The organism is Breznakia pachnodae, assembly GCF_030814225.1.
In the GTDB taxonomy this organism is placed as follows: Bacteria; Bacillota_I; Bacilli_A; order Erysipelotrichales; family Erysipelotrichaceae; genus Breznakia; species Breznakia pachnodae.
Map to the genome: position 1 here is coordinate 576,716 of NZ_JAUSUR010000001.1, position 57,671 is coordinate 634,386.

General features: G+C 32.8%; 51 protein-coding genes (2 of these 51 running past the window's edge). 8 read left to right on the plus strand and 43 right to left on the minus strand.

The window, feature by feature from the left end:
- The 7 genes from J2S15_RS02735 to J2S15_RS02765 all read right to left on the minus strand — a co-directional run.
- A protein-coding gene (locus J2S15_RS02735; RefSeq protein WP_307405241.1) for a glycosyltransferase domain-containing protein crosses the window boundary here: on the minus strand, positions 1-252 show its 5' end (the start). Its footprint begins 648 nt before the window's first position; only the first 252 of its 900 coding nucleotides appear in the window; its start codon is at positions 250-252; its stop codon lies off the left edge, out of view.
- Positions 253-262: 10 nt separating this feature from the next.
- Positions 263-1,297 (minus strand): glycosyltransferase, encoded by a 1,035-nt coding sequence (locus J2S15_RS02740; protein ID WP_307405243.1) that lies wholly within the window; start codon positions 1,295-1,297, stop codon positions 263-265.
- Positions 1,298-1,311: 14 nt separating this feature from the next.
- Positions 1,312-2,409, minus strand: coding sequence for a glycosyltransferase family 4 protein (locus J2S15_RS02745; RefSeq protein ID WP_307405246.1), 1,098 nt, complete (start codon positions 2,407-2,409; stop codon positions 1,312-1,314).
- A gap of 62 nt (positions 2,410-2,471) precedes the next feature.
- Positions 2,472-3,257: an NAD-dependent epimerase/dehydratase family protein gene (locus tag J2S15_RS02750; RefSeq protein ID WP_307405247.1), complete on the minus strand. Its 786-nt coding sequence runs from the start codon at positions 3,255-3,257 to the stop codon at positions 2,472-2,474.
- A 47-nt stretch (positions 3,258-3,304) separates the two neighbouring features.
- A complete protein-coding gene (locus tag J2S15_RS02755; RefSeq protein ID WP_307405249.1) occupies positions 3,305-3,895 on the minus strand; it encodes a sugar transferase in 591 nt (196 codons plus the stop codon).
- Positions 3,888-5,777, minus strand: coding sequence for a polysaccharide biosynthesis protein (locus tag J2S15_RS02760; RefSeq protein WP_307405251.1), 1,890 nt, complete (start codon positions 5,775-5,777; stop codon positions 3,888-3,890). The genes J2S15_RS02755 and J2S15_RS02760 overlap by 8 nt, the downstream gene beginning before the upstream one ends.
- Positions 5,778-5,860: 83 nt before the next feature.
- Positions 5,861-7,300, minus strand: a complete 1,440-nt coding sequence (locus J2S15_RS02765; protein WP_307405253.1) for an LCP family protein — start codon at positions 7,298-7,300, stop codon at positions 5,861-5,863.
- 259 nt (positions 7,301-7,559) lie between these two features.
- On the opposite strand from J2S15_RS02765, the gene J2S15_RS02770 reads away from it, so the two are divergent.
- The gene (locus J2S15_RS02770) at positions 7,560-8,093 is read left to right on the plus strand and encodes a VanZ family protein (RefSeq protein WP_307405255.1); all 534 of its coding nucleotides are present in this window, start codon (positions 7,560-7,562) and stop codon (positions 8,091-8,093) included.
- A gap of 20 nt (positions 8,094-8,113) precedes the next feature.
- Here the strand turns inward: J2S15_RS02770 and typA are convergent, their stop codons facing one another.
- On the minus strand, positions 8,114-9,937 hold the full coding sequence (gene typA / locus J2S15_RS02775) for a translational GTPase TypA (protein WP_307405257.1): 1,824 nt from the start codon (positions 9,935-9,937) through the stop codon (positions 8,114-8,116).
- Between the two features lie 89 nt (positions 9,938-10,026).
- On the opposite strand from typA, the gene J2S15_RS02780 reads away from it, so the two are divergent.
- Complete coding sequence (locus J2S15_RS02780) at positions 10,027-10,860, plus strand: polysaccharide deacetylase family protein (RefSeq protein WP_307405259.1); 834 nt, start codon at positions 10,027-10,029, stop codon at positions 10,858-10,860.
- Positions 10,860-11,579 carry a TrmH family RNA methyltransferase gene (locus J2S15_RS02785; RefSeq protein ID WP_307405261.1) on the plus strand — a complete coding sequence of 240 codons (720 nt, stop codon included), beginning with the start codon at positions 10,860-10,862 and terminating at the stop codon, positions 11,577-11,579. The genes J2S15_RS02780 and J2S15_RS02785 overlap by 1 nt, the downstream gene beginning before the upstream one ends.
- A 37-nt stretch (positions 11,580-11,616) precedes the next feature.
- On the opposite strand, the gene J2S15_RS02790 is transcribed toward J2S15_RS02785, so the two are convergent.
- The 4 genes from J2S15_RS02790 to J2S15_RS02805 all read right to left on the minus strand — a co-directional run bounded on the left by J2S15_RS02790 (position 11,617) and on the right by J2S15_RS02805 (position 13,869).
- Positions 11,617-11,934, minus strand: coding sequence for a multidrug transporter (locus J2S15_RS02790; protein ID WP_307405263.1), 318 nt, complete (start codon positions 11,932-11,934; stop codon positions 11,617-11,619).
- A 149-nt stretch (positions 11,935-12,083) separates the two neighbouring features.
- Positions 12,084-12,434, minus strand: a complete 351-nt coding sequence (locus J2S15_RS02795; RefSeq protein WP_307405265.1) for an amino acid permease — start codon at positions 12,432-12,434, stop codon at positions 12,084-12,086.
- A gap of 2 nt (positions 12,435-12,436) precedes the next feature.
- Positions 12,437-12,862, minus strand: coding sequence for a peptidylprolyl isomerase (locus J2S15_RS02800; protein WP_442319960.1), 426 nt, complete (start codon positions 12,860-12,862; stop codon positions 12,437-12,439).
- A 38-nt stretch (positions 12,863-12,900) separates the two neighbouring features.
- The gene (locus J2S15_RS02805; RefSeq protein WP_307405269.1) at positions 12,901-13,869 is read right to left on the minus strand and encodes a retropepsin-like aspartic protease family protein; all 969 of its coding nucleotides are present in this window, start codon (positions 13,867-13,869) and stop codon (positions 12,901-12,903) included.
- A gap of 56 nt (positions 13,870-13,925) precedes the next feature.
- Here J2S15_RS02805 and J2S15_RS02810 point away from each other — a divergent pair, with 56 nt between their 5' ends.
- A complete protein-coding gene (locus J2S15_RS02810) occupies positions 13,926-14,783 on the plus strand; it encodes a DUF4438 domain-containing protein (protein WP_307405271.1) in 858 nt (285 codons plus the stop codon).
- 51 nt (positions 14,784-14,834) lie between these two features.
- On the opposite strand, the gene J2S15_RS02815 is transcribed toward J2S15_RS02810, so the two are convergent.
- The 9 genes from J2S15_RS02815 to J2S15_RS02855 form a co-directional block, all read right to left on the minus strand.
- Complete coding sequence (locus J2S15_RS02815) at positions 14,835-16,025, minus strand: hypothetical protein (protein WP_307405274.1); 1,191 nt, start codon at positions 16,023-16,025, stop codon at positions 14,835-14,837.
- Between the two features lie 16 nt (positions 16,026-16,041).
- Entirely contained in the window at positions 16,042-17,349 is a 1,308-nt protein-coding gene (locus tag J2S15_RS02820) for an RNA polymerase sigma factor (protein WP_307405276.1), read from the minus strand.
- A gap of 263 nt (positions 17,350-17,612) precedes the next feature.
- Positions 17,613-19,262, minus strand: coding sequence for an InlB B-repeat-containing protein (locus tag J2S15_RS02825; RefSeq protein WP_307405278.1), 1,650 nt, complete (start codon positions 19,260-19,262; stop codon positions 17,613-17,615).
- An 18-nt stretch (positions 19,263-19,280) separates the two neighbouring features.
- Positions 19,281-20,606 (minus strand): RNA polymerase sigma factor, encoded by a 1,326-nt coding sequence (locus J2S15_RS02830; RefSeq protein ID WP_307405280.1) that lies wholly within the window; start codon positions 20,604-20,606, stop codon positions 19,281-19,283.
- Between the two features lie 239 nt (positions 20,607-20,845).
- Positions 20,846-21,544 (minus strand): Bax inhibitor-1/YccA family protein, encoded by a 699-nt coding sequence (locus tag J2S15_RS02835; protein WP_307405282.1) that lies wholly within the window; start codon positions 21,542-21,544, stop codon positions 20,846-20,848.
- A 101-nt stretch (positions 21,545-21,645) separates the two neighbouring features.
- Positions 21,646-22,338 carry an N-acetylmuramoyl-L-alanine amidase gene (locus tag J2S15_RS02840; RefSeq protein WP_307405284.1) on the minus strand — a complete coding sequence of 231 codons (693 nt, stop codon included), beginning with the start codon at positions 22,336-22,338 and terminating at the stop codon, positions 21,646-21,648.
- Positions 22,339-22,422: 84 nt separating this feature from the next.
- Complete coding sequence (ybaK, locus tag J2S15_RS02845; RefSeq protein WP_307405285.1) at positions 22,423-22,887, minus strand: Cys-tRNA(Pro) deacylase; 465 nt, start codon at positions 22,885-22,887, stop codon at positions 22,423-22,425.
- A 34-nt stretch (positions 22,888-22,921) separates the two neighbouring features.
- A complete protein-coding gene (locus tag J2S15_RS02850; protein WP_307405287.1) occupies positions 22,922-24,616 on the minus strand; it encodes a hypothetical protein in 1,695 nt (564 codons plus the stop codon).
- A gap of 204 nt (positions 24,617-24,820) precedes the next feature.
- Positions 24,821-25,186 carry a DUF488 domain-containing protein gene (locus tag J2S15_RS02855; protein ID WP_307405289.1) on the minus strand — a complete coding sequence of 122 codons (366 nt, stop codon included), beginning with the start codon at positions 25,184-25,186 and terminating at the stop codon, positions 24,821-24,823.
- 133 nt (positions 25,187-25,319) lie between these two features.
- Here J2S15_RS02855 and J2S15_RS02860 point away from each other — a divergent pair, with 133 nt between their 5' ends.
- The 3 genes from J2S15_RS02860 (at position 25,320) to J2S15_RS02870 (ending at position 27,632) form a co-directional block, all read left to right on the plus strand.
- A complete protein-coding gene (locus tag J2S15_RS02860; RefSeq protein ID WP_307405291.1) occupies positions 25,320-26,600 on the plus strand; it encodes a DUF1576 domain-containing protein in 1,281 nt (426 codons plus the stop codon).
- Positions 26,601-26,604: 4 nt separating this feature from the next.
- Positions 26,605-26,964: a hypothetical protein gene (locus J2S15_RS02865; RefSeq protein WP_307405293.1), complete on the plus strand. Its 360-nt coding sequence runs from the start codon at positions 26,605-26,607 to the stop codon at positions 26,962-26,964.
- Positions 26,965-27,056: 92 nt separating this feature from the next.
- Positions 27,057-27,632, plus strand: a complete 576-nt coding sequence (locus tag J2S15_RS02870; RefSeq protein ID WP_307405295.1) for a flavodoxin family protein — start codon at positions 27,057-27,059, stop codon at positions 27,630-27,632.
- A 116-nt stretch (positions 27,633-27,748) separates the two neighbouring features.
- Here the strand turns inward: J2S15_RS02870 and J2S15_RS02875 are convergent, their stop codons facing one another.
- The 18 genes from J2S15_RS02875 to J2S15_RS02960 form a co-directional block, all read right to left on the minus strand.
- The gene (locus tag J2S15_RS02875; RefSeq protein ID WP_307405297.1) at positions 27,749-29,446 is read right to left on the minus strand and encodes a proline--tRNA ligase; all 1,698 of its coding nucleotides are present in this window, start codon (positions 29,444-29,446) and stop codon (positions 27,749-27,751) included.
- Between the two features lie 10 nt (positions 29,447-29,456).
- Entirely contained in the window at positions 29,457-30,680 is a 1,224-nt protein-coding gene (locus tag J2S15_RS02880; protein ID WP_307405299.1) for a peptidase U32 family protein, read from the minus strand.
- Positions 30,677-31,570, minus strand: coding sequence for a peptidase U32 family protein (locus tag J2S15_RS02885; RefSeq protein WP_307405301.1), 894 nt, complete (start codon positions 31,568-31,570; stop codon positions 30,677-30,679). Before J2S15_RS02885 ends, J2S15_RS02880 begins: the two co-directional genes overlap by 4 nt.
- A 45-nt stretch (positions 31,571-31,615) precedes the next feature.
- On the minus strand, positions 31,616-32,500 hold the full coding sequence (locus J2S15_RS02890) for an aminoglycoside phosphotransferase family protein (protein WP_307405303.1): 885 nt from the start codon (positions 32,498-32,500) through the stop codon (positions 31,616-31,618).
- 96 nt (positions 32,501-32,596) lie between these two features.
- Positions 32,597-34,762: a vWA domain-containing protein gene (locus J2S15_RS02895; RefSeq protein ID WP_307405305.1), complete on the minus strand. Its 2,166-nt coding sequence runs from the start codon at positions 34,760-34,762 to the stop codon at positions 32,597-32,599.
- 132 nt (positions 34,763-34,894) lie between these two features.
- Positions 34,895-36,184 (minus strand): RNA polymerase sigma factor, encoded by a 1,290-nt coding sequence (locus J2S15_RS02900; protein ID WP_307405307.1) that lies wholly within the window; start codon positions 36,182-36,184, stop codon positions 34,895-34,897.
- A 466-nt stretch (positions 36,185-36,650) separates the two neighbouring features.
- Positions 36,651-37,967 carry an RNA polymerase sigma factor gene (locus tag J2S15_RS02905; protein ID WP_307405310.1) on the minus strand — a complete coding sequence of 439 codons (1,317 nt, stop codon included), beginning with the start codon at positions 37,965-37,967 and terminating at the stop codon, positions 36,651-36,653.
- Positions 37,968-38,059: 92 nt separating this feature from the next.
- A complete protein-coding gene (locus J2S15_RS02910) occupies positions 38,060-40,960 on the minus strand; it encodes a hypothetical protein (protein WP_307405311.1) in 2,901 nt (966 codons plus the stop codon).
- A 404-nt stretch (positions 40,961-41,364) separates the two neighbouring features.
- A complete protein-coding gene (locus tag J2S15_RS02915; RefSeq protein ID WP_307405313.1) occupies positions 41,365-43,101 on the minus strand; it encodes an NADH-dependent [FeFe] hydrogenase, group A6 in 1,737 nt (578 codons plus the stop codon).
- Positions 43,102-43,116: 15 nt separating this feature from the next.
- Positions 43,117-45,012 (minus strand): NADH-quinone oxidoreductase subunit NuoF, encoded by a 1,896-nt coding sequence (gene nuoF, locus J2S15_RS02920; protein WP_307405315.1) that lies wholly within the window; start codon positions 45,010-45,012, stop codon positions 43,117-43,119.
- A 9-nt stretch (positions 45,013-45,021) separates the two neighbouring features.
- Positions 45,022-45,522, minus strand: a complete 501-nt coding sequence (locus J2S15_RS02925; protein ID WP_307405316.1) for an NADH-quinone oxidoreductase subunit NuoE family protein — start codon at positions 45,520-45,522, stop codon at positions 45,022-45,024.
- Positions 45,523-45,774: 252 nt separating this feature from the next.
- A complete protein-coding gene (locus J2S15_RS02930) occupies positions 45,775-46,005 on the minus strand; it encodes a hypothetical protein (protein WP_307405318.1) in 231 nt (76 codons plus the stop codon).
- Positions 46,006-46,068: 63 nt separating this feature from the next.
- Positions 46,069-47,427: a PFL family protein gene (locus tag J2S15_RS02935; protein ID WP_307405320.1), complete on the minus strand. Its 1,359-nt coding sequence runs from the start codon at positions 47,425-47,427 to the stop codon at positions 46,069-46,071.
- 12 nt (positions 47,428-47,439) lie between these two features.
- Positions 47,440-47,709: an ACT domain-containing protein gene (locus J2S15_RS02940; protein ID WP_307405322.1), complete on the minus strand. Its 270-nt coding sequence runs from the start codon at positions 47,707-47,709 to the stop codon at positions 47,440-47,442.
- A 178-nt stretch (positions 47,710-47,887) separates the two neighbouring features.
- Positions 47,888-48,343 (minus strand): DUF3284 domain-containing protein, encoded by a 456-nt coding sequence (locus J2S15_RS02945; protein ID WP_307405324.1) that lies wholly within the window; start codon positions 48,341-48,343, stop codon positions 47,888-47,890.
- A gap of 10 nt (positions 48,344-48,353) precedes the next feature.
- Positions 48,354-49,316, minus strand: coding sequence for a type I phosphomannose isomerase catalytic subunit (locus J2S15_RS02950; RefSeq protein WP_307405326.1), 963 nt, complete (start codon positions 49,314-49,316; stop codon positions 48,354-48,356).
- Between the two features lie 146 nt (positions 49,317-49,462).
- Positions 49,463-50,965, minus strand: coding sequence for an NlpC/P60 family protein (locus J2S15_RS02955; RefSeq protein ID WP_307405328.1), 1,503 nt, complete (start codon positions 50,963-50,965; stop codon positions 49,463-49,465).
- A 125-nt stretch (positions 50,966-51,090) separates the two neighbouring features.
- On the minus strand, positions 51,091-54,030 hold the full coding sequence (locus J2S15_RS02960) for a carboxypeptidase regulatory-like domain-containing protein (protein ID WP_307405330.1): 2,940 nt from the start codon (positions 54,028-54,030) through the stop codon (positions 51,091-51,093).
- A 221-nt stretch (positions 54,031-54,251) separates the two neighbouring features.
- Between J2S15_RS02960 and J2S15_RS02965 the strand changes: the two genes are divergently transcribed.
- The gene (locus J2S15_RS02965; RefSeq protein WP_307405332.1) at positions 54,252-54,569 is read left to right on the plus strand and encodes a helix-turn-helix domain-containing protein; all 318 of its coding nucleotides are present in this window, start codon (positions 54,252-54,254) and stop codon (positions 54,567-54,569) included.
- Positions 54,570-54,722: 153 nt separating this feature from the next.
- Here the strand turns inward: J2S15_RS02965 and J2S15_RS02970 are convergent, their stop codons facing one another.
- The 4 genes from J2S15_RS02970 to ulaA form a co-directional block, all read right to left on the minus strand.
- Positions 54,723-55,676, minus strand: a complete 954-nt coding sequence (locus J2S15_RS02970; RefSeq protein ID WP_307405335.1) for a transketolase family protein — start codon at positions 55,674-55,676, stop codon at positions 54,723-54,725.
- A gap of 1 nt (position 55,677) precedes the next feature.
- The gene (locus tag J2S15_RS02975; RefSeq protein ID WP_307405337.1) at positions 55,678-56,529 is read right to left on the minus strand and encodes a transketolase; all 852 of its coding nucleotides are present in this window, start codon (positions 56,527-56,529) and stop codon (positions 55,678-55,680) included.
- Between the two features lie 38 nt (positions 56,530-56,567).
- A complete protein-coding gene (locus tag J2S15_RS02980; protein ID WP_307405340.1) occupies positions 56,568-56,846 on the minus strand; it encodes a PTS sugar transporter subunit IIB in 279 nt (92 codons plus the stop codon).
- A 262-nt stretch (positions 56,847-57,108) separates the two neighbouring features.
- Positions 57,109-57,671, minus strand: partial view of a PTS ascorbate transporter subunit IIC gene (ulaA, locus tag J2S15_RS02985; protein WP_307405342.1) — the 3' portion only. The gene runs 838 nt beyond the window's last position; only the last 563 of its 1,401 coding nucleotides appear in the window; the start codon falls outside the window, past its right edge; its stop codon occupies positions 57,109-57,111.

Below are 57,671 nucleotides of genomic sequence, written 5' to 3' on the forward strand. Positions count from 1 at the left end.
TCCAAACAAAACAGTGTAAACTGCAATTTTTTTATTAGAATCTTTGTGATTATTATTCCCATTTTGAAAGCGATTTATTTTACCTTTTGTTTTTTTTAGTTTCATTAATCGTCTAATCATCTTTAAATTAGAAATTAATTGTTTTTTCTTAATACTGTTTTTCAATAATTTTATATATTTTCCCAGTTTATACTCAGGAGAATCCAGTAATAATAAATATTCTTCATTAACATCTTTTATTGTTTTACTCATACTTCACCTTTTACACGCTTTCTATACAATTTACAATTTTATTAAATATCACTGAATAATGATACTCTTTAAAGAATTTTTTTTCAATGCTTGTCACAAAATAGTTATATTTCTCTTGATTTTCAAGAACTTCTTCAATATAAGTTTTCCATTCTGATTCTTGATTAATTACATAGCCATAATTATCAACAATTTTTTCATTAACTCCAACATTGCTTGCTATTACTGGTTTTTTCATATTCAAATATTGAATAAGTTTAAATCCACATTTTCCCTTATTATAATCATTACTCTTTAAAGGCATAATTCCTATTGTGAACTTACTGATTTCATCTAAATAAGTATCTGCACTCCATTTGACAAAATAACTATTTTTTATTTTAGATAAATAGTCTTTTGGATCATCACTTATATATACGAACTTTATATTTGGATGTCTTTCTATTACTTTATTTATAGGAGTTATAATTAAATCTAAATTATCAATTGTAGAACTACTTCCTAACCATCCAATAATTTTATTATTATATGTATCACTATAATATGGCTCATATTTTCTTGTATCATCAACAGTAGGAATAATAATAGTGTTTTCGTTAACTTCTACATAATGTCTATATAGTGTATTATTTCCCACTATTACTGCATCACTTAAAATTGCTATATTATCAGATGAATCCTTTTTATCTAAATAAACTGCGTCATCTACATCAAAAATAATTTTGCACTTTCGTTTTTTTAACTTCTTTATTAAATTCAATTTCATTTTAGGTAAACACGCCTTTTGAAAAATGACTACATTACATTTAGGAGCTATAAAGAGTAATTGAAATATTCTTCTAATTATATTAAATAAATACATTGCTGTTATTTGAACTAAATATTTCTTTTTCTGATGCATGTATTTAGTTACATATGTATTATTCCAAAAATAGAACCACTTAACGTCATATATTTCATTTAAATCATCTTCGAAAATATATGAACGATATTTAGAAGATGCCCCATTTTTATCGTATAATGTGAAATAGCAAATTTTTTTCATAATAATGTACCTTTTTAAACCTTTTTAATCTCATTCATATATTTATCAACTACAATTTTTCTATCGAATAGTTTTTCCATTCTTTTTCTACCATTAATTCCCATTTCAATTCTATGTTTTTTATCAAGTGATAAATATTTCTCTACCTTTTCTATTAATTGTTTAGAGTTTTTGGGCTCAAATAAAAAACCATTTATCTGATCGTCAATTACATTTCTTGACCCATTTATATCACTAGCAATACAAACCCTTCCCATTGCAGCACTTTCCATCAACACATTTGGAACTCCTTCTCCACCATGAGATGGTAAAATAATACATTCACACTTTTTGATATATTTTGATACATTGTCAATAAAACCCAAGTACTCTATTATCTCTTTATTTTTATACTGATCAATTATTTTGGTGTATTTTTCTTCTTCAATCCACCCAGCTACATAAAATGTTGTATTTTCATATTTTCCTTTGATATATTCAGCACATTCCAAATACTCATCAATTCCTTTAAGTTCTAATACACGACCCACAAAAATAAAAGATATATTACTATTGTCTGGAAAATCATTATATTTATAATTATCTAAATTAACCCCTGATCCTGGTAATAATTCCCAGTTACTTCTAATCATTTTATTCTCAACAAAAAAATCTTTATCACCATCATTCTGAAAATATACTTTATAACTTTTCTTTACTGATCTTCTATATAACCATTTAATCAATTTAGCTTTAAAATCATTATTTAGAAAGGTTCCTCCAGTTCCAGTAATATTACATATTTGCTTGATTCCTAACATATTGCATGCGATTGCACCATAAATATTTGGTTTCACCGCAAAAGATAAAACAATATCTGGATCTATATCTTTTAGAATGGTACGATAAAAAGAAATAAGTCTTATATCCTTAATAGGATTCATTCCTCTTCTATCAATATCTCTTTCAATAACAGAAAATCCTAATTCATGAAAGAAATCATTTTTTTCATCTGGTGGAGTAACAATATAAACATCACAATCCGTTTTTGACAAATCCTCTAAAAGTTCTTTACGTACCCCATAAAGAGCAATTGAGTGATTTGTCAAAAATACTATTTTATTTCTATTCATGGATTATCCTCTTCTTTCATAGCATATTTTAAATCTCTTACTGAATGGAACAGTATGAAACCTTAATTAACATCAATATTCTTATATCTCTCTTTTAATTCAATAAAATTAAAATCCATATCATAATATAGATTACCAAAGACTTTAGAGAAAAACTTATTTCTTCCTACCATAATACGTATTAATGGATTAAAGATACTAACAAAAAAAATATGTTTCTCTTTTTTTTCTGCATATTCTTTGATTACATTAGAAGTACAAAAGAACTCATTGTTTTGCGGAAAATAAATTTTGCTCATTTGCTCGTCAAAAATAGAAAAAACAAATTCACATAATCTATCTATTGTGATTGCACTACGCATGTTTTTTTGTGTTGGAAAAATAGGTATTTTATCAACTATTTTGAATAGTTTAGTCAAATTCCCTGGGCTATCTTCTCCATATACCATTGGAGGGCGTAAAACAGAAACAACAAAATCATCACTAGCTAGGGAAGCTAGTTTTTTTTCTGCATTAAATTTACTAACTCCATAATATGTATTTGGCAATTCACGTGTTTTTTCATTTATTGCAGTTCCATAACTATTTAGTCCGTAAACACTCATTGAACTCATAAAAATAAATTGTTTCACTCCAACCCTTTTTGCAATCTCAGCAATATTAAATGTTAATTCACAATTCACTTTATTATAAAGATCTTTATTCTCATCATTTTCTTTTTGATGAGCAATTCCTGATACATAAAATATAATTTCATATGGTGAAAAATCAAAATCTTTCCAACTATCATTTAAAGTATCTAGTTCCTTAACAATATATTCTTTACCTTTTGCATTTAAATAGTTCAAAACCGATAGTCCTATGTAACTATTTTTCCCAACAATTAGTACTCGTCTCATTCTTGTTCCCCTTCCACAACACCATCGCTTTTAACAACAGAGAAAATCGTTTTAAAGAATATTTTACAATCTCTTAAAAAAGTGATTTTTTTAGTATAGTCTCCATCCAATTTTGCTTTGATAGAAATTTCTAATTCATCTCTACCACTTATCTGAGCCAACCCAGTAAGACCGGGTTTGATATTATTTGCTCCATATTTATCCCTTTCCTCTATTAAATCGTCCTGATTCCATAATGCAGGTCTTGGTCCTATAATCGACATATCCCCTTTTATTATGTTAATTATTTGAGGCAATTCATCCAGACTAGACTTTCTTAAAAATTTCCCGATTTTTGTAATATAATAATCGGGATTTTGCAGTAAATGAGTAGGCGCATCTTTTGGAGTATCAACTCTCATTGTTCTGAATTTATAGATTTTAAAAATTTTCTTATTTTTTCCTATTCGATTTTGTGTAAAAAACACAGGGCCTGGTGAACTTAACTTTATCATAATGGCAATAATAATAAATACTAAAAATAATAAAATCATCGCAATAAAAGAAAGAACATAGTCTATAAATGATTTTATAAAGTATCTATACATTATTCTCTCCCTCCATATCCATATGTATGTAATCTAATAATTGTTTCTTAATATTTGATGTATTATCTGTAGAAGAAATTAGACTATTTAGACCCTTCAAAACAGCATCTATTTTTTTCAAACTAATATCCTTCGATTTATTAAGAAAAATTAAATTATTTTTCGTTTTAGAAGTCATTTCATCATCAAGCCTTAATTCTTCAAACATTTTTTCACCTGGACGTAAACCAATTTCCTTAATTTCAATTTCTTTATATGGAATGAACCCTGATAATTTAATTAAGTTTTCTGCTAAATCAATTATTTTAACTGGCTCTCCCATATCCAAAACAAATATTTCCCCACAATTTGCGTAAAACCCTGCTTGTAATACTAATTGCGAAGCCTCTGGAATAGTCATGAAATAACGAGTGATTCTCTTATCTGTAATTGTTATAGGGCCTCCTTCTTCGATTTGTTTCTTAAAAATAGGAATGACTGATCCGTTTGAACCTAATACATTACCAAAACGAACGGCAGCCATCTTCGTCACTCCATTTTTTCCATTTGCTTGGAGTAAAAGTTCTGTCATTCTTTTTGTTGCCCCCATCACATTAGTTGGATTTACGGCTTTATCTGTACTAATTAATATAAATCTCTTTACCTTATTTTCTATACATGCTTGAATAACATTATTTGTACCAAAAACATTATTTTTTATTGCTTCTTTTGGTTTAGTTTCCATTAAAGGAACATGTTTATGTGCTGCGGCATGATAAACCACATCTGGTAGTTCATTTCTCATAATTTCATCTATTGAATCTCTATCTCTAATTGATGCAATAAATGACACAATTTCAATATCTGTACTTATTTTATTATGAATTTTTTTTCTATTAAATTCTTGTTCTAACATATATAATGCATTTTCATTAATATCAACCAAAATTAATTTTCTTGGTTTGAATCTTGTGATTTGTCTACATAGCTCAGACCCAATTGATCCTCCAGCACCAGTTACACAAATAGTATTTCCTTCTATGTATGACTTTATCTCCTCTTGTTCAAGTTTGACCTCTCCACGCCCTAGTAAATCTTCTATTCTTATGTCTTGAACTGGTAAAGAACGATCAAAACTTTCCTCATCTAAAACGCTTGTCATATTCATCATTTTCACTTCAACATCTTCTTTTTCACATATATTAGTAATTGTCATCAATTCTGTTCTTGTTGCACTTGGAATTGCAATTAATACAGCCTCAATATTGTAATTTTCAATAATTTCATGAATATCGTTGATTGTCCCAAGAATTGGTTTTCCAGCTATCAATAAATTCTTTTTAACATCATCAATGAAACCAAGAACATTATATTCCAATTTAGGATTTTGGATTAACTCTTTAAATAAAAGGTTACCTCCATCTCCGGCTCCTATTATAATAGTATTTTTACTATTTTCTGAAGCTCTTTTAGATGTATAACTTCTATATATTCTATAAATTGTTCTAAATGTAAACATAAATAATAAGGCAAGGATTCCTGCAATTATCTCTAAACTAAGTAACGACATGTCTTTCCGTATAATTAACGTCCCAATTACAACCAGCATAGTTGCTAAAAGATTCGCTTTTGACAAACTTAATACCTCATTTGTGTTTATATATTTCCATAAACTTTTATGAACCTTAAATATAAGAAATGAAATAATATAAACAATCATGACTATAAGTAAAAATATAACAGCGGTAGAAAAATCAATATCTTTAAACCCATATAATGAAAAATCATCTTTTATCCAATAAGAAAACACATATGAAAATACTACAATCATCATATCAATCATCATTAATAATTTTTCTCTATGTTTTCGATAAAAAATATTTCCAAAAAATTTATCCAGCATGAAAAGCCTCCATATCTACCCTCATATATAATGTTCCGCTTCTTCTATCCTTATCTCCCGTTTACAAATACAATAATTTCTTTCTACTCAAGGTTTATTACTTTTCCATCATAAACATCTTGAATTAATTGTTTAGCCTGATCTACTGTTGCTGTATCAGGATACATTACATAAGCATTAAACCCATTTGCAGGAGTCCAATCCGTTCCTCCTGTTCCCTTTACAGCATAATTAGATATATTCCAACCATTCATTGAATCAATTTGGTCATTGATTAAACCAGTCATTTCATCATTGTTCATATTTGTTTGAAATGAACTTCCTACTGCACTCATAATCCCCATATAATTTGTAATGATTGATGGGGAAATTGCTTTATTAATAATTCCTTTCAACACTACTGTTTGATTTTCAATACGTGCATTGTCTCCACCTGCTAAACTATAACGTTCTCTAGAAAACGCCAAGGCTGAGGCTCCATCTAAATAATTTTCACCAGCAGAAAATGAATATCCTGCTGAAGAAAAAGCATAATCAGATGTAACAGAGATGCCTCCCAAAGCATCTACTATATCTACAACACTTGAAAAATTCACTCGAATGTAATAGTTAATATCAATACCAAAGTATGATTCTACTGATCCAACTGTACACTCTACTCCAAATATACCTGTATGTGTTAGTTTGTCATTTTGCATTCCCTGACATACTTGTGGTATGTAGTAATCACGTGGAATATCAATAAGCAATATTTGATGTGTATTTGGATTCACTACCATAATTTTATTTACATCTGATCTACTCACTGTTGAGATTGCACCATAGGTATCAATACCTGATATATAGACGATAAATGGTTCCTCTGTAACATCAACCCGTTTTGCGATATCAATCGCTTCACTCTCATAACTATATGTCTTTAATATTCTAGTATCTTGAGTAAATGTTTCAGTTTCCTCTTCCATCATTCCTCTCATACCTTCATTTAATATAATTGCATCTACTTCTCCGTTATATAAAGTATCTTTATATTCCGTAACCGATGAGTAGTCTTGTTTATTAATTGGTGACGATACATCATTGTTGATATCATTTACCACAGTATCATTGTAACTAATATCTCCTAATGTGCTAATTCCTACTGTTTTCCCTGCAACATCTTCTATACTTTCTAAAGGACTGTCTTTCATTACAACTACTGATATTTCAGTTGTATTTGAATCATGAAACATATTCCTTAATAGTGATGTTGTTGAATTAAGATATAAATTTCCAATAATTAAGAATATACTTAATATTACTGATAATATCTTTCCTAAAACTTTTACTGACTTGTTTGTTTTCTTGCTGTATTGGATCCACCAAATAAAGAAACCAAACAAAGCAAGTATGGCAGTTACAACTACTATATATTTAACTGGTAATAATTTTGAAATAAAAAGTTGAATTAAAAAGAAAACTGCTAGTAATCCATATATTCCAACAAAATATGTTCTTATATCTTTCAATATTTTTTTTACCATATTTTTTCTCCCATCATACTGATTCTATACGTTATCATAAACATATAGATTTTATCATTTTTTCACTCATTATACAAGAAACCTCTATATAATATAAGTGTATATTTTCTTCATTATATGTGCTTCAATTTCAAGATTGCACGCCTATTATCATATTTTACTCTTAACGTAATGTCAAGGCTTGAATGATATATTCATTTGTTGCAATCATTTCATTTTCATCATATAATTAGAAACATTAAGCAAGTGAGGACATATTATGCGTGAATATATCAAGAATATAAAATACATAAGAATCATATCAATCATCTTCGTACTCATATGGATGTATGTTATTTTCCGCTTCTCAGCATCTTCAGGAACTGAATCATCTAGTATGAGTGGCTGGGTAGTTGATTTCTTCTACAAAATCATTGAATTATTCACTGGTAAGAATCTTCAGGCATCACTATCCGCAGAACACTTAGCTACCGTACACTTACTGATTCGCAAACTTGCACATATGTTTATCTACTTTGTGTTAAGCATCAGTGTTATGGTAACGCTGTTTACATTTCCACTTAAGTTATTCACTAGATCACTGTTTTCTGTTCTTATCTGCTTTGCATATGCATGTACAGACGAATTCCATCAACTGTTTGTTGCTGGAAGAGGTGGAGCATTTACTGATGTCTTGGTTGATACATCAGGAGCAATCCTCGGTGTCATCTTCTCACTTATTCTCTATTGTGTAATATATACAATATTCTTTAAATACTATCATAAGAAACATAAAATGGTTGAGGTGCAATAAATAGCGCCCCAACCATTTTTTTATACTTTACTATCTCTCATTAACTGTTTACGATCATAAGGTGTTAAACCTTTTTTACGTACACGAATATCATCTGGGGTTACTTCTACTAATTCATCATCATTAATAAACTCTAGCGCTTCTTCTAGTGTTAGTATCTTTGCAGGAACTAACTTCATTGCATCATCATTTCCACTTGAACGAATGGCAGTCAATTTCTTATTCTTGATTGGATTTACTTCCATATCAAGGTTTCTTGAACTTTGACCAATAATCATTCCTTCATATACAGGTGTTTGTGGAGTAATAAACAATTGTCCACGTTCTTGGATATTCCATAATGCATATGTCATAGCCTTACCTGTTTCTGTTGAAATAAGTGCACCGTTCGTACGTTGCATGATTTCGCCCTTAAATTCTTCAAATCCATGAACTCTACGAACAAGTGTACCTTCACCATGTGTATCGTTAATAAACTCACTACGATACCCTAAAAGACCTCTGGTAGGTGCATGGAAAATAATTTTAGAATAGTTATTTTCTTCATTTAAATCAACCATAACACCTTTTCTTTGGTTTAACTTGTTGATTACAGTACCTGCATACTCACTTGGAGTAAGTGCAATTACTTCTTCCACGGGTTCCACTAACATTCCACTCTCGTCTCTGTGCATGATTACTTCTGGCTTGCTGACTGCAATCTCGTAACCTTCACGACGCATGTTTTCTAATAATATTGAAATATGAAGCTCTCCACGACCACTAACTTTAAACATATCAGCACTCTCTGTAGGATCAACACGTAATCCTACATTTACTTCTAATTCTTTTTCTAAACGTTCTTTAATGTTACGACTGGTAACATACTTTCCACTTTGACCAGCAAATGGACTCTTATTAACAATAAAGTTCATTGATAATGTCGGTTCTTCTATTTTAATCATCTCTAATGCTAGAAGATGATCACGGTCCTGACATAATGTTTCTCCAATACTGATATCATTAATACCAGAGATTACAACAATTTCTCCACTACCTGCTTCTTTTACTCTTGTCTTAGCTAATCCACGATAGATTGATAACTGCGATACACTCGCATTTCTAACATTCCCCAATGAATCACAAACAACAAGTGATTGTCCTTCTTTGATTACCCCTTGGTATACCCGACCAATAGCTAAACGACCAACATATTCATCATAAGCTAATGCACTTACTTGCATCTGTAATGGTTCGTTATCTAAATCTGGATAAACTTCACAGTGTTTTACAATTGTTTCAAACAATGGCTCAATGTTTTCACTTGGTGTATTTAAATCATATTGAACAATCCCCTGTTTCGCAATTCCATAAAGAATTGGAAAATCAAGTTGTTCTTCATTTGCATTTAAATCCAAGAATAACTCATATACCAAATCAACAACTTCTTCTGCACGTTGATCTTTTTTATCTATCTTATTAATCAGTAAGATTGGACGAAGTCCCATCTCTAATGATTTCTGTAATACGAATCTCGTCTGTGGCATTGGACCTTCACTTGAGTCAACAAGCAAGATAACTGTATCCACAGTTTTTATAATACGTTCTACTTCACTTGAGAAATCAGCATGTCCTGGAGTATCCACAATATTAATTTTAATATCATTGTACATGATACTACAGTTTTTAGAATATATTGTAATCCCACGTTCTCTTTCTAAATCATTGGAGTCCATTACTTGATCTACGATATCTTCATTACTTCGGAATACTCCACTCTGATTCAAAAATGCATCAACCAGTGTACTTTTACCAGCATCAACATGGGCAATTACTGCTAAATTTATTATTTTTTCACGTTTCATATATTCTCCTTTTTACATACTTTATCTATATTATACCTATTTAGGCATAAATTCTAGTTTTTTTTGCATTTTATATGTATAATGAATTCATGAGAAAGATAAGAAAAGTTTACAAATTACAGTATAAGCGTTTAATAGTTTTACTTGGCTTGGTAGTTATGATGCTTGTTGGAGTAATAGCTGGTGGGGTGTTCATCGCTAATCAGATGACTCCTGAAGAAAAAAAACCAGTCGCTGTTTACACAAAGCATACAGCATTAAGGAATGAGGAAAGGCAAACAGCAGCACAAATAACAGATCAGTATTTCCCTAATGGAAAGAAACCACCAGAACCAAAAGTACCAATAAAAACCGATCGTAAGATTATAGCATTAACGTTCGATGATGGACCTGGTAATAACAGTACTCAACGTATTTTAGATTCTTTAGAAAAACATAATGTAAAGGCAACTTTTTTTGTGTTAGGTTCAAAAGTTGAGCAGAATCCAGATATGTTGAAACAGATACATGATGAAGGTCACGAAATAGGTAATCACTCCTATAATCATCCTGACCTAACAAAATTAACACACGAAGAGATGATGAGTCAGATTACAAATACAAATCAATTAATCAAAGATAATACAGGAGAAACGCCAAAGTATCTACGTCCTCCTTATGGTGCATTCACTCCTGATATTGAACTATCATCAGGAATGACTGTTATATTATGGAATGTCGATAGCAATGACTGGAGACTTCGTGATGGACCTAAGACAAAAGACTTTGTCTTGCAACACTTGCAACCACAAAGTGTAATTCTATTCCATGATATTTATGAAAGCAGTGCAGATACAGTAGAACATTTAATACCTGCTTTAAAGGAGCAGGGCTATGAGTTTGTTACGATGAGTGAATATCTTGAAATCATGGGGTTAGACTAATGCTATTTGAAGGTAATATATCCGTAAAGGCTGCACTACTATCACCTTTTCGTGAGGTAACTAAAATTTTAGTAGATCAAGATAAAAAAGATCGAGATACCAATTACATATTAAGAAAAGCAAATGAGCAGAATATTCCTATTGAATATACAACTAGAGAATCAATTGATGAAATTACTACTGGTAAAACGCATGGAGGTTTAGTTGCCTATATAGAAGATAGAACCTATCAGAACATAGAAGATTATACTAAAAACTCCACATTCTTTGCAGTAGTTGAAGGTATTGAAGATCCTTATAACTTTGGATATGTACTACGCAGTTTATATGCTGCAGGATGTAATGCAGTAATAACTAGCAATCGAAATTGGAGTAACGCTGCAAATGTTGTCGCAAAGGCAAGTGCAGGAGCAAGTGAGTATCTTCCTCACATCTGCACAGAACACTTCAGTGAGACGTTATCCACTTTAAAGGAAAACAATATTCAAATCATCTGTTCAATGCGTGATGATAGTGCTATAGAGTTATATGACTATGATTTTACTCAACCTGTATGCATTTGTATTGGTGGTGAAAAAAGAGGATTATCAAAAGATATTCTTCAAGCATCTGATCAAAATGTATATATACCCTATAACTCTGATTTCAGAAATGCATTAAATGCAGTGAGCGCCACAACAATTCTGGCGTTTGAAATTGTAAGGCAAAGAAAAGCATAGAAATGGTTTCATTATCCATATCTATGCTTTTTCTATATTAACGTGTAACGATAGTGTTTACAGACTCCTTTAATCCATCACTGAACTCATCAAGGTCATCTAAATCAATTGCTTCTTCTCGAATAAGAGAAACCAGATTCATCATGAGGCTTGATCGCTTCATATCTAGTATAACTCCCTTGTTTCTCTTATCTTTACTTATCCTTCTCTCTAGTTTCCAAAACTTTTCAGATGGATTCTCATCTTCACTTAATAATTCTATATATTCCTTATTAAGTCTATCAATATAGTTTTCTTGCCAAATTGAAACTTTGCTTCTAAATAACTTCCAGTCTTTTTCATTAACTTCTTGCACTTTCAAACCTCCTTTTTACATATCCATTATACCAAAAGAAAAAGAACTTATTCCTAAGAATTCGTTCTTCTCTTGATCAATTAACTTCCAGTTGCAATAAAATCATAATTAGTATTATTATTTATAATTGCATACTTTCTCATACCTTTCTAATCTACGAATAAATATCCACAGAAAATATAAAGCATATTAATATAGAATGCATCGACTCCAAAGAAACCAAAGATATTCGATACACTTGAGAATGTAAATAAATTCAATTGCATAAACAACAAGAAGATTACTATTAGAATTGCAATAAGCTTCTTATATACATTACCATGTCGTTTCCCTCTGGAAACATTTAAAGTTGCCCCAAATACACATAGAGCAATTACTATAATAATTTTTAATAGTGTTGGCGTAATATCCGAAACTAAATAAGTTGTAATTAATTTCGTAACCAAAGCACTAATAAAAATCAAAAGAAATGGTACCCCTAATTTACGAAAATCATTCACGCCTATTCCACCACGATACTTTCTATAACATCACCATTACGCATATTGCGTACTGCTTCAATATTATCTAATGCTTTTCCAAACACCGTGTGTACACCGTCTAAATGTGGTTGTGGTTCATGAACGATAAAGAACTGACAACATCCAGTATCTTTTCCACGGTGTGCCATTGAGAATGACCCTACTTCATGTTTGTGTGGGTTATTTGCTGTTTCACATGGTATTGTATATCCTAAATCTCCAGTACCATTACCATTTGGGCATCCACCTTGTGATACAAACCCAGGGATAACACGATGGAATGTTTTTCCATTGTAATATCCTTCTTTAATTAATTTAACAAAATTCGCTACCGTTTTTGGTGCTTCCTTTTCATATAGTTCAAAATGAATTTTTTCTCCATTTTGCATTGTTATTGTTCCTTGCATAATATTCATCCTTTCAATATGTTTATCATTATATCATATTAAATGATACGAATGTATCTCTTAGAAGACAAAATCTGAATTTTTCTTCCCTTAAATATCTTATTACCTAGTACTCCAGCAATTCGTGTAGAACGAAACATATCCACTCTTCCACTAATTACCTTCTCTAAGGAAATCTTATGGTCATAGAGGAACAAATCCAACTGATTGGTAATCCACATATCAATCGCCTCTACACCCAGCACACCGACGCCATAGGCGCGTTGTTCCATATCTACATCCAGTTCAGACGCTTCAATATATTCTTTTCCTAACCAGCTTTCTTTGGCACCACTATCAAATCCAAAAATAACTGGATTCTTATTTTGGTCTAATAAGCAAATACAAGGAAAACTTGCTGGAATGAAATTCTGTAAGTAGAAGTTATCTCTAATTTTAAGAATAGAGAATGTTTTGTTTACATCATCAATCTCAAAATCAAAATGACTTAATATATCCCAACCTAATATCCCATCAAAATTCATAACCTTTACATTTACATAAGGTAGTGCAAAGTTTTTATCATCCAACAGAACTAATGGCTGATGATTAATCTGAAGAGCACCAAAGTACACCTTCTCTACCATTACACAACTGGATGTTGTAGTCTTTCCACCAATACTGCCTACACTTACCGTTTGTTCTAGCTTCGTTGTTTTAATTTTTGTAGCACTCTTCTCTAGAATCCCACTGATTTGAGCACCTGTATCTAACAGAAAGGTAAACTCCTGTCCCTGTATTCTTACATAACATACATATAAACCCAAACGATTACGTTTAATCTTCGCTGTAAAAGTATCCATATGATAAATAAACTCACGGTGTTCAAACCCAGTGAATTTATGAAATGATTCAGTTTCAGAAAATAATCTTGGAGCGAACTGCTCATAATAACTTTGTACTTTTCGTACATTTGCAAGCGAGTAACGATTTGACTTACTTACTTTTGTCTTCGGAAATATAGCCATGGTTTCACCTCATTATTTATTATAACATGATATAATACTAAAAACGGAGGTAGTAAATGAAAACAAATAAAAATAAATTAGTAATGCATTCATTACTAGGAAACATACATCACCCTACAGAAAAAGGATATCGTGTTGGTTATGATGGAATAGGAAGAATCCTTCCATCGGTTGGTGGGATTACCTACAACTTTCAAATTGGCGATAACTGTATGGGATTAGTGGGAGACCACATTGAACCAGGTGTCAGTATAAAAAATCCAAACAGTGGAGAAAACCCTGCACTTCAATTATTCAGTTGTGTAGGTAATACTGTAAAGATTACAAGTGGAGATGCGAAAGGCAGACTAGGTGTTATTACTGGAACTCATGGTGGTATTGATCATGCTTTTGTATACTTTGATCAAGAGATCCTAGAACTGTTAAGTGGTGATGAAAAAATGTTAGTAAAAGGATATGGTCAAGGACTTGAATTAAGTGACTATCCTAATATTAAGGTTATGAATTTAGATCCTTCACTATTAGATACTATGCACCTCAAGGAAGAAAATAATAAATTACATATTGGAGTTACCCATATTATTCCAGCCTGTTTAATGGGTTCAGGGTTAGGTTCCGCAACGATGGCATCAGGTGACTATGATATTATGACCCAAGATGAAGCAATGAATAAACAGTACAATCTAGATACATTGCGTTTTGGTGATATTGTGGCAATTGAAGATCATAACTCGTTCAATGGTCCTCACTATGCGAAAGGATGTTACACTGTAGGTGTAATTGTTCATAGTGATTCTTATACTTCTGGTCATGGTCCTGGAGTTTGTGTCTTATTTACATCAAAAGATGATTCATTAATTCCTTATATTGAAAAGGATGCAAACTTAATTAATTACATTAATATATCAAAATAGCAAAAATGTTCCGACTTGGAACATTTTTTTGTTAGGTTATTAGGTAACGTATTATTCTTGAGTTTTCTTTCTTTTTGTATAGATTATTATTACTGCTGCACTTGCCAGCAATACATACAGCAAACCAGCATTTGTTGTATCCATTGTATTTACACTGCCATTTGCATTTGCAGAAGGATTTGCAGTACTTGGATTCATCGTAGTTGTTTTGTCATGACTAGCTGGATTGTTTTTTTCTGGAGTTATAACCTCAGTTGTTGGTGGTACCTCTGTACTTGGTTTTTCCTCTGGTTTTTTTTCTGGTTCCTTCACAGGTGGTTTCTCTTTATCCGGCTCTTTTATTACTTCTTTTTCTTCTACATAAAGTCCTGAATCGGAAGCTAGCAAGCCATCTACTTCCGCAGTATTAATGATTGTTTTTCCATATGCTGAATCCAGTATCTTTGCATTAAAAGTTATTTTTGTGGAATTCCCATTTGAAAGATCACTAAGTGGAATGATGATGTCTCCATTACTATCAACTGTATAGTTGGTAATTATACTTCCATCAACAGCAATAGAAGAAGTATCAACTAACATCTCATTGGGAACATAATCAGAAACATTTATTTGATCCCAAAGAGAAGCCGTTGTTGATGTGTTTTTTAATTCTATTTCATATTCAACTGTATCTCCAACACGATTTTTACCATCACTCGTAGTTGTGTTTGTTGCTGTTTTATTTATGTTTTTCTCCGGACTACTGTAAACAATTATATTACTTCCGCCTACAATTACGCTACCACTTCCGAAAATGCCTCCACCAGTAAAGTTTCCATTATAGCTTCCTTGCTGTGGTCTAATTTGAATTGGTTCATCTGTAACTGTTCCAGTAAAACGAATATTGTAAGTAAGTGTGTATTCTGTTCCTGATGTCATATTTTTAAATGAAAAGCCATATTTTTCTCCTGAAGTTTCACCACTACCCGTCATTTCCCCTGAAAAAGTAATTGTACTTTCGTCAATACTATAATTCTCTTTGTTAACCGAATAGGTAACTTTTGATATATCTCTACTTCCTGGTGTTAACGTTACTACAACTTGCATTACATCATTTTCCGTAAGTACTTTTCCTGGGTTTGTTAAGTTGTGTACTTCTGTTTTTGTCGTAATAATACTCGCTGCTTCTACTTTAGATGTACTCATAAACATCGCAGTAAACAATAAGCAAAATGTCATCATTTTTAATATATTCCGTTTCATATCTTTTTCCTCCATTTTATTGAATTATAATTTCAAGTTCATTTCCTGCATAATCACTTATATAAAATTTGTCTATTGTGCTTCCTTTACTAACTATAGTTAATGTATTATTCTCTTCATTGTATTTATAATCTTCACTTGTTTGATTGTTCTTATAGAAACGAATACTATCTGGATTTATCTTGGATAAATCATCAGATAAGTAATAGGTAAAGGTATCACCCTTTTTTTCGTAAGAGCCATTAGGACTATGAATATCAATATTGGTTACTTCAATTTCTCTTTGATCTATAACTGCTTCATCATTTACTAACTGAATTGTATAGTTCCCATTCTCAGTAACACTTGTAGTAGCCACACCATTCACTAGTATCTGATCATAGTTATCATTTGTTGTAGTGATATTTAAATTAACCGCTTCATTTGTCCAATCTTCTAAATAACTAATATTTGAAAATGTTGCAACATCTTCTTCTACTTCTTTTACTGGTTTCTCTACAACTGGTGTAACTGTCTGATTATTTTCAACTGGCGCTTTTGGCTGATTAAAAATAAGAATTCCTGCCACTGCAACTGTAGTAGCTGTCCCTCCTAATGCAAGTTTTAATAAAATACCAGACTTGGCCAACGTCTTAGTATTAACTATCTTTTCTAATAACTCATTTGCGCTTGCACTTCCTAATACCATATTTGCACTCAGTGTTTGGTATGCCAAACTGATTGTAGCTGGTGCAAGTACAATACTGTAATTCTTTGGTGAAATTCCATTTCTTTTTAAATCCTCTTTCAGTTTTACTTTAATTCTACTGATGCGAGAATTAACAGTTCCTCTTGGTACATCTAATATTTCAGCAATCTCTCCAATCTGTAATCCATCATAATAGCGCAGTAATCCAACACTCTTCATTGGTGTACTCATATTCTCCAAAGATTCCATGATAATCTCATTTACTCTTTTACCCTCTAATTCATCTGAAATAGAAACATGACTATTATCAACAAAATCTTCAACAGTTGTCTTTTCGCCTAAATCTACTGTTTTTAACTTATTACGATCATGATTTACACAAGTTGTATAAGTAACTCTACTTAACCATGAAGCAAATGCTTTTGGTTCTTTTAATGTGTCAATTTTATTGTGAACACGAATAAAAACCTCTTGTACAATATCTTTTGCACTTTCTTCATTCCTATAATACTGATAAGCTATAAAATAAACTTTATTATAGTAAGCTTTATATATTTTTGAAAATGCTTCGGTATCTGCCTGCTGTGCTTTACGTATAACATCTTCATCAATTGTTGGTATGTAATTCCTACTCACTTTCACCCCGCCTTTCTACTTTTTCCATCTTTCTTTTTTTGCCCTCCTATATATTTGTAGTTAAAATTCACAAAATAGTTCATTTTTTTGTTCATTAACTCATAGAAAAGATCAATAAGTTATTACCAACACCCTTATAGACACCTATCTTTTTTGAAAACGTCCCATAAAAATAAAAAAAATCTAATAAATTTTAATTTCCAATTAAAAAGCATTCCAATTAGGAACACTTTTTCAGGTTATTGGTTAATTAATTTATCAGATTAATTATATTTCTTTTTTCTTATAGATACCGTTATTGTTATTGCACCTATTAATAACAAGTATAACAATCCAGTATTTGTAGTATCCATTGTATTCACTCCACCATTTGTATTCACAGATGATTTTGTGTTACTTGGATTTATAATGGTTACTTTATTCTTTTCAGGAACCTTGCTTGGATTTGAAGGTGTCTCTGGTTTACTTGGATTTGTTGGAGGTGTTGGATCAGTTGGATCCACAACTTTCGTTTCTTTCCACTTTGCATATAATGTAATATCTTTCGTAACTACATCATTACTAAAATTCCATGCTGTTGTATAAGTGGTATCGGTATACCATCCTTCAAATGTATGATTTGATTTTGTTGGATTCGTTGGTTTACTGATTGTACTTCCTGATGCAATATCTGTAATTGAAGCTACTGCACTTCCTCCCTGTGAATCAAAATCTACTCTATAGGCTTGTGGTACTGTATCCGGTGTCCATTTTGCATACAAAGTAGTATCAGCTATAACAACATCACTACTGAAGTCCCATGCTGTTGTATATGCTGTGTTGGTATACCACCCATCAAATGTATTATTTGACTTTGTTGGTTGTGTAGGCTCACTAATTGTACTTCCTGATGCGATATCTGTAATCGAAGCAACTGCACTTCCACCTTGCGAATCAAAATCTACTTTATAGGTTTGTGGTACTGTATCTGGTATCCATTTCGCATACAATGTAGTATCAGCTATAACAACATCACTAGTGAAATTCCACTTTGTTGTATAGGTAGTATCTATATACCATCCGCCAAATGTATTATCACTCTTTATTGGTTCTGCTGGTTCACTAACAGTACTTCCTGATGCGATATCTGTAATAGAGGCAACTGCACTTCCACCTCTCGAATCAAAGTCTACAGTATATTTAGTCGTTGCTGTAGGTGTACTCATGATATAACTTGCCTCTCGCATTGGTAATGTTTTTTCTACAACACCAAGCATTGCTTCGTTATTGTATATTACATTCATTTCATAGCGACAATCAGAGATAGTTGTAGTTATTTTTTGACCCTCTACAAACTTATCAGCAGGAAAATAAATACTTCCTTCAGGAAATGTAACACTTAAATCTACAGGAGCTTTCCCTTGATTAAATAATGCTTCCATTTCTGGACCTGTTTTATTGATTGATATTCCTAAATCCACGTATATTACATGATCAACATCGTAATAATAAAAATCACAATAATCAAAAATTTCCATAAATTGTGGATATGAATTATTCATTGTTGATTCAAAACCAGCATATAGTTTTGTTTCATCTACTTCTAGTGATGGATCTAATTCAACAACAAAAGAAAAGGTTCTATTTCCTTCAAAATGTAATTTATCCAAATCTCTACTTGGATCATTGTTTATCAAATCTACATAGCTATATACTTCTTGCCAAAAATCATCTAGATTCATGGTTACTTCATAGTTACTATCATACTCAGTGGTAGTATCATCTTTATATAGTTCATATTCACTCTCAGCACTATTAAAGACAATATCACCTTTTGCTGTGATTGCTAAATCATCCCCAGCAGCAGATACAACTTGTATCCCACTGGAAATAGTTAAAAGCAATACCAGCACTGCCCTCGTTATTTTCTTCATTCTCTACTTCTCCTGTGTTTATTCTTCTAAAATTATTATTTCAAGTTCATTCCCTGCATAATCACTTATATAGAATTTATCCACTGAATCACCTACACTAACAATCGTTAATGTATTTGTTTGTTCATTGTAATCATAATCCATACTACTTATATCATTTTTGAAAAATCGGATACTCCCTGGATTTATCTGTGATAAATCATCAGATAAATAATAGGTAAACGTATTTCCATTCTGGCTATATGTCGCATTTGGACTATAGTTATCAATATTAGTTATTTCAATTACACGATGATCAACAATCGTATCACCCTGTATTAATTGAATATTATAAACTCCATTTTCATTAACATTTCTTGTTTCTAACCCATTTACTAGTATTTGATCATAATTGTCATTTGTTGTAGTTATATCCAAATAGACGATGCTGTTTGTCCACACTGTAGAATACTTAATATCTACAAACTTTGCAGTATCTATTATTGGTTCCTCTACATCTTCCATAGGTTTTTCTATTACAATCGGTGTGAAACCACCTTCCACATTAGTTCTAGTATCTGGTTCATTGAAAATCAAAACTCCAGCAATTACGGTTGCAGTAGCAGCTGTCCCTAAAGCAAGTTTTAGTAAAATGCCAGATGTAATTAATGTTTTTGAATTTACAATCTTATCAAAGAGTTCATTTGCATTTTCGCTTCCTAATACTATATTTGTACTCAACATCTGATATGCCAGACTAATTGTTGAAGGTACAACTACAATACTGTAATTTTTTGGTGAAATTCCATTCCTTTTTAAATCTTGTTGCAACTTTTCCCTGATTCTGCTAATTCTGGAATTCACTGTTCCACTTGGTAAATCTAATATCTCAGCAATTTCATCAATCTTGAAATCCTCATAGTATCTTAATAATCCTACACTTTTCAATGGTGTAGTCATACTTTCTAAAGACTCCATAATAATCTCTTTGATTCGTTTATCTTCCAGTTCATCCGAAATAGAAATACGATTATTATCAATAAAATCTTCTACTGTTACTTTTTCACCTAAATCAACTGTTTTTAATTTACTGCGATTATAGTTTATACAAGTGTGATAAGTAATTTTACTTATCCACGAACTAAATGCCTTTGGTTCTTTCAGTGTATCTATTTTATTGTGAACACGTATAAAAACTTCTTGTACAATATCTTTTGCACTTTCCTCATTCTTATAATATTGATATGCGATAAAATAGACATTATTATAATAAGCATTATATATTTGTGAAAATGCTTCTGTATCAGCCTTTTGAGCCTTACGTATTACATTTTCATCAATTGTTGGTATGTGATCCTTGCTCATCTTCACCCCACCTTTCTACTATTTTTATTGCCCTCTATATATTTGTAGTAAAAAATCACGATATAGTTCATTTTTTGTTTTATAGAAGGATCAACAAATTGTTACCAACACCCTTATAGACACACGACTTAAAAAAATCCTTCTATAAAATTTCAATAAATATTTTATTTTTTTCCATAATAAAACCGTACAATCAAATGCACTTGACTGTACGGTTTCTGTTTATTATAAGTTTCTTATTAATCTCTGTTATTTCCTAGTATTCTAAGAATGTACAAGAAAATATTAATAAAGTCTAAGTATAACTCAAATGCTGAATAAATAGATAAATTATTTAACATTTGTTCATCACCTTCATATGCATAATATAACTTTTTCATCTTTTGAACATCCCATGCAGTTAATCCAGCAAACACTACTAGACCAATGATTGAATAAACAAAGATATTCATTGATAAACCAAAAATCATTGTAATGAAACTATATACAATCATTGCAAACAAAGCAGCAATCGCAATTGTTCCAATTTTCGATAAATCTCTTTTTGTAGTAAACCCAATAACTGCTAAACTTCCAAAATATAAAGCTGCCATAGCAAATGCTAAACCAATTGTTCCTAATTCATATGTCAATCCTAGCACTGAGAATGTCACTCCAGTTAATGCTGCATATGCAAAGAATAATATTCTTGCTGTCATTGGTTTCATTTTAGTAATTCTTGCAGCAAGTGCAATTACTACTCCAAACTGAGCTACCATCATCACAATCCATAAGTAGCTTGATGAATATATATCATACATTAATTGATTATTAGAATTAATATAAGCCGCAACTCCAAACGTCACTGCAAGACCTGCAAACATCCATAAAAATGTTTTTGTCATATGTGATTGTAAAGACGTTTTAGTTGTGCTTTTACTTTGTTCATAAATTTCCATAGTTGACCTCCATAATCTTAATATATCCTACCACAATATATAGAAATTATCAATTAATTGAACTATGAGCTATATATACTTTAATATATAAAATATATGTTCTACTCCGCCAGGCTCATAGGAAGAATAGCATCTGCAATTGCTTGGGCAATAGACTGTTTCCCTTGAATAGTAGAAATATAACTATAATCTGTATAATTATCAATAAATCCTATTTCAACTAAACAACTTGTCATATTTGTATTACCTACAACATATAATGATTCACTTCCCTCTTTTACACCACGATTCACACTGAACCCTAATGTATCCAATTGTGAGAGTATATCTTCTGCTAATGTTACTGCATCTTCATCAGTTGTATCCGTCCATGTTTCAAACCCATAATATGAACCATAGTCACTAGCGTTGCAATGGATAGATATGTATAAATCCGCATCGACTTCATTTGCAAGTGCTACCCGATACCTTAAATCGGTTGTGTTACTTTCTTGGGCAAAATCCACATTATCATTATCTCGTATATATACTACATTAATTCCTTCTGCTTCTAATAATTCACCAAGCATCAAACTGACTTCCAGATTAATTTCCTTCTCCTCCGTTCCATCGATTGCCAATGATCCACTATCATATCCACCATGTCCTGCATCAATAACGACAGTATAAACATCTTCATTCATTGCGACACTGGCAGCAAACTCTACAATATTCGACTGCTCCTCTTCTTCCAGATAATGATTTACGGCTAATATACCTAGAAGTAGAGTTCCTACGATTATTACTTTTTTCATAGTTATATTCTATTAGATGAATATGATAAAAAATCTATTAAAAACTGATTGTTAAATGAAAAAGTGTTCACACGAGGAACACTTTCAACATACTTCTTCAAATGTTAATGGTAAGATTTCAGATAGTTTTTGTGGATCTAGTTCAATCTGTAATCCAATCTTTCCACCACTGACAATAATTGTATCAAAAGCTAATGCACTACTATCACAGAAGGTAGGAAATACTTTTTTCATTCCTATTGGACTACATCCACCTCGCACATAACCTGTAACTTTGTTTATTTCTTTTACCGCAATCATTTCAATTGATTTTTCTTTGGCAGCTTTTGCTGCTTTCTTTAAATCTAATTCTTTTTCAACTGGCACGATAAATACATAATAGTGTTTGCTCTTACCAATGGTAACTAATGTCTTATAAATTAATTCTTCTGGTTTGTGAATTTTGTTTGCTACTTTATGACTGTCAAATTCTTCACCAACTTCATACTCATACATATTATAAGTTATCTTATGTTGATCTAAGATTCTCATTGCATTTGTCTTTTTCATATTATTACCTCAAAAAAAGCGTTCTGATGAACGCTTAGTCTTCTTGAATGAACTCCAATAATTTTTGAGCTGCTACATTGATTCCATCACGGTCATTACGGTCTAATCCTAAATGAGTAAAGATTTCTCCAATATAGATTCCATTGTCTTTCAGACAATCAAATACTGTATCAATGATTGGATCACAGATTTCTTGTTTTTGCATTGGTCCAAATGGATTTGCAAAGTAAGTAGTAGATAATCCAACTTCACTTGTAGTACCTTTTGCCATACGTTTTCCCTCAACAAAGATTGGTTTTGCTTCATCCATGTTATCAATCTTACGCATACCAAGATCTTTATCATAGTTATTAGCATAACAGAATAAATCAATCTTATGGTTCTTAGAAATAACACTATATGGTGCTGCTGGAGTAATAACTCTGGCATTAATTACATCTGGATTAAAGAAAATAGAACGGTCCATATCACGATATGGTGTACCTGGATCTAAATCATCTAAACGAATAAATGCTCCAATTTCTGTACCTTGACCATAAGGAACTCCATCTTCGATGTGAATTGTTCCCATGTCATCAAATACAACTTCAATATCTTTAATTACATCATTACCTAAAGCTTTTAATGCTTCAATTGATTCAGATTTACCAGCTCCAGAATCACCCATCAGCATAATTCCTTTGCGTTTTCCATCATACAATGTAATGTTGATGAATGCACCATGAATTGGTAACCAACCTTTTTTCATCATTGAAAGGTTGTGTAATGTAAGTGTCATTTTCTTCATATATCCAAAGTATTCAACTTTTTGGTTATAAGAAATACTACCTACCCATAAATCTTCTTCTTGATCATAGTGGAATACAGTTTCATCTTTGTCATCTTCATTTGCAAATAATACAATTGCATCTGGTTTATCGCAACATTCTTCACTAGAAGCTAATTCAAATAAGTTAGCAAGTGATACTCCACTACACATAAAGTCACGGTGGAAGTAAATGTTAATCAGCATGTTCCCTACTTTTGCTGGATAACAGAACCAAGTATCTTTATTTCCTGAGAAGTACTCAATTGGGTTTTGTTTTGTTTCTTCAAACATACCACTACGAGTGTTTGATTTTGTTGAAAGAATCATTGGTGTTCTAAGCATTACTGATTCAATCATAGAGATATCTGATAATTGTTTGTATTTATCTGATAATGTAAATTTACGTGGACGATATGTAGAAATCGCTGCATTTGTCCCTGCCTGTAACTGACGGAATACCCCAGTTGCTCTACCTTGTAATGTTTCTTCAATTGAACGATAAGCACTACGTAGAAGAGTGTTAAAGTTCGAGTCAGCCATTACGAATGGTTTTGCATCTTTACCACTGTAACGTTGTCTTGTTACTGAAAAACGTTGGTGAGATTTCCAATAGTTATAAATACCTTCTACAAATTCTAAAAGACGTTTCTTATCTGTTAAGTAGTAATCATCAATTTCATCTGGCGTTAATACCATCAACTGACGGAATACTCTAGACAAAGCTTTACAAGTCTCTTCCGTTGTATAACCATTTGTTAACCAAGCATATTGCTCAGGGTCTCTTTTTTCTAAATATTTTAAATATTTAATAATGAACTTCCCTAATGTTTTAGAACCAACTAAATCCTGCGTACTAGCTGGGTAAGCTAAATCAAAGTTCATGATTGCAACGTTGTCTTGTAAGTATAATTTTTCTTTCATTTTTGTACCTCCCAATAAAAGTCATTACGGATATTGTACTATAAATCCAACATTAAAAAAAGATTTTTTTGAAAAACTTTTCTGTAAACAAAATGTAACAATTTACATTAATTAGTATTTCTCTTTTATTCATCAAGGTTTTATCATTTTCATAGTTAGTTTAAGTTAACTGATTTGCTTACATTTTTTATTTTATGTACACGCTTACATATTATTCAAGGCGTTTTCAAGGTATTCTTTCAATACTGCTGCCTGATTATTTTTTTCATCTTTTGACCCATAAATCAATGTAACATTTCCCTGTTTCAAAAGACCTTCTACTCTTCTTAGAAAGGAAACAGTTTCCTCATTCTTATCTAATTCTTTCTTATATTTTTCTTTAAACCAAGAGAACTTACTAGGATCACGATGAAATAATTTTCTTAATTCATTAGAAGGTGCAATCTCCTTGTTCCATTCATCTGCCTGCAGATGTTCCTTACTCACTCCTCTTGGCCATATGCGGTCTACAAGAATACGATATCCATCATTCATTTCTGCTGGTTTATATGCGCGTTTTATCTTCAACATTATCTTCATCCTTCTTTCTATATGTATTATGACAAGATATCACTCATAAAAGAAGTAAATTGAACACAAAAAAGGATATGCAGCATCTATAAAATACGATATACTAGAAAAGAATAAAAGTGTTATAACGGAGGTGTTCATACTGAATATTACAAGACTCTATGAAACAAACCGCGACTCATTTCTAAAACGATTCCTATTCAGTATAGGATTTATTTTTGTAGTCAGCTCTATCTTCTTAGATTCCCCTCAGCGTCTATTTAACGGAATCTATACAATCATTACCTGTTCGGATCGATTGATTACAGATTATGTACAGCTGGTTGGGTTTGGTGCCACATTCTTAAATGCTGGTTTACTGATGATGATATCGGTAGTGATTCTTCATCTATCAAAAGCAAAGATAAGTGGTATGGCAATTGCAGCTGTATTTCTTATGGGTGGATTTGGAATGTTTGGAAAAAACATTGCCAATATCTGGGGGATTATCTTTGGCGTATTCTTATACTCTAAATATCAGAAGCATTCTTTCTCACAATACATCTATGTAGCATTCTTTGGAACTAGTTTAGCTCCATTATCTACTGAGTTGGTATTATGGAAGGCTGACTGGGGACTGGCAATTGTATTTTCCTTTGTGATAGCAGCAGCAATTGGCTTTCTGCTTACACCTATTTCCAACAGTTCTCTGGTTGTTCACCAGGGATATAATTTATATAATGTTGGATTTGGGGCAGGACTGATTGGTACGATTGTTGTAGCAATCATGGGATCTTTTGGATACGAACATACACCAGTACTCATCTGGTATGAACAGCATGATATAGGAATCATAATCTTTATCTATCTTCTGTTTATTTTATTTATTATTGGTGGATTCTTAATGGATAAAGATTTAATTAATAATTATAAGAAAATACTAAAACGTTCTGGTCGTCTGGTAACCGATTTTCTTGCTTTAGAAGGATTTGGTGTTGTCTTATTCAACATGGGAGTACTGGGTATTATTTATACTTCCTATGTATTAGCTGTTGGAGGGCATATCAATGGTCCTACCATTGGTGGTATTCTAACAATTGTTGGATTTGGTGCCTTTGGTAAACATGTAAAGAATACAATACCAATTACTTTAGGAGTTGTCCTTGGTACCTTATTAAAGATATGGAATATCAATGATCCTAGTGTATTACTGGCAGCTTTATTTGGCTGTGGTCTTGCACCAATTGCAGGTCAGTTCGGATTGTTCTATGGAATGTGTGCAGGATTTGTACATCTTTCACTAGTATTAAGTATTGGTTCTTATCATGGTGGAATGAACCTCTACAACAATGGTTTCTCTGCAGGATTAGTTGCACTTTTCCTGATTCCTATTATAGAGACCTTCTATCACAAACGAAAGCTAAAGAGGGAGTAAGTATATGAAACATACAAAACGTAAAATTACCAAGATTGTCGATGAGATGATTACTTATTGCTATTCCATTGGTGCTACGAAAATAGAATTATTATTAGAAGATGATGAAATTGCTCATTACATAACATTGAAGAGTGATTTTGATATGGATGAACTTGATGCAGTAAATAGCCTTAATGAAAAACTGAATCAGGGGCGTAGTGAAGAGTTAGAAGAAATGTACTGGAATCTGACTGGTATGAGTGATTTGGATGATGAAGTTGAATTACAGTTAGTTAGTGCTTTAATTGATCGAGCGGAGATTTATATCGATGCTAATATCTGTACAATCTATCTAATAAGAAAACGAGCAAAGAGCAGATAATGCTCTTTTTTTGTTGACATATTTAGTATGTCACTATATAATTAACAGTGTTAATATATTTAACACTGTTAATTATATGGAGGAGCAATAAAATGAAAAGAAAGAAACTAAAAATTGGATTAGGAATATTAGCTGTGGCTATTGCAGTTGCAGGAATATGGTTATACTCTACAGTATCAGTAATCTATAATGAACTATTATCAGATGAAGTAATATTAAAAGGTGGAGATAAACAGGCACTTATAATTTATCAGCCTTCTAAACATGATACTGCCAAAAATCTGTCAATGGCATTAGGAGAAGAACTTCAGGATCAAGGTTATACGGTAACCATTAATTTTCCTTCTGAAGATTTAACTTATGATATAGATGACTATGATATCATTGCTTATGGTTCTCCAGTGTATGCATCGAATGTATCACCTGTACTAGAGGATTATATAACATCACTAAATATGAAAGATAAAAAAGTTATTGTTTATGCTGTAGGAATGCTTACTGATGAAACAGTTGAATTAGATAATATGATTTCTTGGATATCAAAGGATAATGCTATATCTGCTATTAAAATATCCAAAGGTGAAGAAGACATTGCAAGTAAATTTGTAGTAGATACACTAAATTCCTGGAAAAAAGGAAACATCGACTTAACCATCCATAAACGCTAGTAAGCAAATATCTGCTAAAATTTATTTAGCGTAGCTTGTAACACAATAAAGAAAGGAGGCTTCATCATCATGCGAAACCTCCTTTCTTTATGATTTGAGACTCAGAACTTGAATCTTTATATTAACTCTTCAATTCTCTTCTTAACGTAGTCTTTGATTTCATCTACATTAAGTTCAACTTTATCAGTAGTTCTTTCTTTGTATTCAACAATTCCTTCACCAGCACGTTTTCCAACTGTGATACGTAATGGAATACCAATTAATTCATTATCTTTAAATTTGACTCCTGGACGTTCATCACGGTCATCCAACAATACTTCAATACCAGCTGCTGATAATTCATCATATAGTTGATTAGCTACTTTGGTTTGTTCTTCATCTTTCAAATTAACTAAAATAATTTCTACATGATAAGGCGTCACACTCATTGGCCATACAATTCCATTTTCATCATTGTATTGTTCTACGATTGCGGCCATACAACGCTCAATACCAATTCCATACGATCCCATAACAACAGGTTTTAATTGGTTGTCTTTATCTAGATATTTAAACCCTAAACTTTCTGAGTATTTTGTTCCTAATTTAAAGGTATTTCCAACTTCAATACCTTTCACAAATTTAAGCTTACCACCACATTTTGGACAAGTATCGCCTTCTTGTACATTGACAATATCTGCTTTCTTAAATACATCAAAATCTTTTAAGTTTACATTCTTATAGTGATGGTCTGTTTTATTTGCACCTGTAATAAAGTTTTTCATTAAAGCAACTTCCGCATCCATTACAACTTTGATTGATAAACCAATAGGTCCAGCAAATCCAACTTTTGCACCAGTCGCTTGTTCAACTTCATCAAATGTAGCCATTTCCATTTCATTTGCTTCTAATAATTTTAATACTTTGGTTTCGTTTAGTTCACGATTTCCTTTTAATAAAAAGGCGTATAGTTCACCATCCACATTATAGATTAATGTTTTCACAAATGCATCGACTGGTTTATTAAAGAATGCTGCAACTTCTTCGATTGTTTTTGCATTTGGTGTTTCAACAATCTCATAGGCCAATTCAGTCTCATCAGATACTTTGTCATTTAACACAACTTCCGTAACTTCCATATTGCTTGAGAAATCACAAGAGTCACAAAGTACTACTACATCCTCACCAATTGGAGTAATCGCCTGGAACTCTTCACTTAGAAGTCCTCCCATTGCACCTGTATCAGCTTTAACAATCTTATAATCCAACTTCATGCGATCAAAACTGTTTTTATATGCATCATACATTTTCTTATAAGATACATTCAAACCATCTAAATCCACATCATATGAATATGCATCTTTCATGGTAAACTCACGTGTACGAATCAAACCATAACGTGGTCTTGTTTCATCTCTGTATTTTGTTTGAATCTGATATAAATTATATGGAAAGTCCTTGTATGATTTTCCATGCATCATTCCTGCAAATACAAATAATTCTTCATGGGTTGGGCCTAATACATATTTCTTTTCATAGCGATCACGTAATGCAAACATATTGGAACCAAATGCTGCTCTACGTCCACTTTCTTCATATACATCTTCCAAGATAAGCGCAGGCATATGTAATTCCTGTGCTCCTGTTCTATCCATTTCTTCCCGAACAATATTTTCTATTTTCGATATAACACGTTTCCCCATTGGTAGTGTCATATAAACTCCAGCACTGCTCTTTTTTATCATTCCTGCACGTACAAGCAGATTCCCACTGACACTCTCTTCATCTTTGGAATCTTCTCGAATCGTATAAAAGAAACTATTCTTAAGTTTCATAAATTACCTCCTAATAAACGTTTTCTCGCTTTTTTATAACCTTTCTAATCATATCATGTTTTTTTAACTTAACGTTAATTTTTGTATATAAAATATCCATTGGATTTCTAGCAACATCTACTACCTCACCATCTTCATCATAGAGTATATCCATAACAAACATCTGATTTGGTGTTGTAGCTCCAAATGCTTCTGCATCAATTCCACTAGAAAAGTTATTACGAACTTCTAATTTAGCAATCTGCTTCTCTTCATCATAATCAAGTACATAGGCAATAAATTCCTGTGATACACCTGCACCATTGATTCCATATAAGTGATCCTTCATTCCTGGTACACCACCATAGAAACCACCTGCGCTTAAACGATTTTCAGCTTTTGATAATTCTTCATAATACCACTGCATTCGTTTTTGAGAAATCGAACCAGTTTCATAATACTCATCAATCAGCATGCGATACGTTCTTACGATTGTCGCAAGATAGTATTGTGATTTCATTCTGCCTTCAATTTTAAAACTTGATACACCTGCATCAATTAATGCAGGGATATACTTCATTGCACATAAATCTTTACTACTCATAGAAAACATATGGTCATCTTCATTTAGTTTAATATCACCTTCATAAAGACGATACTTCCAGCGGCAACTCTGTGCACAACCACCACGATTTGCATCGCGATTGGTCATGTTGTTACTTAATGTACAACGACCAGAATAGGATACACACATTCCGCCATGGATAAATGCTTCAATTGGTAAATTGGAATTTGCAGTAGTTCTCTTTACATCATCCAAAGTACATTCTCTGGCAAGTACTACACGATCCATACCCAATGACTCATATAACTTTACTACACTACTATTTGTAGAAGAGTGTTGAGTTGATACATGAACTTCCAGTTTTGGTGCGACCTTCTTTGCTAATTGCATAATACTTAGGCTCGCCACAATAATGGCATCCACACCAATCGATTCAAGGTCTTTCAAATATTCACTGATTCCTTCTAAATCTTCTTCATGAGGAAGCATATTTACGGTTACATGGACATGTGCATCATGGTGATGAGCAAATTCCACTCCTTCCGCAATATCTTTTAAATCGAAGTTTGATGCACGTGAACGTAAAGAAAAGCGTTTCCCACCAATATAGACTGCATTCGCTCCATAACGAATTGCAATCTTTAATCGATCCAAATCACCTGCTGGTGCTAATAACTCTACTCTTTTCATTTCTTTGCACCTGTTTTCTTATACATAAAACCTTTCGTAATATTTTGTGATGGATATTCTTTTTCATACTCTTTGTATAGTAATCTACCCTCACGGGGACTTTCCATCACTCGTTTATAATCTTCTGTAATCTTACATACTTCATCTATTGTATAGAACAAACTTTCAATTCTAAGATTACAGATACCTGCATTTATCATATCTTCTACTTCTTCAAATGATGCCAATGTAAAACCGGTGAATACATGTGTCCCATCTTTGTCTTCCACAATTGGCATATGTTCTTCTCTATTTTCTTCCATCAGATATAGCTGATAGTTATTTTTTACATCATATTCTTTTTTAATAAACTCCATATAATTTGACAGTAACATTCGTTTTGAATCCATCATAGGTAATCGACCATGAATAATTATTTCTAGTTCCCCATTTACACGATTACCAATTTTCAACATATCCTCTAATGTAATCTCTTTAGAGATTGTACACATATGAATACCCAAATCCAGATAAGCCTGAATATCTGCCGAGTTAGTTAGAATTGTATCCGGGTTATAAATCAGTTTAGATTCTAATCCTAGTTGTTTTGCTTCATAAAAAACACCCATATCTGTAAAGTAGATACCATCAACATCTAATTCTTTTAAATATTGCAAGTGTTCTCTTAAAGCTATTAAGTCATCTTCCATAAAGAAACGATTAACTGATACATACATCTGCATGTGATTGCTTGTACATAGCGTTCTACATTCCTGCAGTTGTTCATTATTAAAAGCGGATGGACTACGCACACTAAAAGCTTCTGTGCCGACAATGACAGAAGTAATTCCTACAGCTTTTAGTTTTGTAATGTCCTCCAACTGATATGGAGATGTAATTAAATTTATCATTTATACCTCAACCTATATTATTATAGCCTACTAAGGCCATTATGACTATTGGAAATCTTCAATTTTTTGATACCATGATGGAATAATTGTATTCATATGATCATACCACATAAGAACATCATGCGCCTGTTTCATTAGTACTTGCACATCACCAAATGCAACTGCCCACGGAATTGCACCAATTGCGTTTACAGCCATATAAAACGCCAGTAACTGAAAGAACAATTCAGGTGGTTCCTGTTTAAAGTAACCATGAATTTGTCCACAGGCAAAGGCTGGGCTTCTCTGAGCACTCCATACGATTCGATTGAAGTCTTCCCATGGGTCACCATAATCAAATCGATCAAAGTCAATAATAGAAAGATTATTGTCAGACGAAACAATCATATTTCCTACATGATAATCACCATGAAGAAATGAAGTATCTCGATGTTCTAAAAGATCGAAATTCTTTTCAATATAACCTATAAAATCTTCTGCTCCTTCAAAAGGGATATCATACATGCGATACATTTCAATTTTCTTTTTTGCTTTTCTTCCATACAGCTGTTTCCAATCAAGTCTCTTGTTAATTGGAATACTATGAATTTTATATAGATAATCACCGGCAATATATCCTAACTTATATTGTAGACTTTCGCTGAAATCACTCACTACCTCGCCTAATTCATCTCCATCACACCAAGTATAAAGGGCAGAAAGTTTATCTTCTTCTTTCCAGAACTCTAGAGGCGTTGACATTCTGACATCTTGTAAGCCAACAAGTTTCATCAGTGTAAATTCCTGTTGTTTACGCTCATAGGAAGTGTGTTCACTAATACGTAAAAGCAGCTTACCTAGGTGTTCGTCTTCAACATAGTACTTTTCATCCAATGACCATCCCTTTTCAATCTTTTCTATTTTGGAAATACTTTTACTGTTTAGATTCATTGGATTCGCCTCCTCAAATGTAAAACAATTATATACCATCACCTCAAAATTTCAAGTGAGTAAACCACTTAAAAAGGTGCAAGATTGCACCTTCACTTAATTTTCATATTTTCTTCTAAGATAATATACACCTAATACACCTGATATTCCTATAAACAACAAATACCAATAAAGATTTATAGTTGTATCATCACCAGCCATTGGACTGGTACTTGGCTTCATTACAATGTTCAATAAATCTTCTACTTCTTTACCAACAATCGTTGGTATTTCTGTATCAATTGAAGGTTTCTCAATAATTGGAGGTGTTGGTTTCTCTGGTTCCTTTGGGTCGATTGGTGTTTCTGGTTCTTTTGGATCCACAGGTTTTTCCTTTTCTTTAGGATACACTGGTAATTTTGGTGTTCCAATTGTATCATAGCGTGAATTACCATCCATATCTGTGTAATAGAGTTTCGCACCTGTATCCTCTCCATCCGGTCCTGAACTAGGAGTTGTCAAATCTACTTGTGGATTGTCATTGTTGGTTGGATAGTAGGTTGTTGAAGCAACATCACGATATTCTCCTTTTAATACTAATGGAATCGTGATGGATGGTTCATTCTCTTTGGTATATTTATAAATATTACCAATTTCCCAAACAATGGTTTGTCCATCCTCTATTGTTCCTTCAATGGTAACGCCAGCTGGCAAAACCGCATCATCTGGAACATAATAATATTCACTGACTTCATCTCTTAATACTGCATTTCGTCCACCAGGCATTATTACACTACTTAATAATTTATCACTTAAATAGTTTTCGGTGGACCCTTGTGCATCTGCAGGAATATCAATATAATTTGAATTCGAGGCAATATTACTCAAACGATCTTTGCTATTTTGAGAATCAAGCATATAACCTACGGTGATAATTTCTGCATCCTGTCCATAAGCACCAATTATATTATTAGAACTATCTCTAGCCAAAATACTTGGGTCTACACTATGGCGCTGATAAGAACCTGAAATCTGACTCCAAAAAGTTCCTGTAATAATATCATTAACGTCGGCCTTAATTGCATCTGCAAGACCATATATATGAGTGTCAGTATTATAAAATGCATAAATATTTCCACCACTACTAAAAGTTCCTGTTGCTGGATCTGGTGTTCCATCAGATAATACAATTACAACTGCATCTTTATTTGCCTTTGCCTGTGCACTTCTCTCATCCAGCATATTATAAGCCTCACTTAATCCATATACATAATCTGTGGTATGAGTGGTGAACATACTGGATAATGCTGTACTGATATCACTAGCATTATCAGTCCAATCTACTTTTGAATCATAGGTACCTGAAAGACTACCATCACTTTCAACAGTTACTCCTGTACCATCAAAGTAGTTGTTTTGAACGAGCCAGTCACGATAATTCTTAGTTCCATTATTCAAACGATGAACCAATGTTTCATCACGCATAGAAAATGGTACAAGAGCAATCGTATTTGCATCATCACCAGTTAGTCCTTGTTCTTCATTAATTGCCAATAACTTATCAGAAAAAGTTTCTACTGCCTTCTTTGCTTCAATCCAGCGATCATAGCAACCTTCATGTTCATCAGCATGATCCCATATTCCTTCAGAGCTTCCTTTTCTAGTATCCGTAGTATCGTACTCACTAATACGAATAAAATTTTCACCATCATGTTTAAAATGATATGCTGCAAGCTCTAAGTTATCAGGGTCAGCAACATTCAATCCAAATTGATAATACAGATGAACTCGATCAGATGTATCAAGAACTACCCATGCCTTCTTTTCAGCATTATATACTGTCAGTCTTTGTGCGGCTTCATCATAATACATATCGTCTTCTGAACTTGGAATCACTGATGGTATATCTGTTGTTTCTTTCAGATAGAAGTGTTCCTGATTCAGACAAGGAGAAGATGCATTATGCGTTCCATAAGTTCCACCATTCCCATCATTTACTTCCTGGATAAAGTTCATATCCATACTACCAGAACGATCTAGTACAATTACTACATCCATAGAATCAACCTGTTCTGTACCATTTATCTTAAGTGTAAGCTCTGCCAGATAGTCTTCTACACTTGTCCATTCTGCAGTTTTTTCTGTAATATATGCAGTATTTGTATTTTTATCTCTTAGTGCAGTATCAGCATTTAATTGTGATGACATACCTGTTAACAAGATTGTACACAGCAATAAGCATACACCTGTCAACTTTCCTATTTTCTTTATTATCTTTTTCATAAAGTACTCCCGTTATCCAACAGGATTACTGAATAATTATAATTACTAGTACTCTTCTTTACATTATATAAGTATTTGTATAAAAAAACGTTATGTTCTATTTTCATTATTGCCCTCCATTTTTAACTCTTATTACTCAAAACTTATTTCAAATACATTCCCTGCATAATCACTAATATAGATTAGGTCACCATAAGAACGTTGTGTTGTCACTGCTAATGTATTATTTTGTGAATCATAAATATATTCATCACTACTCACTCCATTACGTATGAGTGTAATACTACTTGGATCAACTCCTGCTAAGTCATCCTTTAAATAAATTACAAAACTATTTCCATTACGATCACTACTTCCATAAGGACTCTCAATATCAATGTTTCTTACTTCAATTGATTTTTCATCAATAACATTACCATCCTTTATCAGCTGTACTTTATGTGTTCCATTCTCATAAACATATTGTGTAGGTGTATTATTCACTCTTATTTCATCATAAGCATCACTTGTTGTTTCAACATATACATATACAGGTTGATTAGTCCAATTTGTATCTACATAAATATTCTGTATTTCAGCTGCAAACGATTCCTTTGCCTCTATTGGTGTTGATTGAAATACTTCTGTATTTATAGAATGTCCAACCATCTGTGTCTCTTGCGTATTATTCCATATTGTAAATGCCGAACCAGCAACCACAGATGTAACCAGCAGTGAACCAACTACAGCAGATATCTTATAAGATAATAATGATGATAATGTTCCCGTTGCACCAGCGGATTGTGAAAAAATGTAATTTGAAAAATATTGCGATACAATACCTGGGAACATGATGATAACCATATAGTTACTTGGCGTAATTCCTTTACGTTTTAAATCACCTTTAAGATTTGTTCGAACCGTTGATAAACGTGACTTCACAGTTCCTTTGGGTATACTTAAAAGATCAGCTATCTCATTTACTGACATACCCTCTATATAACGTAACAATCCCACTGTCTTTAAATTAATAGTCATTTCATTTAAAGACTGTTCGATTGTATTCATCATCCGCTTTTCTTCTACTATTTCCAGTGCATCCTTTAGTTTTGTATCTTCTACTTCTTCTGCAGCATTTTCTTCATCAAAATTTACAATTCGATATTTGCTGCGATTATAATTTAAACACTTATGATATGAAATCTTCTGAATCCAGGAATGAAATGCTTTTGGCTCCTGAAGTTCATGAATTTTCTGGTAAACAGTGATAAAGATTTCCTGCGTCAAATCTTTTGCTGCTTCTTCATTGATTGCAAACTGTCGTGTTACAAAACTAATTTTTGGAAAATATGCTTGATAAATTACTGTAAAAGCTTCTGTATCGCCCTTTTGTGCATTTACTACAATATCATCTGAAATTAAATATTGTTTTTTCTGATTCAAATTTACACCGCCTCGCCCTCATAGACTTACCTAATTAGTTAGTCATTCTTCACTTTTAAACAAAATTCTCCTTTCATTCTAAAGACACTTCGAATTTTAAGAGGTTCAAAAGTTTTTTCTTCTTCTTATTATTAAGACAATGTAATTATGATTTATCATCATTATTTCGTCCCTATAATCTTCCATAATTTTCATCAACATAATATATTTAGTTAACTATGCTGTCCCATAATAAAAGTTTCGTCATATAGCTTCCTATAAAAATGACGAAACTTTTTAATTATAATCCCTCCACTTATTGTATAGCAATATACTACAGACCTTGTTTTATTAATACTTATGGTTCTTAGTTTATCATTATCAATAATCTCTTTCAATTTATATCTGATAATCTTTGCACCATCTTAATAGAGGTACATTGTATTAACGCTCGTTTTCACAAAAGAAAAAGATGCTTTCGCATCTTCTATTCAAATAGTAATTCAACTGGATTACCAGCATAATCGCTTACATAAATTTTATCATTATAACCTTTTTTTGTGGAGACTGTTAAGGTATTTGTATTTGCATCATAAGTGTATTCATAACTAATTTCATTATTACGATACATAACTACACTGTTTGGATTTACTGCAGATAGATCATCTGATAAATAAATTGTAAAAACATTTCCATTTCTTTCGCTTACTACTTGAGGACTATTCTTGTCAATGTTACCTATCACAAGTTCTCTTTGGTCAATTATCGCCTTATCTTTCATTAACTGTATCTGATATGTCCCATTCTGATCAATCATATTGGTTTCAATACCATCAATTAGTATCTGATCATACTCTTCATTTGTAGTTGTTACATCCACTGCTATTGAAGTGTTTGTCCAGTTCTGATTGTAAGTTATATTATCAATTTTTGCATTTTCCACAACTACTTCTACTGGTTTAGGTTCTTCAACTACAGTAACTGGCTTTTCTATCACTTCTTCTTTTGGAGGATTATTCAATACTATAGCTGATGCTATTACAGCAGTGGTACCAATACCAAAGATGGCAAAGTTCTTAATCGTTAGTAATGCGGCAAGTCCCTGTTGTGCTGCAATACCTCCTGCCACTGTTGTTGTAGTACTTAAGGAAGCATTTGTTGCACTTTGGTTAAATAGTTCCTGATAAGCATTTCTTATAAGTTGAGGCATCATAAATACAAAGCCGTAGGTTTTTGGAGATATACCATTTTGTTTTAAGTCTCGTTTTAATCGCTTACGAATCCGGTTCAATCTTGATTTGATTGTTCCTCTTGGGACTGAAAGAATTTCAGAAATCTCATCAACTTTAAGCCCTTCAAAATAACGAAGCAAACCAACTGTTTTGAATGATTCGTCCATTGTATTTAGTGATTTTTCCACTATTTCTAATATTCGTCTGTCTTCAATTTCATCTAATGGCTCTTTTAACTTCTGATCCATGAAATCGTCAGCTGTTCTTCCCTCCCCAAAATCAACTAATCGCTTTTCTCTTTTAACATAATTGACACTTGTATTGTATGCCACTTTATAAATCCATGAATGAAATGCCCTTGAATCATTCAATGTATGAATATTTTTATGTACTTTCACAAATACATCATGTGCCATATCTTTTGCTTCTTCATCATTCATTCCAAATTGTTTTGCAATGAAGAAGATTTTTGTGAAATATGCATCATACACTTTCACAAAAGCTTCTTGATCTCCATCTTTAACTTTTTGTATGATTTCTGAAGAAACCAAGTACTTTCTGTTTTGATTCATATACTTCCTCCACAACTAACAAATATCAAACTTACTCATTTCACCACAAATGAATAGGCAAAAAATGCCTATTCATAATGTTTTATTCTTTTTTATCTTAACTTCTTAATTCCCTTAATACTAATATATGCACTAGCAACCAATACAACTATAAATCCATATACATTAGTTGAATCTCCTGCGTTTGGGCCTGTATTTGCATTTACTGTTAAATCCACTAACTCTTCTTCTGGTTGCTTAACTGGATTGTTTGGAGTAGGGACTACACTTGGACTCTTAATTTGGTAATAAAGTCTCAATACTAAACTACCATCTTCTTTTACTACACCACTTTTAATCGTTTCACTTACACTTAAATCTATTGTGTACCCATCATAAACTCTAGGAATTGCTTCTACTGTTACCCCAACTTTATCAGTGAATGTAAATGATTCTTTTAATACAAATGTTCCATCGTTTTGCTTAACGTAATGTTCTACCTGATAGTTGGCATCTGTAATCGCCACTGGTTCTTTTTCTTTTGTGTAATATAATTTCAGCACTAGTGCTCCATCTTTAGTAATTTCTCCAGTTTGCTTTGTATCAGCTACTGTAGTATCTAATGTATATCCACTATATCCCTTAGCTGTTGCAGTTACTGTTAATCCAATTTTTCCCTTTTTATTAACTGTTTCTTGAATTTTAAACGTTCCATCTTCCTGTTGAAGATAATGTTCAACTTTATAAGTTGCTTCATCACTAGTTATTGGTTCTTCATCTTTTGTATAAAATAATTTTAAAACAAGTTTTCCATCACCTGCAATTTCAGCAGACTGCAAAGTTCCAGCAATTGTAGTATCCAGTGTATACCCTGAATAAGTTTTTGGAGTTGCAGTAACTGTTGTCCCTGTTGTCCCTGTTCCACCTTCAGTATCTTGTACTCTATATGTTCCATCCTCTTGTTCTAAGTGATGCTCTATTGTATAAGGGGTATTAGTATTAGCAGTATAACTTGCATAATAAGTAACATCGTCTGCTAATGCTGTTCCATCAATATCTGTTTTTTGCAGGTATGGGCCTACACGACTTGAACTAGTAGCCCACCCATTAAAGGTATAACCTGCAAGAAACATACTTGCATCGGTTGGCGCAACTGCAGAACTATTTAAAGTTATTTGTTGTGTTGAGACAATATCCGTATCTTCTTTTCCAACAAAATCAACACTTACTGTATATTTTAAGAATAAATTCCTTCCTGAATTTGCTTTTACAAAGTTTACTAATTTCCCACCCGTTGCATCATCAATTGTCCATTTTGAGGTAGTCTTGAAATCTAAATTAAACAGCAAAACTTTATCTGCATTTGCAGTAGGTAATGTTATCGTATCAGTTACAGTAGCAGGTGTAAACGTAACATACTCAGCTCCCACTTTATTACTTGCATGAGTGCTAGCAGGATAAACTGTATCTGCTGGCGTAGCCGTCTGTAATAGTGCCACAATATTTGTTGTATATGCTTCACCATTATTATAAGCAGCTACATAATTTGGTATTGAAAATCCACCAATTGTTCCATCTGCTTTTGCAATTAGTTTAATATTTGGAGAAGGAATATCTGTATTTGCTTTTTGTCCATTTATTAATGACAAAATATTAGTAAATTGCGTATTCATAACCACATTGGTATTATCTGCTTCCACTACCCAATAACCACTGCCTAGTTCATAAACAGTATGATTTGAAACAGCACTAATCTTACTATCATATAGTCTTATTGCTGCTGTAGAATTGCTTCCATTTCCATTTGTTTGACATAATGCATATGTAAACTCTGACGGTACTAGAATATTTTGATATCGATAATCTTGTACATACACACTATCGTATACTGTTTCCGTTTTTGGCAAACTTAATGTTCCATCAAATACAATATTTTCCTGGTCAGAAACATTTCCTGTAGGCAATTTCGTTAAATCAGAATGTTCTACTTTAATTACATATGAATTTGCATTATGTGCATTTCCGGTTCCAGTCTCATTTGGATTTTCTACATTTAAATTTTTAAAATAATTATTTGCAGTTTGATTGAATGAAACAACTCCATATCCTGCCTTTGTTTTACAATTTCGAATTGTAAGGTCTTCAAAGTTTCTTTGACCATCAAATGGTGTAAAAATATTCAGTGCAACATTTTTTCTTGCAGTTCCCATAAAAACAGATCCATCACTACTATTATTCGAACCAATATTTTGTAACACAACATTTTTCGCTACGAAATTATCTGTATCTGTTGAGAGTATCCAAAAATACTCTCCTCTACTTTTTGGTGTTGAACTTAATCCTCCTCCAACTGGAACCATATCAATATCCGAACCATCAAATACAATATTTCCTATATACGTGTTTGGATGGTTAAACATAATACGCGTTTTATATCCTCTAAATCCTGCACTACTATGAGTAGATGGACAAGGTAATTTGTAGAATGTTGTTTTTGATTCACCATTCATGTCTAAATATAATCCTACAACTGATTTATTATCACCACTCATATTATAATTATACTCATAATTTTCATCAACAAACTTTCCCTCATCATAAAAATAGGTACTTTCATTATACATATTTGGTATCGGTGAAGCATCTACTGCATCAATACCTTCAACTGCTTTTGAGTATGTTTTTCTTGCTGAATAAATAATGGTTGCATTATAGTTTGCACCTTCATAAGTAACGGTCTCATTTTGACCATTTTTTGCACTATATGCTGGATCTCCAGTTACAAAATAGTAAGTAACTGTTCCATCATTATAACTATTTGTTGCTTCCTTATAACTACTTCCATCTTCTTCCGTGTGTCCTACCGTAAATGTACCTGAATCACCTTCAGCAGGCACATCCGTTGTACCAACTACATCATCTGCTTCTGTTACTGCATATGTACTAGTATTTACAGTAACTATTGTTACTAACAAAACCAATACTAAAAATATACTTTTAATAATTTTCTTCATTTCGCCCTCCTGATAATATACTAGAGATATATTCATAATCATTTAATCTCTGGCCTTCAATACTAAAGACAGTTAAGTATAAATTTAGTTCCCGCAAATTTAAAAAATAACTATGATTAATTATACATGATACAAAAAGAGCATCTTTCCGGTGCCCTATATCTATTAGTCGTAAAAATAGGTAATTTCGTGCAAAATTAATATATTTTATTTTTATACAGATATTTATTCCTTTTATTAACCAAAAGCAATGAATCGGCTTTCAAAAAGAATGTTAAGATACTTAAGTATAAGATTCCTATCTTACCTCCATTAAGTAAGACTACATTTTCTTAAAAAAGTATTAAAAAAAGACAAATTCTTGTAACTACAAGGACTTGTCTTTGCTATATATACCTAATGTATTATAGTTTTTCTCTTTTCACATAACTTGTATGTAACAATTCATGAGCTTTACCTTTACCAGGTTGACCTAAGAATGCATCATACAGTTTTTCCATTACTGGAGTTTCATGAGAGATACGGTATTTATCACCATCATCAATTTTGTATAGAACACTTGCACGTAATGATTTAACGTCTAAGTTGTTTCTTACAGAATCACGAGGGATGATTTGTCCACCTCCGTTAACACATCCACCAGGACATGCCATAACTTCAATCATGTGGTATTCTTTTTCACCGTTTTGGATTTGTTTCATTAGTTTTCTAGCATTTGCTAAACCTGAAACAACAGCAACTTTTACTTCAGCAGCTCCCATTTTGTAAGTAGCTTCTTTGATTCCCTTCGTACCACGTACTTCATCGATTTCAATTTTATCGAATGTAGGATCAATTAAACGACCAGCTGTACGGATAGCAGCTTCCATAACTCCACCACTTGCTCCGAAGATAGTACCTGCTCCAGATCCACATTCAAATGGATCATCGAAGTTTTCAGCTTCTAACTCAGCAAACTTGATTCCAGCTTCCTTGATCATGTGTGCTAATTCACGAGTTGTTAATGCAACATCAACATCTTGTAAATCGCTCCAGTGTTCTTCAGGACGACTAACTTCAAATTTCTTAGCAGTACATGGAATAACACTTACAACAAATAAATCTTCAGGTTTAATATCGTATTTTTCACAATAGTATGATTTTAATACTGACCCAAACATTTGTTGAGGTGATTTACATGTAGATAAGTTAGGTAACATTTCAGGGTAGTTATGTTCTGCGAACTTCACCCATCCTGGACAACAAGAAGTAAACATTGGTAATACTCCACCGTTTGTTACTCTATCTACTAATTCATTTGCTTCTTCAACAATTGTTAAATCGGCAGTTACATCCATATTGAATACTTCATCAAAACCTAAACGTCTTGATGCAGCAACCATTTGTCCTTCACCATTTGTTCCAATTGGCATATCGAATGCTTCTCCGATTTGTGCACGAACAGAAGGTGCTGTAAACATAACAACTTTTTTATTTGGATCTGAAATTGCATTCCAAACATCTTTTTCGTTGTTTTTCTCACTAAGTGCTCCAACTGGACAAGCTACGATACATTGACCACAACCAACACATGGTGAGTTTTCTAAATCTCTTTCAAATGCACATCCGATGTGAGTATCATGACCACGGTCAATTGCTCCAATCGCATCTACCGCTTGCATAGTTGAACAAGCAGCTACACAACGACGACATAAGATACATTTGTTGTTATCTCTTACTACGTAAGCCGAAGAGTTATCAATTTCAAACTTTGGCTCTTGAGCTGGGAAGTGATCTTCATCTACTCCATACTCACGTGATAATTCTTGTAATTCACAATTTGTACTTCTCACACAAGAAAGACATTTCTTGTTGTGATCAGATAATAATAATTCTAATGACATTTTGCGTGAGTCACGAACTGCTTTTGAATTCGTAACAATTTCCATACCTTCTTCAGCTGGAGCCACACAAGATGCGGTTAACCCTCTTCTACCTTTGATCTCAACTACACAGATACGACAAGAAGCAATTGCACTCACTTCTCTTAGGTAACATAATGAAGGAATTTCAACTCCTGCTTGTTTTGCAGCAGTCATTACTGTTGATCCTCTTGGAACAGTTACATCTATTCCATTTACCTTTAGATTAATTTCGTTCATCTTCAATTACTCCTCCTAACCTCTTGAAATGGCGTTGAACTTACATGTGTCCATACAAACACCACACTTGATACATTTTTCTTGGTCAATTACGTGAACTTGTTTCACTTCACCACTAATTGCATCAGTTGGACATTTTCTCTTACATGCAGTACATCCAATACATTTTTCAGCATCAATCGTGTATTCCAATAATTCCTTACATACACCAGCTGGACATTTCTTATCCACGATATGAGCTACATACTCATCTCTAAAGTGATGTAAAGTTGAAATAATTGGATTTGCTGCTGTTTGACCTAAAGCACATAGTGAAGATTTTTGCATATGTTGCGATAATTCTTCAATTTTGTCTAAGTCTTCCATTTCTCCGTTACCAGAAGTAATCTTTTCTAATATTTCATATAAACGTTTTGTTCCGATACGACATGGTGTACATTTACCACAACTTTCTTCTACTGTAAATTCAAGATAGAATTTTGCGATATCTACCATACAAGTATCTTCATCCAATACGATAAGTCCACCAGAACCCATCATACTTCCTAACTTAATTAAGTTATCATAGTCAATAGGAACATCCATGTTCTTAGCAGGAATACATCCTCCAGAAGGACCTCCTGTTTGAGCAGCCTTGAATTTCTTTCCATTAGGCACTCCACCACCGATTTCTTCAACGATTTCACGTAGTGTAATTCCCATAGGAACTTCCACAAGACCGACGTTCTTGATTTTTCCACCAATAGCGAATACTTTTGTACCCTTTGATGTTTCTGTTCCCATAGATGCAAACCAATCTGCACCTTTCAAAATAATTTGAGGAATATTAGAATATGTTTCAACATTGTTTAATACTGTTGGTTTTCCAAACAATCCCTTAACTGCTGGGAATGGTGGACGTGGTCTTGGTTCTCCACGGTTACCTTCAATACTTGTAATAAGGGCAGTTTCTTCACCACAGACGAATGCTCCTGCTCCTAAACGAATTTCAATATCGAAATCAAAATCTGTTCCAAAAATATTTTTACCAATAATTCCAGAATCTCTTGCTTGGTCAATTGCAATTTGCAGACGGTTTACCGCGATTGGGTACTCTGCACGTACATAAACAAATCCTTGGTTTGCACCAATTGTATATGCTGCGATCGCCATAGCTTCAATAATACAGTGTGGATCTCCCTCTAAGATAGAACGGTCCATAAATGCACCTGGATCCCCTTCATCTGCATTACAACATACATATTTCTGGTTACTTTCGCTTGCTTTCGCAAACATCCATTTTTGACCTGTAGAGAATCCTCCTCCTCCACGTCCTCTTAAACCAGAAGCTTTCATCACATCGATAACATCATCTGGACTCATTTCAGTAACTACTTTATGTAATGCCTGATATCCATCTGTACCAATGTATTCTTCAATAATTTCAGGATTGATGACACCACAGTTTCTTAAAGAAACACGGTGTTGTTTGTTATAGAAATCTGTTTCCTGTAATGATTTGATTGTTCCATCTTCATTTACAGTATCTTCATATAATAATTCTTTAACAACATTGCCACCAATAATATGGTCATTCATAATTGTTTCCATATGTTCAGGCGTAACTTGTGAATAGAATACTCCTTCTGGATATACAATTACAACTGGTCCTAGCGCACATAATCCAAAACAACCAGTTTTAACCAATAATACTTTTTCTTCCAATTTGTTTGCTTGCATCGATGCCTCAATTACATCGGATACTTTTTTAGAACCTGATGAGTGACATCCTGTTCCAGCACAAACTACGATTTGTTTTTCATAGTGATGTGCTTGATCTTCTACCAATTTTGCATTTGTATGAATTGCTGTTCTCACATCAACAATTGGTTTATACTCTTTTCTAATTTCATTTAACTTTTCAATGTTCATATTTTCCACCTACGCTTCCATATCTGTATACTTTTTCAAGATTCCTGCAACTTCTTCAGCAGTAACCTTTCCATACACATCATCATTCACAAGCATTACTGGTGCTAATCCACATGCACCAACACATCTTGTTGCATCAATAGAAAATAATCCATCTTCAGTACAGTCTCCTGACTTAATACTTAGTTTACTTTCAACTTCTTCTAATACTTTGTCTGCTCCTTTTACATAACAAGCAGTTCCAAGGCAAACACTAACTTTGTATTTTCCTTTTGGTTCAAGTGAAAATTGCGAATAAAAAGTAACAACACCATATACCTCTGATAGAGACATATCTAAACCTGCTGCTACCATCTTTTGAACTTCAAGCGGTAAATAGCCATAAATCTCTTGAGCCTCTTGTAAAACAGGCATCAACCCACCACGTTGAGTCTTATGTTCTTCAATCACTTTGTTTAGTTTTTGTTCCTGTTCAGGCGTACCTGAAAAAGGGGTTTTTTTATCTGACATATGCGATCCTCCTAATAAAAAACCTGTATGCGCTTTCCAAATATCATTATAGTATAAATATCCTTTATTTACTAGTTCTTTTTTTATTAATTGTGAGTAAAATCACATTCTAATTTTACTAGGTTTTAAGTTAGTTTTGGTTAACCAAATTCAGGCTAATTAAAAAGCACTGGATAACTCCAAGTGCTGTGGGATATAAGAGACCAAAAGAAGAATTAATGAAGACTTAATTCTTAAAGTATTAACGATTTTTTATCTGTGTTCTTCCATAAATTGAAGTAAAATGATATCCCATTGGTCGCTAAAATCATAGGTGTATTCAGATTCCATGATAACTTCTTTTTCATTTGATAAAACATTATCACGATATAAACTTCGCCCCTCCACTTCATCTATGTAATTAAACCGATTCACTTGCTGTTCATCAGTTACTAAGATAAACATAATAACTGCGAACACAATATAAATTAAATTCCTCTTCATATGGCCTCCTACTTACTATACGAAATAGTAGTAAGGAAAGTTTCACACAAAGAGGAATTTGTTTTAATTTTTTAAACTTTGAATTGGTGCAGGAATTTTCCCTTTACGATGAATCATAATATTATTAGGAGTTTGATTAATATTCATTACTGGACCACTTCCAAGTAATCCACCAAACTCTAATTCATCACCAATCTTTTTACCAATTGCTGGTATTGCACGAACCGCTGTTGTTTTAGAATTTACCATTCCAATTGCAGCTTCATCCGCAATAATTCCTGAAATAACTTCAGGCGTTGTATCACCAGGCAATACAACCATATCAAGACCAACGGAACATACCGCAGTCATTGCTTCTAGTTTTTCTAATGATAGTGTACCATTACGTACTGCTGCAATCATCCCTGCATCTTCTGATACTGGAATAAATGCACCTGATAAACCACCAACACTGCTACTAGCCATAACTCCACCTTTTTTAACAGCGTCATTTAGCATAGCAAGACAAGCGGTTGTCCCATAGGCACCACATGACTCTAATCCCATCTCTTCAAGGATATAAGCCACAGAATCACCTACAGCAGGTGTTGGTGCAAGTGACAGGTCAACAATCCCAAATGGAACTCCAAGACGCTCAGAAGCAATGCTACCAACCATCTGTCCCATTCTAGTTATCTTAAATGCTGTTTTCTTAACGATATCAGCAATTTCATCCATTGGTAAGTCTTTAGGTGCTTTTGCAAGTGCTGCACGCACTACCCCAGGACCTGATACCCCAACGTGAATTACACAGTCAGGTTCTCCAATACCATGGAACGCACCAGCCATAAATGGATTATCTTCAGGAGCATTACAGAATACAACTAACTTTGCTGCACCGATACAATTACGATCCTTTGTAAGTTCAGCTGATTCTTTTACCATTCTACCCATTAATTCAACTGCATTCATATTGATTCCAGCTTTGGTTGAACCAATGTTTACAGATGCACAAACATGTTCTGTTTCAGCAAGTGCACGTGGAATTGATTCCATCAGTTCACGATCACCAGCAGCACATCCCTTTTGAACAAGTGCACTGAATCCACCAATAAAATTAACTCCTACTGTTTGTGCACACTTTTCAAGTGTATGTGCATATTTCACCGGATCTCCACCACTCACTGCTACTAACAATGAAATAGGCGTAACCGAAATACGTTTATTAATAATAGGAATACCATATTCCTTTTCAATTTGTTCTCCAACAGCAACTAAGTCTTTCGCTTTTGTTGTAATCTTGTTGAAGATTTTCTCACAAGATTTATCAATATCACTATCTGCACAATCTAACAGTGAAATACCCATGGTAATCGTACGTACATCTAAATCCTCTTCATCAATCATCTTGATGGTTTCTAATATATTACTTATATTTAACATGTCGTTCCCCCATTAAATCGTATGCATTGAATTGAAAATATCCTCGTGCATTACATGAATCGTAAGCCCTAATGATTTTCCATATGCTTCCATCTCATCTACAAATGAAGTATACTCTACATCCAGTTTGTCGATTTCTACCAACATCACCATACAGAACATTTCTTGCATAATTGTTTGACTAACATCTACAATGTTTGCTTTTACCTCTGCACACTTCGTACTTACATTGGACATAATACCAACACCATCTTTACCAATAACACTTACAACAGCTTTCATGTAATACTCCTCCTTATAATAGTTTTTATTATTATATGTGAAATAAAGGTTAAACTCAACATAAAGAAAAAGAAATATCTTAATTTTCGCTCTTATTGCTAATAAAAGCGCTAACATTTCTCTTTTTCTACATTATTTCTTTTCTCTATCCTTATATATAAGAAAAGAAAGCAACAAATTAATCGTTGCTTTCTTCCGTTGTTTCTGGATTTCTTCTATTGATTATTTCTTGTTCCAAAAGGTCCAATGTCTGAATCATTTTCTTCTTTGTTGCTTTGCTACGCATAGACTTATTAAGTTTCACAAGGAATCGATTACTAATGATATCTTCTTCATATGTATCTTCAATATGATCATCATCAATTTTTCTTATTATATGAGAAATGATTTGTTCAGTCCCATTTGTTTCCATAACAAGCATATAAGAATTTGGAATATCCAATACTCTTATCTCACTCTTTACTTCAAACTCTTGTTTTCCTCGTTTAAAATGACGCGTAAAAGTATATCCTTCTTTCACATCTTCAACCCTTAAGTCTTTTGATACTATACGCTGCAGTTCTTTATGAAGATTTTCCATAATATATTCAAAGAATTCTTCATTACTTATATTCATCACCTTTTGTACAATCATAATTTACCTCTTAAATAAATGTTTCAATTACGTTACAGTTTCCAATAATTTTAAAATTACCAAATCCTGCAGGAATAAAAATACTGTCTCCTTTTTTGAACTCAATCACTTGGTCTTCTGATTCTACAGTTCCTTCACCTTCTAAAATAATATAAGAATGGAAACTGCTGTCATCAACACTTAGACTAAGCTCTTTCTTAACGTCATACTCTATTGTAGTAAAATATTCGGTTTTTGCCAATAGCGTATCACTATAATTGTCATGAATTTCTTTTTTACCTTCTGGTTCTCCATTTTTACCACTAGGTGTAAGAATACTTACATCCACTGCTTTATCAATGTGTAACTCTCTAGGTTTTCCATCCACACCAACACGACCAAAGTCATATACACGATAAGTCGAATTTGAATTCTGTTGGATTTCACAAATCAGACATCCCGTTCCAATTGCGTGAATCGTACCCGCCTTAATAAAGAAGCAGTCACCCTTTTTTACTTCTACTTTATGTAATACATCTAAAATCGTATCATCTTCAATATGTTTTCTGAATGCTTCTTTTGTAAGATCTTGATTCACTCCATAGTATAAGAATGATCCTGGTTCACAATCTACAATATACCACATCTCATTCTTTCCATATTCATGTTCTACACGTAGTGCATATTCATCATTTGGATGAACTTGAATCGATAGTGGTTGTTTTGCATCAATAAATTTAATTAGAATTGGAAACTGGTCAAAGTGTTGAGCGTTACTTCCCCAAATACCTTTTCCCATTCCATCTAAATATTCCACAAATGTTTTTCCTTGATATTCACCGTTCAGTACAGTTGCTGGTCCATCTGGATGAGCACTTAACTCCCATGCTTCAGCTACAATATCAAGATCAGTTTTCATCTTATAGTTATCTTTTAATCTGGTTCCACCCCAAAGATAATCTTTGAAAGCAGGACTTAGTTTAATCATTTCCATTGTCTTCTCCTTTGCTCGATTTCCTACGATTCATTATACACTACATTCCCTAGTAACGAGAAGTAAAATCAATCAAAATACGTCTATTTCATTCAAAAGAGGTACAAATGATGTCTGTACCTCTTTCTGCATATTATATCTATTAACTATTTCACCTGATACCCTAAGGCTTTGATATTCGCAATCATCTGGTCATATGTTATTTCACCAGATACATATTTCATTACATAATTCATAACTGCATCTGTATCAATTGGTGTTGATGATTCAAGATTTAATGTAACATTATCTACAGTAATAGTTGAAGTGTAAGTAGTTGTTCCACCACCACCTCCACCATTACCATTATCTGATGGAGTTGTCGTTGTTGTAGTACTACCCGAAACGGTTCCTGATTCCACATTTGGACTATCCATTAGAGCTGCAAATATTTGATCCCAACTCATTACTGATGTAAATCGATAATATCTTGGTGCAGAAGCTCCTGGTATATTTACTGACTGTACTTCAACATTCAATCCCAGATATCCACCATGCACTGCCTGACCATTACCTAGATAAATCGCTACATGGGCAGATCCGGTTCCTCCATTGTCATAATAGATAATATCACCAGCCTGCGCACTGCTTGCACTTACTGCTGTTGATAATTCAGGAAAATAATATACTCCAATATAATTAATCCACTGCTCTCCACCTGCAATCATTCCTGCATCCATAAGTGCATAGGTAACCAGTTGATCACAAGCCAAACTTTGCCCAACTCTGCCTAACGCTGCATTTGCGACTGCATTATTGGTAGAGGTAATTGGTGTAACTGGTGCTGTACTATTTTGACTTGATGTACCTTCACTTGCTCCACTAGTGTCAGTTGTACCTGCAGTACCTTCAGATTCATTAGACTCACCATTATCAGTCTGCTCATTTGCTAGATGATACGCGAGTTCTCCAATCTCACTATCTTCGGCGCCAGCTGCTAAATCCTCTTTCGCAATCTTTGTACCTTCAGCAACCACTTCAATCTTATATTCTACAGAAGCAGTATTATAGTTCTTGTCAATTGTAAGAACGTTTACTGTATACACACCTTCTTTTGTTGTATCAAGATCAGAATAGATGACTGAATATCCAAATTCTACTCTATCTGTCTTATACGCTTCTACATCTTCGTTTGATTTAAATGTATTCTTCTTTGTTTTATCATAAAAACTTTCTACATCCGATGAAATACTATCAAAGGTTTCTTTATCTACAACTTCTACCTTCTTCATATCTCCATCAACTTCATCATATATCTTGTTTAGATTACCTACGAGTAAAAACCCTCCATTTGCAGATATCTTCTTTGTAGAGCTGGCATCTTGAATCAATTCAATCTTCGGTTCTTTTGTGTCTTCTACAATTACCTCTTTTGATTCCTTCTCACCTTTTTCTTCCCATTCAACAACATATGTTCCCATTACACTAGGATTAACATCAACTGAAAATGTTTCAACATCTTTTGATACTCCTAATAACTTATAAGGATCATATTCACTTCCATACTCCAAACGATAAGTATTAGCCTTCTTATCATTTTCGATTGCAACAATCACTGCAAGTGCTGCAATTGACGCAATAACGCCAAAAATTAGTAATTTCTTTTTCATGATTCCCCCTGATTTCTCAATAAAATTATAACATATATAATTATATGTTTTTACATATTTCCCCTCTTTATCATGCTTAATTTAAAATAAATCGCGGACATTATTGTCCGCAATTCATAAATGCATCAATACACGTTTATTTCATCTAATCTGTAGAAATAAACATGTAATTCGCCACTCGTCACTGATAACTTTACTTTTTCTAAATTGTTAATGCCTCTTGAAAATAAAATATTTTCACCATTTACTTCATATGTACTAATTAGCATAGAATGTCCAAAGTGTGTGTTATAGTAGTAATCTGTAACCTCTTCACTACCAAGTACTGCACCATTAGATGTATAACCAATACTATATGATTGATTTTTTGGCATATCTACTTGGTTATCAAATGTTTTAGATTCACCTGCTGCAATTACATAATCTATAAAAGGATCTACTCCATTCATATTTGAAATTGTACAATAATCATCAAGATTAGAATCTGGACTCCCAAAAAATCCATCATCAGAAGCAAATACTGATAGCGAACCACTAAATACTTTTATTTCCCAATGCTCTCCATTGGAAACATTGCGATAAAATTCATCTTCATAATTTGTTCTGTGATAAGTTGAGTTTCCTTCTAAGAAACTACTATATTCTGTGGTTTCTTCAGCTCGAACAAAAATTCTTTTGCTTGAATTAAAATCTAGCTGATATGATTCTCCAGCATTAATTGTCAACACATCATAATCATACTTCCGCGACAATCCAATGTTTATATCATTAGCATCAACACTGAATGTAGCAGAATAAGAATTTGATGAATAATTATTTGCACTTGCAGTTAATGTTTGATTACCTAAAGGAACCTCTAATAAATAATTTCCATTATTGTCTGTTTGAGTTTCTCTATCAACATATCCATCAACTGATACAGTTGCATCTGAAATCGGAGAATTTGTATCTACATCATATATATTACCAGTAATTACAACAGTAGTTGGCTTTGGTTCTAAGATAATTGGATCTGAAATTTTATTTTCTTTGTTACCTTCTATCTTTACAGTACCTTTATATGTTTCATAATAATTTGATCTAACAAAAATATCATAATCACCTTTTTCGATTTCTTTCGTAAAAGTAAATTTACCATCTATATCTGACTTTGTAGTATGTAACACTTTTCCATCTTGTTCAAGTGTTACTTGCGCTAGATATAAAGGTAGATTTTCATTGCCATCATGTTTTAAAACCATACCTTCTAATGAACCGTACTTTCTAGTACACTCATCAACGATACCCGTTTCTTCAAAATGTAAATACTCTTTGATAATTGTGCCATCTTTATCCATTATTGTTGCAGTGAATTTCTTGTTCCAACTTCCTGGCAGAAGAACAGCCGATACATTTCCATAGTTATAATATCCAGCTTCTACACAGAATTCTAAAGGATTAAGCGAGATACTATCTAACTTAAGCTCATAGTTTCTTCCGAAATCAAACTCTGCACCAACTAATCCTAATTTCAAAAGTGTTATTTTTGGTTCTGCTATCGCACCAATTTTCACATTTGCTTCTGCTTCTGCTTTCGTCAGTTTTCCATCAATATCAAAGATTCCTTTAAACTTAGTGTTCGAATAGTCAAATCCTGTCACTACATCTATTGTATATTCTAAAGTTGCTTCTCCTGATGCTGATAAATATAAGAATAAATCACCTGTAGCATTAAACCCATATCCTAATGGAGCTGTAAAGGATGCAATATGTGCTTTTTTCTCTCCTCCAAAATTACTTTTCTTTTCAAAATCTAATGTTATTTTAGAGTCAAGTGTGGTATAAAATTTATTTACCTCTATACCATTCAAACCAATCCTTGCATCAAAATCATAATTTAATCTTTCTACACATAACTCACCACTAACACCAAGATCACCTAAAGAAATATTCCATTTATTATATAAATCTAATGATCCTTCCTTATCAATATCTAATGCAAATAAATTCATCGCTCTCGCTCTGCCATCTAAGTGTTCTATACTAGATGCATCAGTAAAAGTAACACCATCTGCTGGTATTAAAACACCTGTTTCAGATTCATAGCCTGAATAATTGAATGATTTAATAACATCTTCTATATCTGGTGTTACATAGGTTATTACAACACTACCATCTTCTAATGTATCAATTGACTCTATTTTAATTGCGATATCATCTTTGGGATTTGATTCACTTTTTAGAACTTGAATATCGCCCACTTTCCACTCAGAAACCACATCTCCATCAGCTATGGTGATTTGCATATTTTCTTCATCCAAATCATATTCTAAATATGTTTCTTCAATACCATCCTGGTAAACTACTGGATCTTTAGGTTCTTGAGAATTATAGTCATAAGAAATTTTGCTAGAAAGCTTCAGATTGTTTCCATCATAAATCACATTCTCTTCTATATTAATTTCATTTGATATCTCTTCTGCTTGTATATTTGTACTTCCAAACATACTTACTAATAAACCTAAAACCAATAACATGTACAATGATTTCTTTATACTTCTTTGTTTCACACCAACATATGTACAAATCCCTATTGCACTTAGCGCACCAATTAATAACCATAGTCCAATATTTGTACTATCTCCTGCATCAATATTATCAACACTGGCATTAGCATTTAAATTATTATTTATACCATTATCATTTCCATTATTAGTAGAATTACTAACATCACTTTTCTTTATCTTTGATTCAAGGTGAATTGTTTCACCTACATTCAAATCTGCATTTTCTAATCTATTCAAAGAATCTGTATCTAACTCAAATCCATCTGGGATTATATTTTCTACATCACTTAAATTGATTAAATAATCATTCTGATTTATTATACTTAAATCTACAGTTATATTTTCTCCCTGCTCATAATTAGTTTTATCAGTTGTTAGTTCTACAACCAACCCGTCTTGTTGGGTTTCAGCAGCAGAAACACTGCCACAAAAAACAAAGACTAACAGACTAAAAAAAACTAACAAAAATCTTTTTTTAAATTGTTTCACTCTCGCTTCATATAGTGCTTTTTTCAACACTATATAACTCCCTTCTCTTAATTTGTAGTTTTTACTTTTTAATCAACTGCTATAAAATTCAAACTTTTCCCTTTAGATTACTTTTTTCTCACCTCTTTCATATAAATAAACTAGTATTCATAAGTAATTATAACCTTAAAGGTTTATTTTAACAACACCTTATACTTGGTTTTTATAACTTTGAGGTTAACATATAATAAACATAATTGGTGGTGAAGGCTGTGAACAATAACAAACTTATGATTGGTGACAGGCTAAGAGCATGTCGTAAGTCAATGAAATTAACGCAAGAAGAATTATCCACTATGTTAGATGTTTCAGTAAAGCATTATAGTGAGGTCGAAAGAGGTCTCGCTGGGTTATCTGTTGATAACTGGATTCATGTATCTGAAATATTAAACACAAGTCTTGATTATTTATTGAAGGGCGTCGATATGAATACACCTATGCTTTTATCTAATATGTTTTATAACACTGATGAAAAACAGCAGGAAATTCTAATCAAAATCATTGATTTAGTTAAAGAATATAAGAAATAATTGCTTTATTTCTTGTGGCAATATGAGCATTGCTTTTTATATCGCTTATCTTGCATATATTTTTGTTAAGCAATTTTTATATAAAATCGACCTAAAAAGGGCACTAGATATCTTAATCTAGTGCCCTCTTTTATTATACTTTTACTTTACTTATTATACTTTTGCTTTAATAACTGCTTTTAAATCATCTGCAGTTAATTTAAATTCTTTTTGTAAGAAGTCTGGTGTTCCAACTTGTCCGAATTGTTCATTCACTCCAAGTCTAGTTAATTCAACTCCAACACCGTTGTCAGCCAATACTTCAGCTACTGCACTTCCTAATCCACCAGTAATTGAGTGGTTTTCAAAAGTGATTACTGCTTTTTTACCAGCTGCTTTCTTTAAGATAAGATCTGCATCAATTGGTTTAATTGTAAACATATCGATTACTTCTACAGAGATACCATCTTTTTCAAGAGCCTCAGCTGCATCCATTGCATCTGATACTAATTGTCCAGCTGCAATAACAAGTACGTCCTTACCTTCTTTAATTAGGTTTCCTTTACCTAGTTCAAATGTTGAACCTTTTTTATATACATTAGGTACTGGTTTACGGTTTCCTCTAACATAATGAATTCCTTCAAGTTTAGAGAATTCCTTAATAATCCATTCCATTTGTGTATCATCAGCAGCATCACAAACAACAGAATTAGGAATCGCTCTCATAAGCGCTACATCTTCCCATGTTGTATGTGTTCCACCATTAGGTCCTACAGTAAATCCAGGATCAGAACCATAAATGTTCATTGTGTTATGCGCATAAGCACCAGATAAGAATACTTGGTCAAATACACGTCTTGAAGCGAAAGGTCCAAATGTGTGTAAGAATGGAACGAATCCAGTTACACTAAGACCAGCAGCAACACCAACCATATTTGCTTCTGCAATTCCTACGTTAATAAAACGATCCGGATTGGTTTTCTCAATTTTAGAGAAGCCACTTGCTCCACCTAAATCTGCTTCTAAAGCAACTACTTTGTCATTTTCTTTCATCAGTTCCTGAAGCGTTTCAACAACTGACATTCTCATTTCTCTAGTAGTTTTATTCTCTCTATCTAATGTAAACATCTTATTCACCCTCCTTAACAAATGCCTCTAACTCTTTAATAGCCTCATGTGTAGCGTTAATAACTTCATCCGAGTCAAATTTAACTGAGTGATTTGCATCCATTTGTTCAAAGAAAGGTACACCTTGTCCCTTAATAGAATCTAAAATAATACATACTGCTTTATCTTTTACTTCTTTACATTTATCAATTGCATCACTGATCGCTGCTTCATCATCACCTTTTACAACTTGTGTGTCAAAGCCAAAAGCAGTCATTTTTTCTTCAATACAGAATGGGTTACAAATATCTTTTGTAAGTCCATCTAATTGTTTCTTATTATCATCAATGATTACAACACAATTATTTAATTTATTATGAGCAATGTATTGGAATGCTTCCCAACATTGTCCTTCATTTAATTCACCATCACCAACAATCAGATATACTGTTTGATCGCTTCCAAGCATACGAAATCCAGTTGCAATACCAGCAGCAGCCGATGTTCCTTGCCCCAAAGACCCTGTTGTCATATCTACACCAGGTGTTTTCATTCTGTCTGGATGTGAAGGTAAATTTGTCCCACCATCATTTAATGTATATAACATTTCCTTTTCAATGAATCCAACATTTGCTAATGTACTATATACACCAGGACCAGCATGACCTTTTGATAACACTAACATATCACGGTCTTCCCAGTTTGGATTCTTAGGATCGTATTTCATATGTTTTCCATATAAAACACTTAGTAATTCAACGATTGATAATGATCCACCTAAGTGTCCATAACCACGTTTTTCTAACATCTTTAATACATCAATTCTAATTTTTGCTGATAACAGTTTCAGCTTATTAAGTTCTGTCTCATTCATATTTTTTCTCCACCTTTATCGCTTGATCTTACTATTGCCTACTTATTAAAAACTTCACGTAATTTTGTTTCTAATTCATTCATATCCATAATGTTATCTAAGATAATAACATTAGGTAATGCAGAAACGAATTCTTCTAAATCTTTACCAACTACAAATAAATCTGCAGCACCTTCAGTAGCATCTGATACTGAAGAATGTGAAACATCAATGTTTTCAACACCAATTTGTTTCAGTACTTTTTCTACATTCATACGAACAAGCATACTTGATCCTAAACCAGAACCACAGCAGCACATAATTCTACGTACTTCCATTGTTTTCCTCCTTTGTCTCTCACTTATTAATTGATTTGTCTCTTCTCTCTTTTTGGTGGTTTCCCCACAAAATATGCAGACAATCAACAATTAAAATCATACCATAAACACTATGCTAAGTCTATTGTATACACGATGAACATTTGAATAAATTTGATATCGAGCCTGTCTCTTTTTCTATTTGCCTATTTCTCTCTTTATCACTTATAAAATTATAGGGGAGATACCATTTATCTCCCCTAATTTATTGTGTATCTTTTTATTATTCAGCTTTTTGTTTTTTTGGTGCAATAAAATTGTAGATAATTGGAATTAAGAATAATCCAATACATACTGCCATTAATCCTGTACCTTGAATAAACTGTGCAATGTTACCAATGATGATTCCAACGATAGAGAAATCAGCATCAGAGAATGTACTGTTTGCGAAGTTTAATGCACCCATAACTGGCATACAAATCGCAGGTAAGAATGTAATTAATAAACCATGTAAGAATGATCCAGCTAAACAACCTTTTAATCCACCTTCTGCATTAGCGAATACTCCAGCAGTTGCCCCACAGAAGAAGTGAGGAATAACTCCAGGTAAGATAAGCGCTACAGGTGTGATTGAACTATTAATGAATCCTAAGATAAATAATCCAACAATACCACCAACGAATGATACTAAGAATCCAATTAATACTGCGTTAGGAGCATATGGGAATACAACTGGACAGTCAAGTGCTGGTTTTGCATTTGGTACAAGTTTTTCCGCAATTCCTTTAAATGCAGGTACGATTTCTCCAATGATTAAACGTACACCAGCTAAGATAATGTAAACTC

Coding starts and splice junctions, on each gene's coding strand:
- J2S15_RS02830 (WP_307405280.1), bottom strand. CDS start 20,606: ATGAGCAAGGATCACATACCAACAATTGATGAAAATGTAATACGTAAG.
- J2S15_RS02850 (WP_307405287.1), bottom strand. CDS start 24,616: ATGAAAGAAAAATTATACTTACAAGACAACGTTGCAATCATGAACTTT.
- nuoF (WP_307405315.1), bottom strand. CDS start 45,012: ATGAACATTGAAAAGTTAAATGAAATTAGAAAAGAGTATAAACCAATT.
- J2S15_RS02895 (WP_307405305.1), bottom strand. CDS start 34,762: ATGAAAAAGATAATAAAGAAAATAGGAAAGTTGACAGGTGTATGCTTA.
- J2S15_RS02740 (WP_307405243.1), bottom strand. CDS start 1,297: ATGAAAAAAATTTGCTATTTCACATTATACGATAAAAATGGGGCATCT.
- J2S15_RS02935 (WP_307405320.1), bottom strand. CDS start 47,427: ATGTTAAATATAAGTAATATATTAGAAACCATCAAGATGATTGATGAA.
- J2S15_RS02915 (WP_307405313.1), bottom strand. CDS start 43,101: ATGAACGAAATTAATCTAAAGGTAAATGGAATAGATGTAACTGTTCCA.
- typA (WP_307405257.1), bottom strand. CDS start 9,937: ATGAAACGTGAAAAAATAATAAATTTAGCAGTAATTGCCCATGTTGAT.
- J2S15_RS02805 (WP_307405269.1), bottom strand. CDS start 13,869: ATGGCTATATTTCCGAAGACAAAAGTAAGTAAGTCAAATCGTTACTCG.
- J2S15_RS02755 (WP_307405249.1), bottom strand. CDS start 3,895: ATGTATAGATACTTTATAAAATCATTTATAGACTATGTTCTTTCTTTT.
- J2S15_RS02905 (WP_307405310.1), bottom strand. CDS start 37,967: ATGAATCAAAACAGAAAGTACTTGGTTTCTTCAGAAATCATACAAAAA.
- J2S15_RS02800 (WP_442319960.1), bottom strand. CDS start 12,862: ATGCAAGGAACAATAACAATGCAAAATGGAGAAAAAATTCATTTTGAA.
- J2S15_RS02865 (WP_307405293.1), top strand. CDS start 26,605: ATGAAACATACAAAACGTAAAATTACCAAGATTGTCGATGAGATGATT.
- J2S15_RS02770 (WP_307405255.1), top strand. CDS start 7,560: ATGCGTGAATATATCAAGAATATAAAATACATAAGAATCATATCAATC.
- J2S15_RS02825 (WP_307405278.1), bottom strand. CDS start 19,262: ATGAAGAAAATAACGAGGGCAGTGCTGGTATTGCTTTTAACTATTTCC.
- J2S15_RS02760 (WP_307405251.1), bottom strand. CDS start 5,777: ATGCTGGATAAATTTTTTGGAAATATTTTTTATCGAAAACATAGAGAA.
- J2S15_RS02855 (WP_307405289.1), bottom strand. CDS start 25,186: ATGTTGAAGATAAAACGCGCATATAAACCAGCAGAAATGAATGATGGA.
- J2S15_RS02870 (WP_307405295.1), top strand. CDS start 27,057: ATGAAAAGAAAGAAACTAAAAATTGGATTAGGAATATTAGCTGTGGCT.
- J2S15_RS02940 (WP_307405322.1), bottom strand. CDS start 47,709: ATGAAAGCTGTTGTAAGTGTTATTGGTAAAGATGGTGTTGGTATTATG.
- J2S15_RS02925 (WP_307405316.1), bottom strand. CDS start 45,522: ATGTCAGATAAAAAAACCCCTTTTTCAGGTACGCCTGAACAGGAACAA.
- J2S15_RS02975 (WP_307405337.1), bottom strand. CDS start 56,529: ATGAATGAGACAGAACTTAATAAGCTGAAACTGTTATCAGCAAAAATT.
- J2S15_RS02945 (WP_307405324.1), bottom strand. CDS start 48,343: ATGATTGTACAAAAGGTGATGAATATAAGTAATGAAGAATTCTTTGAA.
- ybaK (WP_307405285.1), bottom strand. CDS start 22,887: ATGAAAAAGACAAATGCAATGAGAATCTTAGATCAACATAAGATAACT.
- J2S15_RS02745 (WP_307405246.1), bottom strand. CDS start 2,409: ATGAATAGAAATAAAATAGTATTTTTGACAAATCACTCAATTGCTCTT.
- J2S15_RS02875 (WP_307405297.1), bottom strand. CDS start 29,446: ATGAAACTTAAGAATAGTTTCTTTTATACGATTCGAGAAGATTCCAAA.
- J2S15_RS02835 (WP_307405282.1), bottom strand. CDS start 21,544: ATGGAAATTTATGAACAAAGTAAAAGCACAACTAAAACGTCTTTACAA.
- J2S15_RS02780 (WP_307405259.1), top strand. CDS start 10,027: ATGAGAAAGATAAGAAAAGTTTACAAATTACAGTATAAGCGTTTAATA.
- J2S15_RS02970 (WP_307405335.1), bottom strand. CDS start 55,676: ATGTTTACATTAGATAGAGAGAATAAAACTACTAGAGAAATGAGAATG.
- J2S15_RS02910 (WP_307405311.1), bottom strand. CDS start 40,960: ATGAAGAAAATTATTAAAAGTATATTTTTAGTATTGGTTTTGTTAGTA.
- J2S15_RS02980 (WP_307405340.1), bottom strand. CDS start 56,846: ATGGAAGTACGTAGAATTATGTGCTGCTGTGGTTCTGGTTTAGGATCA.
- J2S15_RS02810 (WP_307405271.1), top strand. CDS start 13,926: ATGAAAACAAATAAAAATAAATTAGTAATGCATTCATTACTAGGAAAC.
- J2S15_RS02815 (WP_307405274.1), bottom strand. CDS start 16,025: ATGAAACGGAATATATTAAAAATGATGACATTTTGCTTATTGTTTACT.
- J2S15_RS02885 (WP_307405301.1), bottom strand. CDS start 31,570: ATGATAAATTTAATTACATCTCCATATCAGTTGGAGGACATTACAAAA.
- J2S15_RS02785 (WP_307405261.1), top strand. CDS start 10,860: ATGCTATTTGAAGGTAATATATCCGTAAAGGCTGCACTACTATCACCT.
- J2S15_RS02955 (WP_307405328.1), bottom strand. CDS start 50,965: ATGAAAAAGAAATTACTAATTTTTGGCGTTATTGCGTCAATTGCAGCA.
- J2S15_RS02950 (WP_307405326.1), bottom strand. CDS start 49,316: ATGGAAATGATTAAACTAAGTCCTGCTTTCAAAGATTATCTTTGGGGT.
- J2S15_RS02880 (WP_307405299.1), bottom strand. CDS start 30,680: ATGAAAAGAGTAGAGTTATTAGCACCAGCAGGTGATTTGGATCGATTA.
- J2S15_RS02930 (WP_307405318.1), bottom strand. CDS start 46,005: ATGAAGAGGAATTTAATTTATATTGTGTTCGCAGTTATTATGTTTATC.
- J2S15_RS02890 (WP_307405303.1), bottom strand. CDS start 32,500: ATGAATCTAAACAGTAAAAGTATTTCCAAAATAGAAAAGATTGAAAAG.
- J2S15_RS02840 (WP_307405284.1), bottom strand. CDS start 22,338: ATGAAAAAAGTAATAATCGTAGGAACTCTACTTCTAGGTATATTAGCC.
- J2S15_RS02765 (WP_307405253.1), bottom strand. CDS start 7,300: ATGGTAAAAAAAATATTGAAAGATATAAGAACATATTTTGTTGGAATA.